The 54001-nt window shown below is 53.8% G+C and carries 65 protein-coding genes and 5 pseudogenes (1 of these 70 cut by a window edge); 51 read left to right on the forward strand and 19 right to left on the reverse strand.

Features of this window, described 5'->3' with window-relative positions; translation table 11 throughout:
* Positions 1-121: pseudogene (locus tag FJD38_RS22525) on the forward strand (integrase core domain-containing protein); the annotation flags it as partial.
* Between the two features lie 10 nt (positions 122-131).
* Here the strand turns inward: FJD38_RS22525 and dusA are convergent.
* Complete coding sequence (gene dusA, locus FJD38_RS22530; RefSeq protein WP_146387674.1) at positions 132-1142, reverse strand: tRNA dihydrouridine(20/20a) synthase DusA; 1011 nt, start codon at positions 1140-1142, stop codon at positions 132-134.
* A gap of 100 nt (positions 1143-1242) precedes the next feature.
* On the opposite strand from dusA, the gene FJD38_RS22535 reads away from it, so the two are divergent.
* Positions 1243-2376, forward strand: coding sequence for a tyrosine-type recombinase/integrase (locus FJD38_RS22535; protein WP_146387676.1), 1134 nt, complete (start codon positions 1243-1245; stop codon positions 2374-2376).
* Here the strand turns inward: FJD38_RS22535 and FJD38_RS22540 are convergent.
* The gene (locus FJD38_RS22540; protein ID WP_146387678.1) at positions 2354-2638 is read right to left on the reverse strand and encodes a pyocin activator PrtN family protein; all 285 of its coding nucleotides are present in this window, start codon (positions 2636-2638) and stop codon (positions 2354-2356) included. The genes FJD38_RS22535 and FJD38_RS22540 overlap by 23 nt on opposite strands.
* A gap of 207 nt (positions 2639-2845) precedes the next feature.
* Positions 2846-3151 carry a hypothetical protein gene (locus tag FJD38_RS22545; protein ID WP_146387680.1) on the reverse strand — a complete coding sequence of 102 codons (306 nt, stop codon included), beginning with the start codon at positions 3149-3151 and terminating at the stop codon, positions 2846-2848.
* Positions 3152-3345: 194 nt separating this feature from the next.
* On the opposite strand from FJD38_RS22545, the gene FJD38_RS22550 reads away from it, so the two are divergent.
* A complete protein-coding gene (locus tag FJD38_RS22550) occupies positions 3346-4662 on the forward strand; it encodes an HNH endonuclease (RefSeq protein WP_208727538.1) in 1317 nt (438 codons plus the stop codon).
* 328 nt (positions 4663-4990) lie between these two features.
* Here FJD38_RS22550 and FJD38_RS24900 read toward each other — a convergent pair whose 3' ends face one another.
* A complete protein-coding gene (locus tag FJD38_RS24900; RefSeq protein ID WP_244302793.1) occupies positions 4991-5167 on the reverse strand; it encodes a hypothetical protein in 177 nt (58 codons plus the stop codon).
* Between the two features lie 141 nt (positions 5168-5308).
* On the opposite strand from FJD38_RS24900, the gene FJD38_RS22565 reads away from it, so the two are divergent.
* Positions 5309-5797, forward strand: coding sequence for a hypothetical protein (locus FJD38_RS22565; RefSeq protein WP_146387683.1), 489 nt, complete (start codon positions 5309-5311; stop codon positions 5795-5797).
* 23 nt (positions 5798-5820) lie between these two features.
* On the opposite strand, the pseudogene yejK reads toward FJD38_RS22565, so the two are convergent.
* The 4 genes and pseudogenes from yejK to FJD38_RS22585 all read right to left on the reverse strand — a co-directional run bounded on the left by yejK (position 5821) and on the right by FJD38_RS22585 (position 9092).
* Positions 5821-6855, reverse strand: a pseudogene (yejK, locus tag FJD38_RS22570) (nucleoid-associated protein YejK).
* A gap of 750 nt (positions 6856-7605) precedes the next feature.
* Positions 7606-7917: pseudogene (locus tag FJD38_RS22575) on the reverse strand (hypothetical protein).
* Positions 7918-7995: 78 nt separating this feature from the next.
* Positions 7996-8457 (reverse strand): hypothetical protein, encoded by a 462-nt coding sequence (locus FJD38_RS22580; RefSeq protein WP_146387685.1) that lies wholly within the window; start codon positions 8455-8457, stop codon positions 7996-7998.
* On the reverse strand, positions 8457-9092 hold the full coding sequence (locus tag FJD38_RS22585) for a hypothetical protein (protein ID WP_244302794.1): 636 nt from the start codon (positions 9090-9092) through the stop codon (positions 8457-8459). The genes FJD38_RS22580 and FJD38_RS22585 overlap by 1 nt, the downstream gene beginning before the upstream one ends.
* 362 nt (positions 9093-9454) lie before the next feature.
* Between FJD38_RS22585 and FJD38_RS22590 the strand changes: the two genes are divergently transcribed.
* On the forward strand, positions 9455-9769 hold the full coding sequence (locus FJD38_RS22590; RefSeq protein WP_244302795.1) for a DUF1654 domain-containing protein: 315 nt from the start codon (positions 9455-9457) through the stop codon (positions 9767-9769).
* A gap of 59 nt (positions 9770-9828) precedes the next feature.
* On the opposite strand, the gene FJD38_RS22595 is transcribed toward FJD38_RS22590, so the two are convergent.
* Positions 9829-10374 (reverse strand): hypothetical protein, encoded by a 546-nt coding sequence (locus tag FJD38_RS22595; RefSeq protein WP_146387687.1) that lies wholly within the window; start codon positions 10372-10374, stop codon positions 9829-9831.
* 137 nt (positions 10375-10511) lie between these two features.
* Here FJD38_RS22595 and FJD38_RS22600 point away from each other — a divergent pair, with 137 nt between their 5' ends.
* On the forward strand, positions 10512-11117 hold the full coding sequence (locus tag FJD38_RS22600) for a hypothetical protein (protein ID WP_146387689.1): 606 nt from the start codon (positions 10512-10514) through the stop codon (positions 11115-11117).
* A 490-nt stretch (positions 11118-11607) separates the two neighbouring features.
* Here FJD38_RS22600 and FJD38_RS22605 read toward each other — a convergent pair whose 3' ends face one another.
* Positions 11608-12453: a S24 family peptidase gene (locus FJD38_RS22605; RefSeq protein ID WP_146387813.1), complete on the reverse strand. Its 846-nt coding sequence runs from the start codon at positions 12451-12453 to the stop codon at positions 11608-11610.
* Between the two features lie 112 nt (positions 12454-12565).
* Here FJD38_RS22605 and FJD38_RS22610 point away from each other — a divergent pair, with 112 nt between their 5' ends.
* The 9 genes from FJD38_RS22610 to FJD38_RS22650 all read left to right on the forward strand — a co-directional run bounded on the left by FJD38_RS22610 (position 12566) and on the right by FJD38_RS22650 (position 18097).
* Positions 12566-12802 carry a helix-turn-helix domain-containing protein gene (locus tag FJD38_RS22610; RefSeq protein ID WP_146387691.1) on the forward strand — a complete coding sequence of 79 codons (237 nt, stop codon included), beginning with the start codon at positions 12566-12568 and terminating at the stop codon, positions 12800-12802.
* Positions 12803-12850: 48 nt separating this feature from the next.
* Entirely contained in the window at positions 12851-13468 is a 618-nt protein-coding gene (locus FJD38_RS22615) for a hypothetical protein (RefSeq protein ID WP_146387693.1), read from the forward strand.
* Positions 13469-13535: 67 nt separating this feature from the next.
* Complete coding sequence (locus FJD38_RS22620; protein ID WP_146387695.1) at positions 13536-14384, forward strand: BRO-N domain-containing protein; 849 nt, start codon at positions 13536-13538, stop codon at positions 14382-14384.
* Between the two features lies 1 nt (position 14385).
* Positions 14386-15360, forward strand: a complete 975-nt coding sequence (locus tag FJD38_RS22625) for a phage replication protein (protein ID WP_146387697.1) — start codon at positions 14386-14388, stop codon at positions 15358-15360.
* The gene (locus tag FJD38_RS22630) at positions 15347-16153 is read left to right on the forward strand and encodes a hypothetical protein (protein ID WP_146387699.1); all 807 of its coding nucleotides are present in this window, start codon (positions 15347-15349) and stop codon (positions 16151-16153) included. The genes FJD38_RS22625 and FJD38_RS22630 overlap by 14 nt, the downstream gene beginning before the upstream one ends.
* Positions 16143-16358 carry a TraR/DksA C4-type zinc finger protein gene (locus FJD38_RS22635; RefSeq protein WP_146387701.1) on the forward strand — a complete coding sequence of 72 codons (216 nt, stop codon included), beginning with the start codon at positions 16143-16145 and terminating at the stop codon, positions 16356-16358. The genes FJD38_RS22630 and FJD38_RS22635 overlap by 11 nt, the downstream gene beginning before the upstream one ends.
* Entirely contained in the window at positions 16351-16938 is a 588-nt protein-coding gene (locus tag FJD38_RS22640; RefSeq protein WP_146387702.1) for a DUF1367 family protein, read from the forward strand. Before FJD38_RS22635 ends, FJD38_RS22640 begins: the two co-directional genes overlap by 8 nt.
* Positions 16935-17519: a recombination protein NinG gene (locus tag FJD38_RS22645; RefSeq protein WP_146387704.1), complete on the forward strand. Its 585-nt coding sequence runs from the start codon at positions 16935-16937 to the stop codon at positions 17517-17519. The genes FJD38_RS22640 and FJD38_RS22645 overlap by 4 nt, the downstream gene beginning before the upstream one ends.
* On the forward strand, positions 17516-18097 hold the full coding sequence (locus tag FJD38_RS22650) for a hypothetical protein (RefSeq protein WP_146387706.1): 582 nt from the start codon (positions 17516-17518) through the stop codon (positions 18095-18097). The genes FJD38_RS22645 and FJD38_RS22650 overlap by 4 nt, the downstream gene beginning before the upstream one ends.
* 177 nt (positions 18098-18274) lie before the next feature.
* On the opposite strand, the gene FJD38_RS24905 is transcribed toward FJD38_RS22650, so the two are convergent.
* Positions 18275-18997 carry a type II toxin-antitoxin system HicB family antitoxin gene (locus tag FJD38_RS24905; protein WP_244302796.1) on the reverse strand — a complete coding sequence of 241 codons (723 nt, stop codon included), beginning with the start codon at positions 18995-18997 and terminating at the stop codon, positions 18275-18277.
* 51 nt (positions 18998-19048) lie between these two features.
* Entirely contained in the window at positions 19049-19228 is a 180-nt protein-coding gene (locus FJD38_RS22660; RefSeq protein ID WP_146387708.1) for a type II toxin-antitoxin system HicA family toxin, read from the reverse strand.
* A 98-nt stretch (positions 19229-19326) separates the two neighbouring features.
* On the opposite strand from FJD38_RS22660, the gene FJD38_RS22665 reads away from it, so the two are divergent.
* Both FJD38_RS22665 and FJD38_RS22670 read left to right on the forward strand, forming a co-directional pair.
* Entirely contained in the window at positions 19327-19653 is a 327-nt protein-coding gene (locus tag FJD38_RS22665; protein WP_146387710.1) for an MFS transporter, read from the forward strand.
* The gene (locus FJD38_RS22670) at positions 19650-19994 is read left to right on the forward strand and encodes a hypothetical protein (protein ID WP_146387712.1); all 345 of its coding nucleotides are present in this window, start codon (positions 19650-19652) and stop codon (positions 19992-19994) included. The genes FJD38_RS22665 and FJD38_RS22670 overlap by 4 nt, the downstream gene beginning before the upstream one ends.
* 355 nt (positions 19995-20349) lie before the next feature.
* Here the strand turns inward: FJD38_RS22670 and FJD38_RS22675 are convergent, their stop codons facing one another.
* Positions 20350-20550, reverse strand: coding sequence for a hypothetical protein (locus FJD38_RS22675; RefSeq protein WP_146387714.1), 201 nt, complete (start codon positions 20548-20550; stop codon positions 20350-20352).
* 138 nt (positions 20551-20688) lie between these two features.
* Here FJD38_RS22675 and FJD38_RS25200 point away from each other — a divergent pair.
* The 12 genes and pseudogenes from FJD38_RS25200 to FJD38_RS22735 all read left to right on the forward strand — a co-directional run.
* Positions 20689-20760: pseudogene (locus FJD38_RS25200) on the forward strand (HGGxSTG domain-containing protein); the annotation flags it as partial.
* 114 nt (positions 20761-20874) lie between these two features.
* A complete protein-coding gene (locus tag FJD38_RS22680) occupies positions 20875-21270 on the forward strand; it encodes a hypothetical protein (protein ID WP_244302797.1) in 396 nt (131 codons plus the stop codon).
* Positions 21233-22516, forward strand: coding sequence for a terminase large subunit domain-containing protein (locus tag FJD38_RS22685; RefSeq protein ID WP_146387718.1), 1284 nt, complete (start codon positions 21233-21235; stop codon positions 22514-22516). Before FJD38_RS22680 ends, FJD38_RS22685 begins: the two co-directional genes overlap by 38 nt.
* Before the next feature lie 2 nt (positions 22517-22518).
* Positions 22519-23895 carry a DUF4055 domain-containing protein gene (locus FJD38_RS22690; RefSeq protein ID WP_146387720.1) on the forward strand — a complete coding sequence of 459 codons (1377 nt, stop codon included), beginning with the start codon at positions 22519-22521 and terminating at the stop codon, positions 23893-23895.
* Positions 23896-25011 (forward strand): structural protein, encoded by a 1116-nt coding sequence (locus FJD38_RS22695; protein ID WP_146387722.1) that lies wholly within the window; start codon positions 23896-23898, stop codon positions 25009-25011.
* 705 nt (positions 25012-25716) lie between these two features.
* Positions 25717-26505, forward strand: a complete 789-nt coding sequence (locus FJD38_RS22705) for a DUF6651 domain-containing protein (RefSeq protein WP_146387726.1) — start codon at positions 25717-25719, stop codon at positions 26503-26505.
* 77 nt (positions 26506-26582) lie between these two features.
* The gene (locus FJD38_RS22710) at positions 26583-27731 is read left to right on the forward strand and encodes a major capsid protein (RefSeq protein WP_146387728.1); all 1149 of its coding nucleotides are present in this window, start codon (positions 26583-26585) and stop codon (positions 27729-27731) included.
* A gap of 54 nt (positions 27732-27785) precedes the next feature.
* A complete protein-coding gene (locus FJD38_RS22715) occupies positions 27786-28121 on the forward strand; it encodes a hypothetical protein (protein WP_146387730.1) in 336 nt (111 codons plus the stop codon).
* A gap of 1 nt (position 28122) precedes the next feature.
* Positions 28123-28620 (forward strand): DnaT-like ssDNA-binding protein, encoded by a 498-nt coding sequence (locus FJD38_RS22720; RefSeq protein ID WP_146387732.1) that lies wholly within the window; start codon positions 28123-28125, stop codon positions 28618-28620.
* Positions 28620-28988, forward strand: a complete 369-nt coding sequence (locus tag FJD38_RS22725) for a hypothetical protein (protein ID WP_146387734.1) — start codon at positions 28620-28622, stop codon at positions 28986-28988. Before FJD38_RS22720 ends, FJD38_RS22725 begins: the two co-directional genes overlap by 1 nt.
* Positions 28985-29620 carry a hypothetical protein gene (locus FJD38_RS22730; RefSeq protein WP_146387737.1) on the forward strand — a complete coding sequence of 212 codons (636 nt, stop codon included), beginning with the start codon at positions 28985-28987 and terminating at the stop codon, positions 29618-29620. Before FJD38_RS22725 ends, FJD38_RS22730 begins: the two co-directional genes overlap by 4 nt.
* A complete protein-coding gene (locus tag FJD38_RS22735; protein ID WP_146387739.1) occupies positions 29617-30051 on the forward strand; it encodes a phage tail terminator-like protein in 435 nt (144 codons plus the stop codon). The genes FJD38_RS22730 and FJD38_RS22735 overlap by 4 nt, the downstream gene beginning before the upstream one ends.
* Positions 30052-30058: 7 nt before the next feature.
* On the opposite strand, the gene FJD38_RS22740 is transcribed toward FJD38_RS22735, so the two are convergent.
* The gene (locus FJD38_RS22740) at positions 30059-30295 is read right to left on the reverse strand and encodes a hypothetical protein (protein ID WP_146387741.1); all 237 of its coding nucleotides are present in this window, start codon (positions 30293-30295) and stop codon (positions 30059-30061) included.
* A gap of 172 nt (positions 30296-30467) precedes the next feature.
* Between FJD38_RS22740 and FJD38_RS22745 the strand changes: the two genes are divergently transcribed.
* The 10 genes from FJD38_RS22745 to FJD38_RS22785 all read left to right on the forward strand — a co-directional run bounded on the left by FJD38_RS22745 (position 30468) and on the right by FJD38_RS22785 (position 38358).
* The gene (locus tag FJD38_RS22745; RefSeq protein ID WP_146387743.1) at positions 30468-31115 is read left to right on the forward strand and encodes a phage tail protein; all 648 of its coding nucleotides are present in this window, start codon (positions 30468-30470) and stop codon (positions 31113-31115) included.
* A 9-nt stretch (positions 31116-31124) separates the two neighbouring features.
* Positions 31125-31514 (forward strand): phage tail assembly chaperone, encoded by a 390-nt coding sequence (locus FJD38_RS22750; RefSeq protein WP_146387745.1) that lies wholly within the window; start codon positions 31125-31127, stop codon positions 31512-31514.
* A gap of 62 nt (positions 31515-31576) precedes the next feature.
* Positions 31577-31831, forward strand: a complete 255-nt coding sequence (locus FJD38_RS22755) for a DUF1799 domain-containing protein (protein WP_425281174.1) — start codon at positions 31577-31579, stop codon at positions 31829-31831.
* A 4-nt stretch (positions 31832-31835) separates the two neighbouring features.
* The gene (locus FJD38_RS22760) at positions 31836-35297 is read left to right on the forward strand and encodes a phage tail tape measure protein (protein ID WP_146387747.1); all 3462 of its coding nucleotides are present in this window, start codon (positions 31836-31838) and stop codon (positions 35295-35297) included.
* Between the two features lie 3 nt (positions 35298-35300).
* Positions 35301-35636 carry a phage tail protein gene (locus FJD38_RS22765; RefSeq protein WP_146387749.1) on the forward strand — a complete coding sequence of 112 codons (336 nt, stop codon included), beginning with the start codon at positions 35301-35303 and terminating at the stop codon, positions 35634-35636.
* 11 nt (positions 35637-35647) lie between these two features.
* Positions 35648-36400: a phage minor tail protein L gene (locus FJD38_RS22770; RefSeq protein ID WP_146387751.1), complete on the forward strand. Its 753-nt coding sequence runs from the start codon at positions 35648-35650 to the stop codon at positions 36398-36400.
* Positions 36401-36402: 2 nt separating this feature from the next.
* Positions 36403-37158, forward strand: a complete 756-nt coding sequence (locus tag FJD38_RS22775; protein WP_146387753.1) for a C40 family peptidase — start codon at positions 36403-36405, stop codon at positions 37156-37158.
* A gap of 34 nt (positions 37159-37192) precedes the next feature.
* On the forward strand, positions 37193-37351 hold the full coding sequence (locus tag FJD38_RS24480) for a hypothetical protein (protein ID WP_158637870.1): 159 nt from the start codon (positions 37193-37195) through the stop codon (positions 37349-37351).
* 351 nt (positions 37352-37702) lie between these two features.
* Positions 37703-38047, forward strand: a complete 345-nt coding sequence (locus FJD38_RS22780; protein ID WP_146387817.1) for a toxin — start codon at positions 37703-37705, stop codon at positions 38045-38047.
* The gene (locus FJD38_RS22785; RefSeq protein WP_146387755.1) at positions 38044-38358 is read left to right on the forward strand and encodes a helix-turn-helix domain-containing protein; all 315 of its coding nucleotides are present in this window, start codon (positions 38044-38046) and stop codon (positions 38356-38358) included. Before FJD38_RS22780 ends, FJD38_RS22785 begins: the two co-directional genes overlap by 4 nt.
* Before the next feature lie 55 nt (positions 38359-38413).
* Here the strand turns inward: FJD38_RS22785 and FJD38_RS22790 are convergent, their stop codons facing one another.
* Complete coding sequence (locus FJD38_RS22790; protein ID WP_146387757.1) at positions 38414-38689, reverse strand: hypothetical protein; 276 nt, start codon at positions 38687-38689, stop codon at positions 38414-38416.
* Positions 38690-39202: 513 nt separating this feature from the next.
* On the opposite strand from FJD38_RS22790, the gene FJD38_RS22795 reads away from it, so the two are divergent.
* Positions 39203-39484 carry a DUF4236 domain-containing protein gene (locus FJD38_RS22795; protein WP_146387759.1) on the forward strand — a complete coding sequence of 94 codons (282 nt, stop codon included), beginning with the start codon at positions 39203-39205 and terminating at the stop codon, positions 39482-39484.
* 83 nt (positions 39485-39567) lie between these two features.
* Here the strand turns inward: FJD38_RS22795 and FJD38_RS22800 are convergent, their stop codons facing one another.
* Positions 39568-39870: a hypothetical protein gene (locus FJD38_RS22800; protein ID WP_244302798.1), complete on the reverse strand. Its 303-nt coding sequence runs from the start codon at positions 39868-39870 to the stop codon at positions 39568-39570.
* Between the two features lie 244 nt (positions 39871-40114).
* On the opposite strand from FJD38_RS22800, the gene FJD38_RS22805 reads away from it, so the two are divergent.
* From FJD38_RS22805 to FJD38_RS22860, 11 genes and pseudogenes are all read left to right on the forward strand, one after another.
* Positions 40115-40465 (forward strand): hypothetical protein, encoded by a 351-nt coding sequence (locus FJD38_RS22805; protein WP_146387761.1) that lies wholly within the window; start codon positions 40115-40117, stop codon positions 40463-40465.
* A 53-nt stretch (positions 40466-40518) separates the two neighbouring features.
* Positions 40519-41100: a tail assembly protein gene (locus tag FJD38_RS22810; RefSeq protein ID WP_146387763.1), complete on the forward strand. Its 582-nt coding sequence runs from the start codon at positions 40519-40521 to the stop codon at positions 41098-41100.
* 57 nt (positions 41101-41157) lie between these two features.
* The gene (locus FJD38_RS22815) at positions 41158-44883 is read left to right on the forward strand and encodes a TipJ family phage tail tip protein (protein ID WP_146387764.1); all 3726 of its coding nucleotides are present in this window, start codon (positions 41158-41160) and stop codon (positions 44881-44883) included.
* 302 nt (positions 44884-45185) lie between these two features.
* On the forward strand, positions 45186-45893 hold the full coding sequence (locus tag FJD38_RS22820) for a hypothetical protein (protein WP_146387766.1): 708 nt from the start codon (positions 45186-45188) through the stop codon (positions 45891-45893).
* Positions 45894-46726: 833 nt separating this feature from the next.
* On the forward strand, positions 46727-47131 hold the full coding sequence (locus FJD38_RS22830; RefSeq protein WP_244302799.1) for a hypothetical protein: 405 nt from the start codon (positions 46727-46729) through the stop codon (positions 47129-47131).
* Entirely contained in the window at positions 47128-47406 is a 279-nt protein-coding gene (locus FJD38_RS22835; RefSeq protein WP_146387770.1) for a hypothetical protein, read from the forward strand. The genes FJD38_RS22830 and FJD38_RS22835 overlap by 4 nt, the downstream gene beginning before the upstream one ends.
* A 57-nt stretch (positions 47407-47463) precedes the next feature.
* The gene (locus tag FJD38_RS22840; protein ID WP_146387772.1) at positions 47464-48009 is read left to right on the forward strand and encodes a glycoside hydrolase family 19 protein; all 546 of its coding nucleotides are present in this window, start codon (positions 47464-47466) and stop codon (positions 48007-48009) included.
* Entirely contained in the window at positions 48006-48533 is a 528-nt protein-coding gene (locus FJD38_RS22845) for a lysis system i-spanin subunit Rz (protein WP_146387774.1), read from the forward strand. The genes FJD38_RS22840 and FJD38_RS22845 overlap by 4 nt, the downstream gene beginning before the upstream one ends.
* A 150-nt stretch (positions 48534-48683) precedes the next feature.
* A pseudogene (locus FJD38_RS22850) lies at positions 48684-49479 on the forward strand (DNA adenine methylase).
* A 333-nt stretch (positions 49480-49812) separates the two neighbouring features.
* Positions 49813-50691, forward strand: a complete 879-nt coding sequence (locus tag FJD38_RS22855; protein ID WP_146387776.1) for a hypothetical protein — start codon at positions 49813-49815, stop codon at positions 50689-50691.
* Positions 50667-51221 carry an AAA family ATPase gene (locus tag FJD38_RS22860; RefSeq protein ID WP_146387778.1) on the forward strand — a complete coding sequence of 185 codons (555 nt, stop codon included), beginning with the start codon at positions 50667-50669 and terminating at the stop codon, positions 51219-51221. The genes FJD38_RS22855 and FJD38_RS22860 overlap by 25 nt, the downstream gene beginning before the upstream one ends.
* Before the next feature lie 8 nt (positions 51222-51229).
* On the opposite strand, the gene FJD38_RS22865 is transcribed toward FJD38_RS22860, so the two are convergent.
* The 3 genes in view from FJD38_RS22865 to FJD38_RS22875 are tightly spaced (at most 22 nt apart) and all read right to left on the reverse strand, a layout consistent with a single transcriptional unit that may run on beyond the window.
* Entirely contained in the window at positions 51230-51967 is a 738-nt protein-coding gene (locus FJD38_RS22865) for a methyltransferase domain-containing protein (protein ID WP_146387780.1), read from the reverse strand.
* 22 nt (positions 51968-51989) lie between these two features.
* A complete protein-coding gene (locus tag FJD38_RS22870; RefSeq protein ID WP_158637871.1) occupies positions 51990-53171 on the reverse strand; it encodes a DNA methyltransferase in 1182 nt (393 codons plus the stop codon).
* Positions 53158-54001: the 3' portion of an HD domain-containing protein gene (locus tag FJD38_RS22875; RefSeq protein WP_146387784.1), read on the reverse strand. It continues 458 nt past the right edge of the window; only the last 844 of its 1302 coding nucleotides appear in the window; its start codon lies off the right edge, out of view; it ends in the stop codon at positions 53158-53160. The genes FJD38_RS22870 and FJD38_RS22875 overlap by 14 nt, the downstream gene beginning before the upstream one ends.

Genomic DNA, 54001 nt, shown 5'->3' on the forward strand with positions numbered 1-54001 from the left:
GTGAGTGAGTCGATATCGATCTACAACAGCGAGCGTCCGCACCAGTCTTTGAAATACAAAACGCCCGATGCAATGCATCGGGCGTTGGGGTGAAACAGGTGTAAACCTATTTCAGGACTAGACACTGAACGTCAGCGGCCTTCCAGCAGCTCAGCGGCTTGATCCAATAACGCCAAAGGATCTGCTGCTTTATGAATATCGACCGACAGCAACTGCCTGAATCGCCGTGCGCCCGGGAAACCCTGACCCAATCCAAGAATATGCCGCGTGATGTGATGCATCGAACCACCCGCTGCGATATGCGCGGCGATGTAAGGTCGTAACAGTGACAACGCTTGTGCCCGGCTAATCACAGGGGCAGTACTGCCGAATAGCTGCTGATCGACCTCCGCCAAAATATACGGATTGTGATAAGCCTCCCGGCCGAGCATCACACCATCGAACACCTGCAAGTGTTCCTGGCATTGTTCAAGGGTTTTGATGCCGCCATTGAGGATGATCTCGAGTTCAGGAAAGTCCTTTTTAACCTGCGCTGCCACGTCATAGCGCAGGGGCGGGATGTCACGGTTTTCCTTGGGTGAAAGCCCTTCCAGAATGGCAATGCGCGCGTGCACAGTGAAACTGGTGCATCCGGCGTCGCGCACCGTACCGACGAAATCACAAAGCTCGGCATAACTGTCGCGGCCGTTGATACCGATGCGATGCTTGACTGTGACGGGTATCGACACCGCGTCGCGCATGGCTTTCACACAATCGGCCACGAGGGCCGGGTGTGCCATCAAACAAGCGCCGATCATATTGTTCTGCACCCGATCACTGGGGCAGCCGACATTCAGATTTACCTCGTCATACCCGGCCTCCTGCGCCATGCGCGCGCATACGGCCAGATCTGCCGGAGTGCTGCCGCCCAATTGCAGGGCTAGAGGGTGCTCGGTCTCGTCATGGCGCAAAAAGCGTTCGGCATCCCCGTTGATCAACGCGCCAGTGGTGACCATTTCGGTATACAGCAATGCGTTTTTGGACAGCAGGCGCAGGAAGAAACGGCAATGACGGTCTGTCCAATCCATCATGGGTGCAACAGAAAACCTCCTAGATACCGAATCTATGGGGTGGGCTAGGTTTTCTGCGGGTTTGGTGTGCATTCTGGTAACTCTCTTTCACTACTGTTGAGCGCTGTTTTTGCTTGTTTTTGAATGCTCGTTGCTACAATGTAGCAAATCCGAATACTCGTGTAGCAAAATCATGGGCACTATCACCGTTCGCAAGCGCAAGGATGGATCGACGGGTTACACCGCGCAGATCCGCATCATGCAAAAGGGTGTGACAGTTTATCAGGAAAGCCAGACATTCGACCGCAAGGCGACCGCGCAGACCTGGATCAAACGTGTCGAAACTGAGATGTCAGTTCCTGGAGCAATCGAGAAGGCCAATCGATCAGGTGTGACGGTCAAGGAGATGATCGACCGCTACCTCCTTGAGTACGAAAAGCTGAGGCCCTTAGGGAAGACCAAGCGCGCCACGCTCAAAGCTATCGGTGAGACCTGGCTGGGCAAGCTGGAGGATCGAGAGATCACCAGCCAGAAGCTGGTCGAGTACGCCGACGGGCGAATGGTGAATGACGGCATACAGGCGCAGACCGTGGGCAATGACCTGGCTCACTTGGGTGCCGTGCTTTCGGTGGCGCGGCCAGCTTGGGGCTATGACATCGACCCTATGGCCATGCCCGATGCGCGCAAGGTTTTGCGCAAGATGGGCGCGGTTACACGCAGCAAGGAAAGGAACCGTCGCCCAACACTTGAAGAGCTGGACAAGCTCTTTGGGTATTTCAGCGAAATGCGTGATAGGCGCAAGCAAGAAATCGATATGGTGCGCGTGACGGCGTTTGCCTTGTTCTCTACCCGCCGGCAGGAAGAGATCACGCGCATTAAATGGGATGCTCTGGACGAAGCTCGTCAGATGGTCCTGGTCACCGACATGAAAAACCCGGGTCAGAAATACGGCAATGACGTTTGGTGTCATGTGCCTGATGAAGCGTGGCGAATCATGCAGTCGATGCCTAAAGTTGCTGACGACATTTTCCCTTACAACTCCCGATCAATATCTGCGTCCTTCACGCGTGCCTGTCACTTTCTTGAAATCGAAGATCTGCACTTTCACGACCTGCGCCATGATGGCGTCAGCCGTCTATTTGAAATGGGGTGGGATATCCCGAAAGTCGCCTCTGTTTCCGGCCACCGGGATTGGAACTCGATGCGCAGATATACGCATTTGAAGGGGGAGGGAGACCACTATAAAAACTGGCCTTGGCTGGAGCGGATAGTAGCGGGCCCCATTATTGAGGCCCGGAAGCGAATCAAGAAACGCGGCGAAGACTAGAGTTACGCATCAGCTTGTCATGCTCGGTGCGCGCACGATTGTGCTGAGCATCGAGATAAGCCGCTAAGTCATTGAGGTGAACACCTCGCGCGGATTTCTGGCTGCGCTCCATCGGTACCAGGGGAAGGTCGATTTGGCCAGACGCCACTTTTATTTTCATCTTATCGGGCGTCAGGTGGCTGAAGTAATCAGCGCATATCCGTTCGAGTGGAATGATCGCTTGGCCACCGTACTGCGCCAAAAGCAGGAATTGTGTGTTCATGGCTATATCTCCAAGCCGCTTCGATTGTCGGTAGTGGGTTGTTGAGTTTTTTCAGGTTTGGCGCTTGAAGTCAGTGCACCTCACGATGAATGTGCTGATATCGCGTTGAATCGGCGGCATGGTCTTGAAGGGAAGGGCGCTGCAGTCGTGGGGGGGCATGCTGGCAAGCGCAGCACATGCCGCCTTGGGGTGATGGGTGATGGCGTCTTACTCCCGGCGCGCCCAGCTAACACATGGTCCGTCTTCGGTATCGAAAATCCCGAGGAGGAACCACTCCGGCCCAGGTGCTTCCGGATTCCAGCCGAGGCAGTGACACTCACCGTCGTCATAGGGGTGATGACCGTCGATATCAGCCTCCATGTACCACTGCTGCAGCACTAGGCGCTGGTCAGCGATCCAGGCTTTAAAGGCTGTGTAGTCCTCATCGAATTCGGGCAGATCGGGATGATCCCACCAGCCGTCTTCATTCCGCACGACAGCAACAGGCTGGATCAAAACAGTTTCTTCAGGCATGACTTCGTCCTTGCCGCTAACGCGGCTGATTTTGTAATGGGGATTCGGCGTTATCGTTCAGAAATGGTTTTTATGTTGATTCTTCCAGCTGAAACCAGTCGGCAACCCCGGGATATGTAGCTACTGATATAAAATGATATTGAAATGCCATCTATCTGCTTTAGACTCTCTTCATCACGTGAGAGAGAACAAGCATGGACGCACAGAAGATTGATGCTCTAAAACTAGAAGCGAAGCGCGTTGCCCTAGAACGATTTGGCGCTACATCATCTGCTGAGATCGAATCGATTCTTGCGGTGCTGTCCTATGAGCAGACATTGTTCCAAAAACATGGCAAGCGACAGCAAGCTGCTTACACATGGCGCATGCTGCGGGAGCACGGAATCATTCCAGGCGTCGAAAGAGTCGTAACTAGGGAAGCAGAAACGCAAGGCTACAAAGCGCTCACCAGCCTCGGCTTGCAGGATTTTGCTTTTGAGGCTGTGGTCGTTCGACATCCGGAGATCTTCTCTAAGGATGCCGTTGAAGATTCAAAGTCACGTCTTCAAAACTTCGAAGACGCGTTAAGTTCCCGTCATCAGTATTGGTGGGTGAACCATAAACAGACGTTTAAAGCTGAGTTTGAGGGTGGCTATATTTGGTCGCCAAAAGCCAATGCTAATGGGGCTCGCAATAGAACATATGACAATCTGACTCATGTGGCCCCCGGAGATATTGTTTTCTCTTATGCGGATGGGCTTATCAAGGCAATAGGTGTTGCAAGCAAGCGCCACTCTGAGTCTATAAAGCCAGAGGCCTTTGGGTTGGCAGGTGCCAACTGGGCTGATAGCGGGTGGCTGGTGCCAATAGAATGGACGGCGTTACCTTTGCCTGTTGCGCCAAAAGCATACATTGCACGTATTCAGCCGTTATTGCCGCAGAAGCATTCTCCCTTGCAGGCTAACGGTAATGGAAACCAGGGCTGCTACTTTGCTGCGATTTCTCCAGCGTTAGGCCGGCTGATTCTGGATCTAATCGGGCAACTTAGCCCTGATGCGGTAGAGGCTGTTCAGGACGTTACGCAACAGATAGAGACAGACCTAGCTGAAATTGAAATCCTAATTGCTGAAGAAATTCCTGAGACAGAGAAGGAGCAACTGGTCCGGTCTCGCCGCGGGCAGGGGGTTTTTCGGCAACGAGTTTTGCTGATCGAGTCGCAGTGCCGGCTCACAGGTGTTACTGATCAGAGCTTTCTGATTGCCAGCCATATTAAACCGTGGAAAGACTGCGTTAATGCTGAGCGACTAGACGGAAGCAACGGTCTGATGTTAGCCCCACATATCGACAAACTATTTGATCGTGGGTGGATTTCTTTTAGCGACAATGGCGACGTGCTTTCTGCCCCTGGTGTTGAAAAGGTAATGGAAGCATGGAATATCGGCTCGATTAAAAACGTTGATCAATTCAGTCCAGGACAATGCCAATATCTTGATTACCATAGAAGTAGTGTGTTTAAGGGGCGGGATTCCTGAAGTACCTCGCAGTAGCTCAGGAATACTACTTCTGAGTCCACGGCTTGGCCGATGGCAAAAATGGGCGTACTGGGTTTTATAATCGAAGGCATGTTTCTTCAGGTGCACAGATATAAGTAGAGCTCGCCGGGTGGAGGGTAACTAAGCAGCTTGAGTTTGGGTAGTAGGCTGCCATTCACTGAACCCAACACGTTGAGCTTTCGTCTTAAGGTTGATGATTGGACGGCCTTCTGTATCGTTCATGGTGCGCTTCGCTCTGATGCGCAGATCCCGACATTTAGTGGTCTTGCGAGCTAGCTCAATGAACTGCTCAGCGTACTGCGGAGCATCAAGTAGCGATGAAAGCTGTCGAACCGTCCCCTCTCTTGATCTGCTCAGTTTTCTTTCCGACCAGTTCAAGCCATTCAGTTAGTGGCATTGGTTCCACACCGCCTGGTGCTGTCAGGTTTTTACGCGTGCCTTTGGTGCGCTTCCTGGCCTCGGCCTGCGCAACGTCGTGGGTCATTCAAAACACTGCAAATGTGCTCATCCGTTTTCTCCAGGTAGCCTTCGGCATGGCTTGAGCTAGCGTGATTTGTTGAAGTCGGGTATTTGTGTTCGGCCGGCATGGAGCCGGAGTGCCCTTGATCAGGACGGGATTTGAAAGATGCTAAAAATATTTGTCGCACCTTTGGTATTACTTTTCTCGGCATCTTGCCTTGCAGACTTAAAGCAAACAGCTCCGGATTCGGTTTGCTCATTTCTGAGTGATTTGGATCTGAAGGGGCGGAAGTGGACTGACTATGGTGACGGTACGTCTGGGTGCGCAAGTAACTACAAGGACATTGGTAGCGGCTACCCGTTGGCTAACAACCTTGCATTTTATGCGGCAGGCAGTGATTCAACTGTTGATCAGGTAAAGCTGGTTCTCAATTTTAATCAGACGAAGTCTGTGGGTATGTCGATCAGCGCACTTGGTAAGGCTTCGGAAAAACTTTCCCTCAAAGCCCTAGGAGCCCAACTCCCAAACAGTATTAAAAAGGCCATTGTTCTCGGTCAGCCCTTAACAGCTGCGGCGGGCACAGGAACCATTGAGGTAGTTCGCGATGATTGGCCTACAGGTAAAGGTTATGAAATTCAGGTGATCATGAAATGAAATGGACTCAAGCCTGCAGCCATTTAAGCGAGCTCCTGCATGTCGGTAGGCTGAGCTGATGCGCGCGTAAGCTGATCTGTAAGCTGGGTTGGCAGGTAACGCAAAATAAGTGTTCCTGCCTCCTTGTCGAACTCGATCTTGGAGCCAAGCAAGTGCTGCTTGAAGCTGATAGACAACCCATCAGTACGTTCGGAGAAGCGGCGGAACTGATTCAGGGTGCGTTTATCTGCCGGAATCTCCGGGGGCAGGCCATATTCCTTATTGCGAATGAAGTCGTAGAAGGCTGTCGGGCGGTCTTCGTCGAGCAGCTCTGATAGCTCGTAGAGGGTGATCGGCTCTCCAATCTTGGCTTGGGCTAAGGAGTAGTTGACCAGGTTGGTCGTTTTCTCGCGGGCTCACTCGTTGCCCAGATCCTCGCTTTCCACAAAGTCGCTGAATGCCTTCAGCAGGGTGCGAGTTTCACTAGGGCCGTCTATTCCTTCCTGGCAGCCGATGAAGTCGCGGAAGTAGTGGTTCAGGCGCTGGCCCTGCTTGCCCTTTAGGTACGAGATGTACTGCTTCGACTGGTGGTTGTTCTGCCACTCACTGATGTTGATGCGCGCGGCCAGGCGGATGTGATCCAGGTCCAGGCGATTCACCGTCATCAGGGTCAGTTCTTCGGTCATGGTCAGCGCCTCGGTTTCCTGCACCAGGGCGATGACCAGGTATTCGGTCAGGCCTTGCTGGTAGTGGCAGAAGAGGGCATGTCCGCCGGTTGTCAGGTTTGACTCTTCCATCAGCCTGGTCAGGTGCTCGACGGCTACGGTGCTGAATTCCAGGAAGTCGCTGCTGCCGGTCAGATACTTGTTGAGCCAGCCGCTGAGTGGATGCGCACCTGACTCGGAATGAAAGAAACCCCAGCCCTTGCCTGCTGTGGCGTTGTAGCTTTCGTTGAGCTGGCTCATTAGGTCGTCGCGGGTCTGAGATTCGACCAGCTCTGTATCACTGACGTGCAGCGCAGCAGGGGAGCCGTCTGGCTTCTTATCGATCTTGTGGATTGCGCTATGAAGTACGGGCATTGTGGTTATCTCGGGTAGGCGCCGCCCTCCGGTGGCCGGTGGTGGCATTTTGGTTTCGGTTGAGGTATTACAAGTGACCGGCATGGGGCCAGGTTGAGGAGATATTCATGGTTGATAATGGTCTTGTGTCGCCGCCAACCAATGCGGAAGTAGCAGAACTGCTAAATATTCCAGAGGCGCAGGTTGAGACCTATCGCCTAGACACCATCAGGGCTGGGGATATTTGGCGGGTTTCCCTAGCGAGGCAAATTCTTTCGCCACTTAGGCCACGAGGATCAAGCGAGTCCTTGCCTGCCAACCTTATCCTCGAGATTCCAATTTTAAGCAGGTAGGCGCTGACGTCCGTAACCGGTGGTGGCAAATCGGGTGGATGTGGGGTTCTGTAGATCTTTAAAGAAGACTGGAGCTAAGGCATGAGCCTACAAGAAGGGGACCTCGATATCCGCGAGATCGTTCTGAAAAATATTGAGAAAGACGAAGCTGATTGTCGGAAGTTAGGGATACCGCACCGATTCATGCAGCTTTCAGCTCTTTCGCCTACGACGCGGAACTCGCATGCAGACCGTCATGGTTTGCTATTACGGGCGATGAAGTCAGGCACTGGCTGGCACAGGACGACAATGCGATTGGATGCAAATGCAGCTTCACCCTTGTCCTAGTCGACAGCAGTGGTAACCCCCAATTCCCTGATGTCTTGGACCGTACCACGAGCGCAAGGAAGAAGTTTTTCGCTGAACGCCAAGCTGGTCATCATTCCTCATAAGAAATACGCAATGATTCACGCCTGTAGGCCAACTCCAATTTCCGCGACACGTTTTCGCTTATCGTGATTTCGTGTCGCGGAGGCTTTAGAAATTAAGCAGAGCCAGCAGGGCCAAGGCCGTGCAAGTGATGAATCATCAAGGTCATTGCCTCGCCTTGCTCTTTAATCCCGTTCCACGCCATCAATTCAGACAAGGCTATTCGCGTGCCTTCCAGGGTGTGAAGCCGCAACTCCTCCTCTCCGCGAGGCTTTCGTTTTGCAGCCGTCTTTGCGGATCGTTCTTTCTGTTGGGTAGCCATAGCCTACCTCTTCAATTCCGCTGGCCGGCAATTCCAGCCATGTTTGACGTTTACGTTGCTGGATTCGGGCAATGCGTTTCATGCCGCGACCTTTTGCTGACTCCAAGCGCCGACTGCTTCAAAGATCTGCGCTGCGTGATCTTCTTCGAGCGATATCGTCTCTGGAATGGCAATCCAGCCAGAAGCCACCACCTGGCTTTTGTTGGCCGATTCGCGCAACTGCTTGTAGCAATGCTCGATCACGTCCTCCAGATGGTCGGAGAGATAGACTCCATCAGGCGCCACCTCAATGGATTTGCTGTAGCGGTCACCCTGAGCATCAATACAAAGCACGCTTAGATAGATCGTCCAGCGGTGGGCAATGCCGCACACTGCCTGCCCAATCTTCCCGGGTGCGATGCTCTTTAGCGATTTGTAATTGATCATGCCCTGACGTCCACTGGGGTCGATGTTCACTACTGCGACGTGGTTGGCGGCCAGCAGTGCTCGGCATGATCGGTCGATCCGGGCCTTGAGGTTATGCGGTTTACGTTTACTCATTATGCGGCCACCTTCACCAGCCTCACGCCGGCCATGCTGAACTCGGCGCCCAGGTCCGTGACAAGGGCGTCGAGATTTTCCCAATCCACTTTCAGCATCGAGATTGGGGCTTGGCCGAAGGCGACAGCCTTGATCAAAGCATCTAAGTCGTAGACGTCAGCCTGCATCGCTACAGTTTGAGTGGTTTGCGTTGCGGTGGGCTTCTGGGCTGCCTGTGATACCGGAGCGGCTCTGGTCGGGGCCGACGTCGCGACAGGTGCAGACTGAATTACAGGTTCGACGACGGCGGCGGCTTTGGCTTCATCCTCGATCCGTTGCAGCTCTTCGTTTCGAATCCTCGTCTGGGTGGCTTCTGCTGTCACTTGTTCGGCTTTCTGATGGTCAGCGATTCGCACCTTGATCAGCGCCACCAGATCGTCGTTGGCCTTCAAAATAAGCTGCTGGAGGTCATTGAACAAAAACGTGTGGTCTACGGCGAGTTCGCCATAGCTGGCAAGGTTGGCGCGAATGCTGTCACCGATCTGACTGGCGGCAATCTTGGCCCGTGCCAACTCCGAGTCGGCGGCGTCGCGCAGGCTGCTGATCGATTTCTTACCCTTGATGGCGCCGGCAAAGTCGGCATGAGCGGCCGGCATGCGGGCCTTACCGCCCAGCGCTCAGCGCCGACATGAGATCGAATCGCTGCGTACCGTTGCGCGGTACGTCCGCTGGCTATGCATCGGCCAGCTCGGCGTCCATCAGATTGTTAAAGAGCGGCGAGCATCATTCGAGGCCCTTCGCAGCTTTGTGTGATCGTTGCGATGGGTTTAATTTAGCTTTGCGCTAAAGATTGGTCAATAGCCATCAGCTAAATTTATTAGCTTTAAGGTAAAGATATTATTTGGGAGATCTGAAGAGGGGTTTAAGCGATTCTCATTTGAATCTCTTTGCGCTGGCCTTAGCAGTGAGATATGATTTTCTGGTGCTGTATGGATAAACAGTTGTTTCGAGGTTTTACATGGCTATTCAGCAGATAAAAAAAGAAGAAAATGGAGTGGTGATGTCAGGTGTTGAGCGTTTGAGTCTGCGTGTTTCCGAGATGATCAATCACCCAATCGCGCAGCTTCAGCGCTGGGTAACAATTCATCGATTGGACACGGATGGGGATCGGGAGTGGGAAGAGGTTCTGGGGGTCATCGCGGAGACAGACGAGCTTGAGCTAACGCTCAACGATGATGGCAGTGTCACGGTGAGATGGGAGAGGCAAGAAGTGGAGGGCCTGGATACGGGAGAGTCCATGTTTTATCTGGAAGAAGAACCGTCACCTTTCTGATACGCAAAAGAAAGCCCGCACGTGGCGGGCTTCAGTCTCAATTGTGCAATCTGGCTAAATTAGCTTTTGTAGGAAAGTTCGCCAAATAGGGAATGGTTGATCCTGATTTCCTTCAACACCTCTACGGCTTCCTTTTTTTCTTTATAGGGGCCGATAACAACTACTGCCCCGTCAGGGCTTTCGCAGGGCCAGCCGTCGTCGCTCACGATTTTCTGTGTCGCATTAAACTCCATACCGGGCCTGCAAGGTATGCGAACTGTCCAGCCCTCAGAGGGAGTCACCCGAAGAGTTTGTTCAACATCAGAGCCACAGTGCTTACATTTTACTGCCGCGTTCTTGATAGTTTCAGCGCAAAAAGGGCAGGGTCGGGCATCCATCTCGGCTGGGGTTGATGCGGGTGAGGCAGATATCTTTCCGCCAAAAATCAGCATTATTAGGCCTGCCAGGGCAATCATCCCGCCCACTATTGTGTGTACTTGGCGGTCAGCCATAAGCCCGAGGTTATTTACCCTGCCCATGCCTGTAGAGACTGATACGTCCATGCTCAGCGCAAATATCACCCAGCTCACACCCACTACCAAGGCAAAAATCCCCAATCCCTTCATGTAACTGCCTCTCTAAGTTAAGCCAGAACTTTACCATTCGTGGCGTGCGGCCACCATTGAAGGTAAGGCTTTAAGTATTGCGACCGAGATTCACCAGCTCTGGTAAAGTCACATTGCCATTACAAAGGGAAAAAATCATGAAGGGAATAGCCATTCTAGTCTTCGCAGCCGCGATGCTCAGTGGGTGTGCGGGATCCGTATGGAAAGCTACCGGTACGACAGATGAATTCACCGACAAGACCACCATGATGGTCACCACCGAGAATTACACGGCTGGCAGCTCTATCATTACCAGCTCGCTTAAGTTCTATCCGGTCGTTCGAAAGGAGGGTGGGGAGATCTACGTGGGCCTAATGTCGGGCGGGAGATTTAAGATTCCTGTTGGAACCGTTCAAATTCGGATCGACCAGAATGAGGCGTGGACAATTACGCCGCAGGAGACGCCAGTTGGGTTAATTCCCGCTTCACCAGAACTGACGTTAGGGTTGCCTGCGGAACAGGCTGAGCTGATTAAAAAGACCCAAGCTCAAGCGATGGAGAATGTCTACAAAATGATGAGCCCCTATACAGTGACCGGTGGGGACAAAGCAAAGTCAATCTTGCGGCAGATGCTTGCAGCGCGGGTTCTAAAGTTCCGGACTGTTGGCTTCAACCAAGCTGGATCCACCACTGGCGAGGTCGTGCTGGATGATTCGCTCGCCCAATCACTCAAGCTGATCGGTATTGACCCCAATGCGCTGTAGGTTAAACGGCGAAGGCTAGATACTAGAAGCCCGGCACTGGGCCGGGCAGATGTAGTTAGAGTTGCGGGGATAGCTGGGCAATTACATTATCGCCAGCTCATAAGAGTCAACAATCCTCTGCGCGAGTCTGCTCGGAACGGTACAAGACGGCTCAAGGTTGAAAGCAACGTACTTCAGGCCGTGCCGTAGCTCTTGCGTTGCCTTACTTAATAGAGCCCCACGATTGCCCCTGTTCACTGCCGCTTCCAGACCGAATCAACCTTTGCGCAAATCCACATTAAAGAACGATCACACATATTCGCCGAATCCAGTAGCTGTTGAGCCTCTTGGTGCCTGTCCTCCTGAATCAGGTGCCACGCTTTAACGCGCATCTTGTGACCGTGGTCATAAAGTTTTTCGGATGCTCTCGCTATACCCTCGGTACCAGAAGGTTTTTGCATGGGGAGGTCTCCTACGTATTCACAACGAAAAGTCGCAGCCCAGCGGTGGGCTAAACCAGGTTGGCGTTCCAGACGAGAAGGACTCGGGCTTGAATGTATGTCTCATCCTTTCGAATTTTGCGCGTGCCATGCTTGTCGTTGTCCGAGATCATTTCAAAGTGCTCCTCATCGATGATCTGCAGGCGCTTGATGTAAAGGTGCCCCTGCCAAGAAAACAGATAAATGCCATCCCCGGAAAACTCGCGGATCGTTACGTCTACAAGCAGCGGGTCACGGTGTTTAATCGTCGGAGCCATTGACTGCCCCCAACCTGTCACCATTTTCAGATGGAAGTGTTCTTTGAACTCAACACCCATTTCGCGCAGGTGCTTGGGGCTAACCCTTACGTCCTGAAGCATTTCAGGGTAGTCATGAGGCACTTCTCCGCCTCCCATGGCACCTCGGACGTCATAGTGGGCAATCCACACTTCGTCCCCAACTTGACCCGGCTGGAAAAAGTCCACGTCGAGTACATTACTGGACCCATCTGCCGCCGCAACGATGCGGTCTCGGACTTCGCTCGAAAGCCCCTTAACCCTGGCAAGCATAAGCTTCACCTGATCAGCGGCTGTTTGAGCCGGCAGTGTCTCTTTGCCCGGCAACTCGCTTTCGGAGATTTCTGACGGCGGGTGGTTGCCTGTCGCATCGAGCGGCAATGAATCAAACCATCCCCTAGGTAGACCTTCAATAGTCTCTATTCGGCGCGCGACCTCATCGCCCAAATTCTTGGCGGTCTTATCCGACAAAATCTGACTGAGATGCGCAGGCGCCATCCCCCAGCGTTCAGCGCATGCGCCTTTCTTCTGGCTGCCGATCAGGCGGATCAATTGCTGCTTGCGAATCGCATAAATATCCATGCGAGCAAGAATGCCAGCGTTTAGCTCAATGCTAAATGTGCTCAAAGCTAAATATTCCTTGATTCAATGTTAGCTATAAGCTAAATTTCGCTCATGTGTAAGGAGAGCTCCAATGAATGACCATCTGCGTGACTGGCTAGCCAGTGCACCCAATGACCGGCGCAAGGCTGTGGCGGACGCCGCAAAGACTACGGTTGGACACCTTTGGCAGTTGGCAGGTGGTCACCGAAAAGCATCGGCCGAGCTTGCAGATCGCTTGCAAGACGCTTCGGGCGGCGAGATCACCATCGCAGGTCTTCGCCCGGATCTTCTCTGTTTGGCTCGCAAAGTTCTGCGCGGCGCCGCGTGATAACCGATTCGCCGATCGATGAAGCCAGATTAGAAGAGAGCAGTCCTCATGCACACGTCCAGTTCCAGACACACAACGCAAACCCGTGATCAGGTACTGGTCGCTCACGCGGCAAATCAGATTGCCCGCACCCACTTGAGCCAGGACGACTTCGCTCAAGCACTAAGCCGCGAACTGCATTTGGCTTGCTCAGGGAAGGCGGGCAGCAAGGATGTACCTGACTTCAATGATCCAAAGTTGACCAGTGATGCCAGTGAGTTTGTGAAAGCCACAGGCCGCTGGTTACGACGGGTACACCGCTGGATTTCTGGCGAATCCGAGTTTCCCTCTTGGCTCGAAGAAGCTTGGGTGAGTGCTCTCGAACCTGAATACCGGGATCAGTGCATCAACGAACTGGCCAGCCGCCACGGATTGGTGGGAGCTCGTTTATTGCTGACAGCGGGATGCGCTAACAAGAGCTACGGGGCCTTGATCCGCGTGTTCGGTGAGTTGATCGCAACCGGAAGTGAAATTTTTGACGATCAAATCATGGGCGCCGAAGACATGCCGCATTTGCCCGAGTTTGTGAGGGAGTGCCGTCAAGCCATGTCGCGTCTGAGCGAGCTTGAGGACAAGGCGACCACGCTTATCAGCGAGGCCCAGCCACCCTTGAGATCAATCGCCTGAATGACAGCCACAAAAAAGCCGACGGTCGAGGTCGGCTCATTCATTAACACTTTGTGAGGCCGATTATATGCAAACCCAGCCACATATCAATACTCACTCAGGTGTCGCGACACGTTTTGCGAATACCGAAAACGTGTCACGCAATTCCTCAGTGATTCCTTTCGATTTTAATGGCGCCGCCATTCGTGTCATCACCGACACACTTGGCGATCCTTGGTTTGTCGCGCGCGATGTTGCCGATGCACTGGGATATTCCAAGCCAGAGAACGCTATTGCCCGCCACTGCAAGGCTGCGACCACTACCCCGAAACAGGGGGGTGGTTTCATGACCATCATCCCGGAGCGCGATTTGTACCGCTTAGTGATGAAGTCCAAGCTTCCCGCCGCTGAGCATTTTGAAGAGTGGGTGGTGGGTCAAGTCCTGCCGACCATTCGGAAGACTGGCAGGTACTCTCCTCAAGGTCCGGACAACTCCAAGATTATTGGTGAATTGGCCATCCTGAAATGCTTCGACCGACTGCTCAAGCCAGCGCCCTCTAGCAAAATGATGATGTTGGCCCAGATTGCTGCCAACAACGGACTGGACGCCAAGTTTCTCCCTGGCTACGCGGTGGATGCCGCATCTGATGCCAGCGGCGGCAGCTCAATGCCGACCAAATCTATAACCGCACTCATCAAAGAAAAAGGAATCAGCAGCACAGCAGCGGCTTTCAATCGTCTACTGGCTGCTCACGGCTTCCTGAAAACGCTGACCCGAGTCAACTCAAAGCGTGAAATCGTCGAGTTTTGGGGTGTCACCGACAAAGGCCTGAAGTACGGCAAGAACCTTACCAGCCCTCAATGCCCCCGTGAAACCCAGCCTCATTGGTACGTGGACCGCTTCATTGAGTTGGCTGCACTGGTCGGGAAGGCCTGACATGCAGTACACGATCACCATCAACCAGCCGAAGGCACTGGAGTGGGGCTTGAATGCACAGCAAACCCTGCTGTTTGCGTTTGTCTATGAATGCCCAAGCTGGGCCAATCCGATCAAGACCGACACGGGGATCTACTTTGCCTTGAGTAAGGCCAAAATCGTTGACGAACTGCCACTGCTCACCGACAAGCCCGACACCGCTTACCGTCTTCTCAAGGCATTGCGTGATGCGGGTCTTATCGATTTATCCAGCACTTCCAGCATCACTTTGGTTCGGCTTACTGAGAAGGCCAAAGAGTGGAATCGAAAAATTGACGGGTCGGAAAAATATCCGACCTCAGATGCTATCGATGGTCGGATAAAAATCCGATCTACCACGGATAAAAATCCGAGCAAGGTCGGAAATAAATCCGAGTCAGGGTCGGATAAATTTCCGATAAATCAGGGTACCAATAATCAGGATATCAGTCAGGTAACCAGTAATCAGGCTTTGCCGGACGGCTCGGGCAAGCCGAACCGATCTGGCCTGAAACTGGTCATTGATCATTCCGAAGCCCCGCGGGTTGAAATCCCAGCGGACATGCCGGGGCCAAAAGACCAAACCTGCAAAACCTTCAAGGCATGGGCGAATTACGCCATGGCGTATCGCAAGCGCTACAGCGTCTGGCCGGTCTGGAACGCCAAGGTTGGCGGGCAACTTGGTCAACTGGTCGACCGCCTTGGGGCCGATGTCGCTCACCACGTCGCAGCTCACTACCTGAAAAACAGCGATGCAGGCGTTGTGCGCAAGTGCCACAGCCTCAACGAGCTGCTGGCCAATGCCGAGAGCTACCACACCCAATGGGTCACTAACCGCCAGATGAATGCGACCACCGCGAATCAAATCGAGCGCAAACAAGCGAACCTGACTGCCGGCCAGGACGCGGCCCGTCGGATCATGAGTCGCGAAGGGAGGAAAACCAATGAATTCCTTTGAGCGCATGACCCCCGAACAGGTCGCACAACTGGCCTTGGCCATCACTGCGACTGCCGAGGTGCTCGGCCAATCGTTGACGGCCGATGCCGCCGAGATGATGGCTGATGACCTTGCCGATCACCCAGCGAGCACCATCGCCGGTGCGCTGAAGTCATGCCGCCGCGAGTTGAACGGAAAGTTGACCTTGGCTGCCATTCTTCAACGAGTTCAAGCCGCCGACGGGCGTCCGGGCAAGGATGAGGCGTGGGCCATTGCTATGACCACCAATGACGAATTTGAAACCATAGTACTGACCGACGAAATACATCTGGCCTTGGCCGCTGCAAAGCCTGTTCTCGATGCGGGCGATAAGGTCGGCGCGCGCATGGCGTTCATCAGTGCTTATGAGCGATTCGTTGGGCAGGCCCGCGAGGAAGCTAAGCCAGTCAACTGGCATGTTTCGATCGGCTTCGACTCCAACCGCCGCATTCAGGCCGTCACTCGCGCTGTGCAGATGCAACGTATTCCCCGGGAGCGCGGCATGTTGTATTTGACTGATCTGGCACATGAAGCGGTCACTGAGGATGGGCGCGCTATTGCTGGGTTGCTGACGGGAACTCCTTGTCAACCTTCCGATAAAGTCCGCACCAAGCTGGAAGCGATTCGCGCCGACCTGGATCTGAAACGCAAAGAGAAGGCTGCCGCCCGCGAGGCCGAGCGCTGTCGGGTCATTGCTGCACTGAACCTTCGTAAAACCACTCTGATCAGCCAAGCGGCTGCCATCCAATCCAAGGAGGCCGCCCGTGGCCGATGATGTTGATTTTGCAGAAGAGCGAATTGAGAAAGAGCTGGCCTCTGCCCTTGCTGCTCGCGTGATTTACAGCGGCGAAAGCGCTCTCGAATGCGAGTGTGGCGAGGAAATCTCCAAAGGTCGCCGCCTTGCAGTGCCCGGTGTTCGTGATTGCATCACTTGTGCTGAGCAGGCAGCGTTGAAAATGCGAGGTGTGCGCCGTGGCTGAGGTCGCACTAATTCGCACCGCACAAGGGCTAGTGCCAGCCACGGAGGCAGACCGCGAATTGACTCAGAAGTGGAAGCTGGGCCAAGTCATCCACGGAAAATTCACCAAAATGCGTAATGCCAAGTTTCACGGCAAGTTTTTCTCAATGCTGGATCTGGCATGGGAATACTGGGAGCCAGTCGGCGGGCTTATTCCGCGGCAGGAGCTTCGCGGCATTCAGGGACTGGCCAAGTTCTTTGAAGCGCAGAGTGGAAAGCCCGGGCAGCTATCGGATGCAGTGGCGGCCTACATCTCAGGTCTTGAGTCTACTCGGGCTGAGCGTTTTCCTGCAGTCGATAAAAGCCGTGAAGCCTTTCGGGAGTGGGTAACGATCGAGGCGGGTCACTTTCACTTGGTGCACACACCTGAGGGGATTCGCAAAGAGGCCAAGTCGATCAGTTGGTCGAGCATGGATGACCTTGCATTTGAGCCACTGTATCGCGACGTGTTCAATGCTTGTTGGCGGCTGGTGTTGTCGGCGCACTTTGAAACGGAGCAAGACGCGTTGAGCGCTGCGGATCAGATAAGGAGTTACGCATGAGTCTCCCCGCCGTCAAACAGCCTCGTTCCAAGAACTGCAGCGTTCCACAGTGCAGGGCCTCATTCGTCCCCCGGGAGAGCTTCCAGACATGGTGCTCGCCGGACTGCGCAGTCGTCATTGCTCGCGGCAAGCAGGAAAAAAAACGCAAGTCGCTGGCTCAGGTTGAGCGCCGCGAAATCAAGATCCGCAAGGAGAAGCTGAAGAGCAGGGCGGATCACATCAAAGACACTCAGATCGCGTTCAACGCTTGGGTCCGCGCCCGCGATGCTGAATTGCCGTGTGTTAGTTGTGGTCGGCACCATCAGGGCAAGTATGACGCTGGCCACTACCGCACGGTAGGGGGTAATCCGGCCTTGCGGTTTGAGCCGTTGAACTGTCACCGCCAATGCTCGCCGTGTAACAGCCAGCTTTCCGGGAATATCGTGAAATACAGAATTGAGCTGGTAAAGCGGATTGGAATAGAGAGGGTTGACTGGCTGGAAGGCCCACATGAACCCAAAAAGTACACAGTCGAACAATTAAAGGTGATGACTGCTGAGTACCGGGCAAAGACAAGAGAACTGAAGAGGGCGGCAGCATGAAGATCAACTCAGCGCGACAAGCTTGGCATGACTGCAATTACAACCCGGCTCCAGGACAAACCTCAGATGCTGCAGAGCTTGGAGTGATGGTTCAGGGGACTCGGCGTGGTCCGACTGCGGATCATGCGGTACATGGCGCCTTGGCCGGACAGATTCAGTCTGCGATAGCGCGCCTTCACTCTCAACTGCGTGCTTTCGGTAATGCCATGTACGCAGCTGAGCCGAATGATAATGATCGGGAGATGGCAGAAGAGGCTGTGTTTAACCTGGCGTGTTCGCGTGTCGAGCGGATGACATCCAGTAAAAGGGATCGGGCGGAGTACGTGGCGAAGGGAGTATTCCGTCGGTACCGCTACATGCACCAGGGCGGGCAGTCATCCAATCCCGATCCACTGATTAAACCTGAGGTGTTTCGGACGTGGCTTAAGTCCGAGTATGGCGTGAACCTGATTTCGGATCGTTGGGGGCGTGATTGGGAGCCATTTGTGCAGCTTTGTTTTGATGCGTGCTATGACATTGACGCTCAAGCGCTAAGCCCAATTGGTGGGGTAATTTATAAGATGAAAGAGGCAGCTTGACTTCCCGCCCGGCTAGCGGCAATATTCCCCCACAGTTAGTATTTTGCCTACGGCAACTTCCTTAAGAGAACCCGACCATTGTGTCGGGTTTTTTGTGGCTCAAAGATTTTGGCTGTACCCATAGCCTGCCTTGGGATTGAGGCTTGCTCTCAATCCCTACGCTCGCTTCTACTCTCGTTAAGCCAGTGCCAAACTTTCCACCTCTCGGCCTGTGACCGGGTCTTTCATCGAAGAACGAATGAAACGACCGGTCGCTGTGATCTGATCCAGAACTGCATCCACTGCCTGCATAGTATTGGGTTGGCGTGCATATCGTGTGCGCAGTAAGTAATCGAGAGAATAATCTTTTACGCTCGACAGCCCTTCTTTAGTCTTGCCAATGGGCATTTCTGTCACGCCTGCAGCGCGGTATGCATCCACCAGACGCTCAATATAGAAACCTGCTTGAGCCCCGCCATGTGGCATGTCGATCCAATCTGGATCGGCTGGGCTAACGCGGATCGAGGTCTCAAGGGCTTTGAGAGCTGCTTCCAATTGCTCCATTTTGGACGTGTGAAGGAAGTCTACGAGTCGATCCCCCTGAGCTTGGTGCACGCCGAGAGCACGGCACAAGTCTGCCTTGCGCATGCCGCGTTTCATCATCTCGTTCCAGAGAGCGATTTTCGCCACAGTTACTGCAGGCAAGTGAATGACATGCTCGCCTTCTTGTGCCGGTGTTGCTTCAGGGATAGCACGACGCTGATCGACATATAGAGAAAGGGTGGTTTCAATTGCGTCCAGGGCTTCGCGAATTGCGTGCTCTTGGTCGTCGCCATAGCTATTCAGTTCTGGCAGATCGCGACAGAAGATAGCTAGACCGGGAGCGGCGTCTTTTTCAAAGCGGATAGCGTAGTCGTACATGGTCACTCCTTTTTTGAGGTGATGAATTCAGCTCAGATTCAGAAGGGGCTCTCAGAGCCCCAGTTGTTTAATGATCGCCTTGCGGGTCGGTTCTGGTATTTCTTTACTGCCGTGATCCGCAAAGGTGCTCCTGTTACCGTTTGGGGCGGTGACTTTGAAGTGGCTTCCCTTGCCTGCTTCGAAGATCACCCCTTGGGCCTTCAACCATCGTCTGAACTCGCTGAACTTCATCACCTCGCCTCATTGTTGGATGAGTCCATTTTACAACACTTCTGTTTTAATACAACACTTATGTGTTGTTTTGGTCATGCCATAGTGGAGTCGAGCGCATGGAGTACCTACAGCGCCTGCTCGACAAGCTCGACTGGGCAATTGCTGGCTTTCTCGGAGCTGTGGCTGCCGGCTGGTGGCACCGAGACGATTTAATCAACCGCAAGGCTTGGGCGGTATTCATCTTTTCGGGTGCGGTCTGTGCTCATTACCTGACGGGCCTTGTCAGTGCGTACTTCGGTATCGATGAGCCCCGCAGCGTGGCCGGTGTCGGTTTCCTCCTAGGCACCTTCGGCGGATCGCTGATTGCCGCGATTACCCGAGCTATCAAAGCCGCTGACCTGTGGGCGCTCATCCGCCAACGGTTTGGGGGAGGTAGTCCATGATTCTCGAATACATCAATGCCTACTCAGCTGGCGTCATTGCGTTGTGGGCGACTTGGTGCATCTTAAGCGGGAAGGTTCGTGACGGAGTGCTGGGCAAGATTATCTATGCGGTGATTGCCTTGAGCGGCTACGCGATTTTGGCTCGCAGTGAGCGGATGTTCTTCTCACCCACGATTGCCGGGACCACGCTCTATGTCTCGCTTGCGATGGCCGGTGTCCGGCATTGGTTTATGGTTACGTACTGGCCGCAGACCAAGGTATGGCTATGTCGCATGTTGAACTGCGAACACTGCCTGCGCTGTGACATCCGAAAGCACCAAGTGGAGCGCACGAAGACCTAACCGCAGCTCGCGCCACGGCTTATAAGGGGGGTTAGAAAAGCGCGTAGCTGAAGACTGCTCCAGGGTTTAGTTGTCGCTGACTTGTACGGGCACGGCCACGTGCAAACCCTCATTCTGGTGAATTGAGTTTGGTAGCAGTACTAGGGTGATGAAGATTATTGCTCGGATGGACTTATGCATTGGTAGCTCCTGAAGAATTTGCTCTTCAGGAATTTCTACTAAACCTCGATCTCACGCATCTGTACCCGATGTAGATCCTCAAACCCCGCGTATTCAAAGGGCTCCAGCGCGATACAAATCTTGCCTATAAATTCTTCCCGGGTAGGTGTGCCGCGGGTGAGTGCGGCACGGGTGACTACTTCGCTTTCAATGCTTCTTGGATTAGGTCTGCATAGTTAGAGAGGCTTTTCATCTCAGACTCAAGATTAACTGAAGAGCCTGACGCCGCTAGAGCGGTGATTACTTCAAGTGCAGCTGCAACGGCATAGGTGCGTCTTTCTGTTTCACCATGGCCGTACATTGTGCTTGCGTTGAGTACCTGCTCACCAATAGTCATATGTCATCCTTAGGATTAGTTGAGCTTCATAGATAGCGGCAACCTGCCACTATTTCAAGCCGAACGATTCATTGAATGACGTTCGTATGCATTGAATGAATAGTTCTGCGAAAACCAACCCCATGAATGAGGCTAAACATGGCCCTATGTGGCGCATCCAAGCGCGGCAACGGGGAACCATGTAAGCGTCACGCAATACCAGGTTCCTCTCGCTGCAAGCTACATGGCGGCAAGAGTTCAGGCCCCAAAGAACAAAGGGGCAATAAGAACGCCGCCAAGCCTGGCTCAATCTACAGCCAGTTCCTTACCGACGACGAAAACGACTTGCTCGCCAGTATTCAGCTTGGCCGGGTTGACGATGAGTTGCGTCTGACGCGAATTCGTTTGATGCGTGCCCTAGCTAGGGAGAATGAGTTCGGCAACACCCTTGAGGTGGACTCGGAGAAAGAAGAGCCGATTCAGATCAATGGAAAAGAGACGGCTCTGACGTCAATCACCACAACAAGCAAGGTTCGGGACTACTCAGCCCTCATTGACCGACTGACCGCCAGAGTCGAAAGCCTGGAGCGCACTAATGAAGACCTTGAGACCCGGCGCCTCACCAACGAGAAACTGCGCCGCGAACTGGAAGACCCGAACAAGGGCTTGCCGGAACCCAAGCAAGTCATCATCGGGGTAGAAGATGCAAGCGACCCTGAAGCTGAACAAGCCGCAGTTTGAGTTCATCAAGCACCCGCAGAAGTTCTCTGCTTTCGTGGGTGGATACCGAAGCGGCAAAACGTTTGTAGGCTGCGTTCGGCTGTGTATCAACGCACTGGAGAACCCAGGTATTCCCCAAGGCTACTTTGCCCCGACCTATCCGCAGATAGCCGATATTTTCTACGACACCATGCCGGTGGTTGCCGAGGCGTTCGGATTGTTGGCGGATATTGTGGCCAGTAAAAAGCGGGTCTACCTGCGTGACAACCTCGGGCGCTGCCTGTCGACCATCGTCTGCAAGAGCATGGAGCACCCGCACCGGATTGTCGGTTTCAACATCGCCCATGCGTTGGTCGACGAAATCGACTGTATGCCGATCAAGAAGGCCGACAGCGCGTGGAAGAAGATCATTGCGCGGATGTCCACGGTCTGGCCGACACGCGAGCAGAACACTATTGACGTGACCACGACGCCCGAGGGCTTCAACTGGGTCTATCGCAAATTTGTCAAAGAGCTGGCGGCCAATCCGGCCCAGCGCCCGTTGTATGGGATCGTGCATGCCAGCACCCGAGACAACACCAAGAACCTGCCCAAGGACTACATACCGTCCTTGCGCGAGTCGTATCCGGCGAACTTGGTCGACGCTTATATCGACGGTCTGTTCGTCAACCTGACATCAGGCAACGTCTACCCCAACTTCAGCCGACACCTCAGCCATACAAGCGAGACCATTCGCCTGGGGGAAGCGCTGCATATTGGAATGGACTTCAACATCAACCGGATGGCTGCGGCTGTATTTGTTATTCGCGACGGTGAGCCGCTGTTGCTGGATGAGCTAACCAACCTGTTTGATACGCCGGCCATGATCGAAGCGTTGAAAAAACGCTACGAAGGCAAGCATGTCATTACGGTTTATCCCGATGCCAGCGGCAAGAACCGCAAGAGCGTGAACGGCAGCGAGTCCGACCACAGTTTGCTCAAGAAAGCCGGTTTTACGGTGCGGGCAAACCCTGCCAATCCGCTGGTGCGTGACCGTGTGTTGGCTGTCAACGCCATGCTTCTGAATGGTGATGGCCTGCGCCGCTGCAAAGTGAATACCGACAAATGCCCAGTCACCACTCAGGTGCTGGAGCAGCAGGCGTACACGGAGCAGGGCGAACCCAACAAAGACGGTACAGAAGACCCGGCAGACGCCTTCGGTTACTTCATTGTCCACCGATATCCAATAGTTAAACGCACCGCCACAACTGCCCCTCTGAGAATGTGACCATGAGTGATGACCCAAGCAAAACGCTCCCGGCCGTGGATGCCATGCGCCAGGACTGGGCCATTGTCGATGCGCTGATGGGCGGCACCAAGGCAATGCGCGAGGCCGGACAGGTTTACTTGCCCAAGTGGCCGAAGGAAGACGACGATTCATACAAGGCTCGCATCACTTCATCGACGTTGCTCCCGGCCTACAGCGAGACGGTGCACAACATGACGGGGCGGGTGTTTGCCGAGCCGATTGTGCTCGGTGATGACGTGCCTGAACTGACTCAAGGCTTCGCGCAGAACTTCGACCGCCAGGGCAATAACCTTCAGGTGTGGTCGCAGTCAGCGTTTGTGACCGGCTTGTCCCATGGTCTTTGCCATGTATTCGTCGACTACCCGAAGGCTGAGGGTTTACGCACGGCTGCTGATGAGAAGGCCGCCGGTGTACGCCCTTATGCAATCCTGATTCAGCCCGAGCAGGTGCTGGGCTGGCGAGCTGCCTCAACGGGCGGTGAGCAAGCGTTGACCCAATTCCGTTATATGGAGTGCATCGAGGAAGACGACGGTGCTTTTGGCTGCAAGAAGGTCATGCAGATCCGTGTGCTTGAGCCGGGCGCCTGGCGCACTTATCGCGAGGTCGAGGGTGTGAACGGCAAAAAGACCTGGCAGCCCCACGACGAAGGGCGGACCAGCCTCGACGTGATCCCGTTGGCCACGTTCTATACCAAGCGCACCGGTTTTATGACGGCAACACCGCCTTTGCTTGAACTGGCATATATGAACGTCAAGCATTGGCAGTCGCAGAGCGATCAGGACAACATCCTGCATGTTGCGCGGGTGCCGATGCTGATGATTAGCGGCATTGATGACGACACCTTTGAGCTGAAGGTCGGTACCAGTTCGGCGACCAAGCTGCCCAAGGACGGCAACATGAAGTGGGTCGAGCATTCCGGCAAGGCCATCGAGGCCGGGCGCACGGCGTTGCACGACCTCGTGGATGATATGCGTCTGTCCGGAGCCAAGCTGCTGCAAAAGGACAAGCAAGTCACCAAGACTGCCACGCAGGCCGAGGACGAAGCAGCTCAGGAAATGAGCCCGCTGCAAACCATGGCCGAGCGCTTCGAGGACTTTATCGATCAGGTGCTGCAGTACTTCGCCCTGTGGACCAAGCAGCCAGAAGGCGGGCACGTTCAGGTCAATGGCAACTTCGATATCGACTTCGCCCCGGAAACCAAGCTGCCGCTGCTGGTGAGCATGGCCAGCCAGGGGCGCCTGTCCGATGAAACCCTGTTCAGGGAAATCCAGCGCCGCGGCGTGATCTCGGATGACCTGGATTGGGACACCGAAAAGCAGAAGATCGCAGATCAAGGTCCAAGCCTCGGAGTGCTCTAGATGGCTACGGTTAACTCGCTGCTGGAGAATGAGCATGTTGCCCATGCGGTATCACTGGAGCAGTACAAGCTCGGTGTGGTACGGCGGATCATTGCCCAGCTCAACCGGTCGGATGCAAGCCTTGCCGCTGCGCTGACGGAAGCGCTGGAGCGAATGCCCGCCGAGTCGTTCACGGTTGAGCGTTTGGAGTTGCTGTTGGACGAGGTTCGTTCGATCAATGCCCAGGCTTATGCGCAGGTATCCAAGGCGTTGCAGGCTGACTTGAATGAACTGGCAGGCTACGAGGCGAGCTGGCAGCAGACGCTGCTTGAAAAACTGGTCCCTCAGCCTGTGCAAGTGCGTTTCCCCGTTGTCAGTATCAGCGGCGAGCAGGCGTATGCGGCGGCTATGTCCCGGCCGTTTCAGGGGCGCTTGCTGCGTGACTGGTCGAAAAGCATTGAAGCCGATCGGATGGTCAAAGTCCGCAATGCTGTGCGCACCGGTTACCTTGAAGGCAAGACCACAGACCAGATCGTGCGCAGTATTCGCGGTACCCGGGCAACGGGGTATGCCGATGGTTTTCTGGAGCGCCCCCGCAAAGACCTGGCCGCAGTCATCCGCACGGCAGTCAGCCATACGGCGGCCACGGCCCGGCAAGAATTCAGCAAGGCCAACGCAGAAATTTTGAAGGCCGAGCGCTGGATTAGCACACTGGATGACGGCACCTCGGCGCCATGCCGTATCCGTGACCAGTTGCAGTTCGAAGTGCTTACGCACAAGCCAATCAAGCACCATATTCCATGGTTGCAAGGGCCGGGGAGGCTGCACTTCAACTGCCGGAGTACCTCAAGCCCGGTCACCAAGTCATGGCGTGAGCTCGGCATTCCCATTGACGAGATGACACCGGGGCAGCGGGCAAGCATGGATGGCACCGTGTCGGCCGAGTTGAACTACAGCGCCTGGCTCGACAATCAGCCGGATGAGCGCAAAGCCCATGTGCTTGGGCGGGAACGCTACAAGCTTTATAAGGCCGGCAAGCTTGCCTTGGAGGACTTTTACTCGCCCTCAGGGGAGTGGCTGACACTTGATCAGATCAAGGCGCGGGACGCGCAGGCATTCGCTAAGATGGCGGCATGACCGACAAGCCCAAGCTTCACCTTATTCAAGGCACCCTTGCCCCGGACACCCCGGCGGAGAAAGTACGCAAGCGAGTACGGGCCATGCCCAAACCGCCTACCATGGTGCAGTGCCATCGCTGCGGCGGGCGTGAGGTGATTGAGACAGAGATCGGTGTGCTGATGAAGAATGGAAAGCCAACGGGTGGGACTAAGACGATGATCTGCGTCGTCTGCCTGTTACGGGGTGAAAGAGTCCTAGTACTGTAGTTTTGCCGCTAAGGGAAATGGTCTGCTTACTCCGGACATACTTTCAGGTGGTGAATAATGGTATAAAAGATTTCTATAATTGTTCCTGAGGGTGTCCATATGGATCTTGCATCACTCATTGACGCGACTAAAGTCGGATCTACATTTTCGATCTCCCCGCAAAGTCTAAGTGTCCCGATCTCGGAGTTTCAGTCTGCTGTCCGCGAGATTCGACGCCTAGAGAAGGATGGCGTTGTGAGTGTGATCAAGGAGCACAATGAAAGCTCCTCGGGTAATGACTATGTAGATTTGCTTTTCGTCGAGAAGCTTTAAACATTTGTCGTTGGATTAACTTAAACAACGAACGTAAAAAAGCCCTGGCATCTGCCGGGGCTTTTTATTGGGCGCGATTCCGGATGGATAGCGCCGCACCGGGCCGGATGGCCCATCAATTGGGCGTATGCCCGGAGACTCACTCATGAAACTCAAGCTCGATGAACAAGGCCATGTGGTCGTTCAAGACGGTAAACCGGTCTACACCCATGACGATGGAAAGGACGTTGCGTTTGACGCGCCATCGGCCGTATCCAAAATCACGGCACTGAACGCTGAAGCCAAAGGGCACCGCGAAGCCAAAGAAACCGCCGAAGCGAAAGCCAAGGCATTTGAAGGCATCGAAGACCCTGAAAAGGCCCGGGCTGCACTGGCAACCGTCGCCAACCTGGATGCTGGCCAGCTTGTTCAAGCAGGCAAGGTCGAAGAGATCAAAGCCGCTGCCATCGCCGCCACTGAGGAAAAGTTCAAGGCCCAGGTGGCGACTCTGGCTGAGCAAGTGAAGACAGTCACCACCGAGCGCGATAACACCACCGGGATTCTCTATCAGGAAAAGATCGGCGGCGCCTTTGGGCGCTCCAAGTTTGTCACCGACAAAATCGCCGTACCGCCGGACATGCTGCAAAACACCTTCGGCAAGGCCTTCAAGGTCGAAGACGGCAAGGTCGTTGCCTATGGCGTTGACGGCAACAAGATTTACAGCCGTGCCCGTCCGGGGGAACTGGCTGATTTCGACGAAGCGCTGGAAGCCCTTGTCGAGCGCTACCCGCACCGCGAAAACATTCTGAAGAGTTCTGGCGCCAATGGCGGCGGGGCCCCGAACAATGGCGGCAAGGGTAGCGGACAAAAGACTCTGCCCCGTGCTGCATTCGATGCACTGGACCCGACCGCCAAGGCGGCTCATGCACGAAGTGGCGGCACGGTCACTGACTGACCACACGCCGCTGGGCGAACCCCGGCAGCAACCCTACAGCCCGCGCTTGCGGGTTTTTTTATATCTGGAGAACGCCCGTGGCGAATACGTTGAACAACCTCGTCCCTGACCTCTATGAGGCCTTGGACGTCATTTCTCGCGAAATGACCGGCTTTATCCCGGCCGTATCCCGTGACTCGTCCTTTGCGCGGGCGGCGATCGGCCAGGATGTGCTGGTGCCCATCACCACCGAAGCGGCGGCGGCCGATAACACCCCGGGCGTCACCGCGCCTGATACGGGTGACACCATCGTCGATAACGTTGCGGTGGCCATCACCAAGAGCAAGCACGTCGCGGTGCGCTGGAATGGCGAGCAAAGCAAGGGCCTGCAAAACGCGGGCACCTTCTCGAGCATCCAGGCCGACCGCTTCTATCAGGCGATGCGCACGCTGGTGAACGAGGTGGAGAAAGACCTCAACCTTGAGGCGTACCGCAACGCTTCACGCGCATACGGCACAGCTGGCACCACGCCGTTTGGCACCGCTGCCGACTTGTCGGACTTTGCGGGCGTGCTGGGCATCCTCGAGAAGAACGGCGCACCCACCAACGACTTGCAGCTGGTGCTGGGCCACTCAGCCATTGGCAATATGCGCGGGAAGCAATCCGGCCTGTTCAAGGTCAACGAAGCGGGTTCGAGCGACATGCTGCGCAACGGCATGACCGACCGCATCATGAATATGGCAATTCGTCATTCCCACCAGGTGGGCCGTCACGTCAAAGGCACTGGCGCGGAATACGTCACCAGCGGTGCAGGTGCGGTGGGCGCAACCTCCGTGGCGCTGGCTGCGGGCACCGGCACTGTGCTGGCGGGCGATATCGCTACCTTCGAGGTGGACGAAGCCAACAAGTACGTTGTGGGCGCAGGCGTTACGGCTCCGGGCACGATCAAGCTGAACAAACCCGGTGCACAGATCCTGATCCCGACCGGCAACGCCTTGACCTTGGGCAACTCTTACACCGCCAACGTGGCATTTGCCCGCTCGGCCATCGTGCTGGCAACCCGAGCCCCGGCCATGCCTGAGGGCGGTGACTCGGCGGACGACGTGATCACCATCACCGACCCACTGACCGGGCTGTCCTTTGAAATCGCGGTTTACCGCCAGTTTCTGCAAACGGCCTACCACGTCCGTCTGGCTTGGGGCTGCCGCGCCATCAAGTCCGAACATATCAGCCTGCTGCTGGGCTAATTCGACCACAACGATAACCGGGGGCTTAGGCCCCTGTGTTTGCGGAGAATGACAATGGCGGGACTGACCAAAGAACAGAAGGCGGCAAAGGTGCTGCTGGAGAAGGCGATCGCACTAAGCGGGATGAGCGCCGAGGACTTCGACAAGTTGGGTGAACAGGAGCGCGCTGACTGGGGCAAAAGTGCACAGGATGCCCTTGAACTTGAGGCAGCCGACGCGCAACGACTTGCTAATGAAACGGTCGCCAATCGCACAAGAGCCAATCCAGCTGAGAAAGACGATGAACCCGACTACACCGGTCTGACCAAGGTCGAGCAAGGCGGCGAAGTGCTGTATGTGCATCCGACCTGTATTGACGACCACGCGCGGCTTGGCTGGAAAGAGGTCTGATATGGCACTGGTGATCGAGAACGGCAGTGGTGTGCCGGGGGCGGAAAGCTTTGCGACGGCTGACGAACTGGTCACCTATGCCGTGAATTTTGGCAAGGTCATCCCGGTCGAGCCGATCCAGCTTGAAGCGCTCCTGCGCCGCGCCGCATTGCAAATGAACGCATTGCCATGGAAGGGAGGCGCAGCCCGTCGGGATCAGCCATTGTCCTGGCCCCGCGCAGGGGTCAAACGCCATGGTTGGGTGTTGCCGCACAACCAGATTCCGTCCCAGATCAAGGCCGGGCAGATGGCGCTGGCGGCCGAGATTCATGCCGACGACCTTGCGCCTCCTGAACTGAAGAAGGGCGCAGTTACCATGGATCGTGTCGATGGAGCTGTAACGCGGCAATACGCGGAAGCATCCGCCATAGCCAGAAAGGCGGCGGCAAGTCGGCAATCGGTTGCGCAGTTCGCTGACCTGCTGGAGTCATCCAGTCAGGTAGCCTTGCGGAGGTCTTAATGTCCTTCTACGACGATATGGCCGGGGTGGCGCTGGAGTTGATTGCCGAGTTCGGCCAGGGCGTGATCCTGCGGGAAGCCATCCCCGGCGAGTATGACCCCGAGACGGGACAGACTGCTCCCGATCAGACGCGGGAGCAGATCGGCCAAGGCATCATGGCTGACTTCAGCGGTTTGGAGTTTCAAAACAACAGCCTGATCAAGCAGGGTGACAAAAAGCTCAAGCTCGCGGCCAGCGGCCTTGAGTGGGCGCCAAGCCTGATGAGCAAGGTAGTGGTGCAAGGTGTTAGCTGGACAATCGTCCCGCCGCTCAAAGAGATAAACCCGGCTGGAACACCGCTTCTCTATGAATTGCAGGTGCGCTTATGAGCTTCAGCCTGGATTTGAAAGCCTTTGCCGATAAGGCCAAAGGCAATGTAGAGCAGGTCGTCAAAAAGGTCTCGCTTGATCTGTTGAGCGCGGTGGTGGATCGATCACCCGTGGGCAACCCCGAGCTTTGGGCCGCAAACATTCAGCACCGCCAGGCAAACACTGCGGCAGCCGATGCCTATGACTACAACGTCGCGATTCGCAACACGGTGATCAACCTCAATGACAGCAACTTCACTAAGTCTGGCAAGCTGAAACGGGGCGTGAAATATGCCAAAAAGTTGACCAAAACCGAGCGGGTTCAGAATTTCAATATCAATGGTTTGGTGACTGGCAAGGATTACGTCGGCGGCAGGTTTCGAGGTAACTGGCAGGTATCATTTGAGGTTGGTGAAACCGGGGTGCTGGACCTGGTCGACCCGAGAGGAACACGTGCTAAAGCCAGCGGCACGCAGGTGATTGGGCAGTTCCAGATCGGGGTGGGTAGTATCTGGATGATGAACAACCTCCCGTATGGGCCGCGCCTTGAATATGAGGGCTGGTCCAGTCAGGCGCCCGCTGGCATGGTGCGCATTTCGACCACGGAGTTTCAAACATTCGTCAATAAAGCTGTATCGGAGCTGCCGGCATGAGCGATCGGGTGATACGCAGCCTTTTTGAGATGCGCCTCAAGGGTTGGGCTGACGCCCGGGAGCCCAAACTGCCGATTGCTTTCGAGGATGTGGCATTTACACCGCCGCCGGGCGATGCCACCTATTTGAAGGTGTATCTGCTGCCAGGCAACACAGACAGCGAAGACCTGGAAGGCAAACACACATCGTACCGTGGCGTACTGCAGGTCAGTATTGTCACCAAGGCCGGATCTGGCCGTGGCGCCGCAGGGATGATCGCCGAAGAGCTTGCAGCTCTGTACCCGAATAATCTTGAACTGCAAAAGCCGGGGCCGGGCAAGGAGCCATTCAGTGTGTATATCCGCTCGCCGATGACTACGGCCCCGGCGATTCAAGGCGATTCCACTAGCTCGCTGCCTGTCTCGTTCCAGTACCGCGCAGATACTTGTTGAGATGTTTTTAGTCTTTGTTGCGTCGGCTTCTGAACCACTTCACCAAGTACCAAGGCGACGCCAGTATCAGGACAAGAATCGCTGCCAGGGGCAGAGAGTCTATCCACAGCCATGCCAGCAGCCTGGATTCGATCAACCAACCTTGGGCGCCATTCGGATCGATTTGGGCGTAGGCCGACAGTAGTGCAATCACTGAGGTGATTAGCGCGAACCAAATGGCGCTACGAACTTGCTCTCGATTCATATGTGTTCGATTCCATGAGTGGCATTACGTAAGGCGCGCGATCCTATCAACCCGCCGTCATTCGGTCGATGGCTCTATTCGCCATTCAACTGACTTCATCCTAATACGCCCATAGGGCAACCCCTGAACCCGCCTAGAGCGGGTTTTGTCATTTCTGAAAGAGGCAAACACAATGGGCTACAAACTCCCCAACGGCGGCACGTTCCAGCATGCCGCCACCTATGCCGCTGCTCTGGCGTTCACCGCGATCAGCAACGCTACCGAAGCCGTGGCCACCGTTGAAGGTGCAGATCTGGAGGAGGGCGATATCGTTCTGGTCGAATCGGGCTGGAGCACTCTAAACGGGCGAGTCGTGCGCGTGAAAACCGCGACTGCGGTGTCCATCACTCTTGAGGATATCGACACCTCTGACACGCAAAGCTTCCCGGCGGGCTCCGGTGGCGGGACCCTAAAGAAGATCGATACGTGGGTGCAGATTCCGCAAGTCACTGACGTGGCGTTTTCCGGCGGTGAGCAGCAGTACACGGACGTCGTTTTTCTAGAAGACAAGCAAGGCCGCCAAGTACCCACCGACAAATCGGCCGCCAGTATGGCGCTGACCATTGCTGACGATCCGGGCAAGCCGTTTGTGACGGTGCTGGAAGCCGCTGATGCCGGGCGCAAAGTCGAAGCTGTGCGCCTGAACCTGCCGGGCAATGACACCATTTACTACGGTGCCTACACCTCGTTCTCCAAGCAGCCGACTGTCTCACGTAACAACGTGCTGACCCGCACCGTCAACTTGGCGCTTCAGGCCGAACCGACCCGTTATCTGGCGTAAGGAGGCTTCATGGCCAAGTTCAAGATTCAACAAAATCCGACATTCAAGGTCAGTGTTGAGATCCCCCGCGTGGGTGCCGAGCCCGACAAGGTTCCTTTTGAGTTCCAGTACCGGGATCGCAAAGCCCTGGCGGCTTTGTTCTTGTCATGGCAGGAAGCCTATAAAGCGGATGAAGAACGCTTCAAGGAGATGGGGGCTGAGCTGACCATCGTTGTGCTGACCGAAGCCAACATTGAGCGCCAAGTCAGCCAGGTCCAAGCACTGGTTGTTGGCTGGGGCTATGACACCAAGCTCAGCCAAGAGTCCATTCGTGCGCTGGTGGAGACCTCGGCCGGCGCCGGAGATGCAATCGTCAAAGCCTATCAGGGCGCTTTTGAAGCGGCCCGCCTGGGAAACTGATCGAGGTCGGTCGCGCCCTGTATCAACCATCAGCGTCAGCCGAGCAGCTCAGCCTGTTCGGCCTGACGTCGACGGACTACGACGATACCGTCGAGGTCTGGCCAGACAACTGGCAGGCATTCCGCCTCTTTGAGGCCATGTCCACACAGTGGCGGATGGGGGCATGTGGCGCCACCGGCCTCGATTACACGGCGATCTACGACACCGCCAGCCTCTTGGGCATCAGCAAAAAACACACCCTCAAACTCTTCCATGACCTTCGGGTGATAGAAGCCGAAGCCATGCTCGTCATGTCTGAACAAATGAAGGAAGGATGACGGCATGACCGATATTGCGAGTCTCGGGATTGAAGTCCAGACCGGCGACGTCACCAAGGCGGGCACCGAACTCGATAAATTCGTTCAGGCCGGGGAGAAGGCAGAAAAGGCCGCAGTAGGGGTTGGTCAGAGCTTTGAAAAGGCCTCCACTGCCGCCACTGGATTGACCAGCGCTGAAACCAGGCTGGGTGAAAGCACTGAAGACGCCAAAACGCGTTTGCTGGCCATGGCCAAAGCCTCTCTGGATTCCAGTGAGTACTTGAAGAGCTTGGCATCGAGCGTCAATTCCAGCACCACCGCCATGGATGCAGCCCGAGCCACCACCACCGACTTTGCTGCACTCAACCGGCGACTTAAGGCGGATGCTGACGCTTTGGTCGGAACGGTAGACCAACAAGCACAATCCACCCGCCAAGCAGCAGCGGCGACCGGGGTGCAGGCCGACGGCCTGGCCAAGCTTCTGGGGCAAATCAATCCTGCCGTTGCAGCGCTGGGGCGTCTTGATGAACAGCAGGCCAAGCTCGAGCAATACCGCAAGGCCGGGCTGATTGATGCAGAGACCTTCAAGGATTACTCGACGCGCCTCGATTCGACGCGCAAGAGCCTTGGCGGGTTTGACGATGGGTTGTCGAAAACCGGCCTGAGTGCGAAGCAAACCGAGGCGGCACTGCGTCAATTACCGGCTCAGTTCACCGATATATTTACCAGCCTGGCAGGCGGCCAAAACCCGCTGATGGTGTTGATCCAACAGGGCGGGCAGATCAAGGACTCGTTTGGAGGCATTGATAACACCCTGAACGTGCTCAAGGATAAGTTTCGGTCGCTGTTTTCAGGGGGCTCGGGCGTCGCTGACTTGGGGGCTTCGCTGGCCGGAGTAGCAGCCAGCTCGCAGGACGTGGCTGAAAGTGCGGGTGAGGCAGGCGAGAGTCTGTCTGACCTTGCCGAGAGTTCAAACACTGCCGCGGAAGCCGCTGAAAATGCACAGCGCGCCGTAGGGGCCATTCAACCCGTGGTCAGTGGCACTTCGCTCAGTTTGATGGGTATGGCAGCTGCGGTTGTTGCGGCAGCTGCAGCCTTGGGCGTTCTAATCTACGGCTATAACCAGGGCAGCAAAGAAGCCGACGAATACAACAAGTCGCTGATCTTGACCGGCAATTACGCTGGTACAACTGCGGTACGGCTTGCAGAGCTGGCTTTGCAAGTCAGTGCAGTTAACGGCACAACCTCCGAGGCAGCAGCCACCCTCGCCAAGTTGGCGGGAAGTAGTGTCATTGCCGGTGACAGCTTGCGAACGATTGCAGATGCAGCGGCTGCTATGGAAGACGCAACAGGACGATCCGTTGACGCAACGATTGCCGAATTCGTCAAAATTGCCAAAGACCCGGTTGCCGCAGCCAAAGAACTCAACGATCAGTATCATTTTCTGACAGCCTCTGTTTACTCCCAAATCGTCGCGTTGAAGGAGCAAGGCGATCAAATTGGCGCGGCGAAACTGCTCACCGATACTTACGCCGAGACGGTTAATACACGTTCCAGTCAGATCACAGACAACTTGGGTTATATCGAACGGGCATGGAAAGGCATCACTGATGAGGCCAAAAAGTCGCTTGATGCCATTAACAACATTGGCCGCCAGGCAGCACCTTCGCAAAAGATAGCTGAGCTTACTCAGAAGGTTGCCTATGGGCGAAGTGCGGTAAAGGCAGACCCCGACGACACCGATGCGGCCAAAAGGCTCGCTGCTGCTGAAAAAGAACTGGATGCTCTCACGAAGCTGCGCGAGAACGAGGAAAAGCAGGCTAAAGAGCAGGCACAGGCTCAAGCCATTCAGGACAAAGCAATAAACTCGCAAATTGCCTTTGATGCTCGCGAGAAATCATTCCGTACCAACAAGCAAAAGCGTGAAGACGAACTCAAAAAGCTGGATCTAGAAATTGCGGCCTTCCGTGCGGCAGACCCTAAAGATCCACGACTTGAACAGTCGCGAATTGATCAGCAGATTTCAAATATCAATGCGCGATACAAAGATCCAAAGGCAGCCAGAGGAGCTACGGGGGCGGTTGACCTCACTGATTTTAATGCTGCTCAAAACGCGATCAAAGGCATTCTGGCCGAGTACGCCAACGCTCAGAAAGAACTGGACGCGCTGCAAAAAGCCGGATTGGTCACGCAGGAGGAATACGGCTGGAAGCGCGCCGGTTTGATTGGCAATGAGAAGGACGAAATCACCGGCGCGTATGAGGCTGAGATTGCTGCTTTGGAGTCAGCCAAAACCAGAAAGACTACCTCTGCTGCACAAGCCATCGAACTCGACAAAAAGATCGCCGATGCCCGCACTGACATGATCAAAGCTCAGCAGGACGCGGACAGTAAACTTAAAGTGCTGGAGATTGATCAAGAGGGGCGTCTTAAAAAACAAACCTTGGCGATCAACAGTTACATAGATGCACTGACACGCCAGAACCAAGCACTACAGCAGGCAGGCCAACGTGCAGCGGCGGGCGCGGGGCAGGGCGACCGGCAGAATACGTTCAACGGCGAACTCAATGGCATCGAAGACCGGGCCAACCAGCAGCGGCTGGATCTGGCGCGGGACAAGGCTGACGCCGCGCGCAACATGAGTGCGGATGAGTACAACCAAAAGCTGGCGGCCATCAACAAAAGCGAATCTGACCTCAAAGAAACCACCCTCAGTAACTACGAGGAAATGTCCGCCGCTCAAGGTGATTGGCGCAACGGTGCAACGGCTGCTTTCCAGAACTATCTGGACAGCGCCCGGGATGTTGCAGGCCAGACTAAAAACCTGTTCAGCAACGCGTTCAGCTCGATGGAAGATGCGGTGGTCAATTTCGCCATCACCGGGAAAGGCTCCTTCGCAGACTTCACCCAATCGATTTTGGCGGACATGGCACGCATTGCCGCTCGGCAAGCCAGCTCTGCACTGCTTAGCAGCTTGGTGGGTGCGGCTGCGGGCTACTTCGGCGGAGGTAGCTCACCTCAATCCGCGGGCTCAACGCCGGGTGGTTACAGCCCCGAAGTCATTGATGGCTGGTCTGGTGTGCAGCAAGCCAAGGGCGGTGCTTGGTATTCGGGCGTGCAGATGTTTGCCGATGGCGGCGCCTTCACCAACACCATCGTCAGCAAGCCTACAACGTTCGGCATGGCCAACGGCAAGACCGGGGTCATGGGCGAGGCGGGCGAAGAGGCAATCATGCCGCTGACCCGCACCGCCAACGGCAAACTCGGGGTCATGGCTGTGGGCGGCGGTGGGGGTGGGACTTCTCTGAGTTTCAACATGCCCATGATTGTGATGACCGACGAAGAATCAGGCCGTCCAGAAGGTGCCGAACTCGACACCGAGGCTTTCCAGCACAACATGCAAGAGCGGATGCGCGCCGTGGCCAAGGAAGAAATCGCCAAATCATGGCGCCAAGGCGGCGTCAGCAGTCGCAACGTAAAAGGGTGATGTATGGCAATAGAAACGTTCATCTGGCAGAGCGAGAAAGGCGAGGGCGAAATCACACAGCGGGTTCGAACCAAGAAATTCGGCGATGGCTATGGTCAAACGGTATCGGACGGGATCAACAACAAATCCCAGTCCTGGCCGTTTATGCACACCGGGCCCAAAGAAAAGATCAAGGCCATCATGGCGTTTCTTGATCGGCACCAAGGCGCCAGAGCCTTTCTCTGGACACCGCCGCTAGGTGAGCTCGGACTTTACACCTGCAACGGCTACAAACCCTCACCCCGTGGCGGTCAGGTCTACGCCCTGTCAGCCACATTCGAGCAAGCGTTCCACCCCTAAGGTAAACCCTAATGGCATTGATCACGGACATCCAGAAACTGGAGCCCGGCGGCGAAGTGCGCCTGTTTGAAATCGACGGCAGTGAGTACGGCGCGGATGTACTGCGGTTTCATGGTCATGCCATCCCGCACACTCCGCAAGAGCTGGCCGCGGCCGCGAACTCTCCGAATGAATTGCCGGCCAAGTCGATCTTTTGGCAGGGAAATGAATACGCCGCCTGGCCTGTCAACATAGAAGGGATAGGCGCAGACAGCGACGGCACCGCTACACGCCCGACGTTTATCGCAGGGAATGTCAGCGGCCGGGTTACCGCGCTGTGTTTGGCCTTTGAAGACCTGCTCAAATTCAAACTCACCGTGCGCGAAACGCTGGCGCAGTACCTTGATGCCGAAAACTTCCCGCAGGGCAATCCGAGTGCTGATCCGACACAAGAGGCACTGGAGATCTGGTTTATCGACCAGAAAACCGGCGAAGACGGCGAGCACGTTCAGTGGGACCTGTCCTCACCCGGCGAAATCGACAACCACGGCTTACCCGGGCGACAGATGACTACCTTCTGCCACTGGGCCATGACCGGCGGCTACCGCGGGCCGAACTGCGGGTACACCGGCCGGCAGATGTTCGACGACGAGGACATCCCGACCGATGACCCCAACAAAGACATCTGCAAAGGTTGCCTGTCGTCCTGCAAATTACGCTTCGGCGAAAACGAAGAACTGGCCCACGGTGGATTCCCTGCTGTGTCCCTCATTACCCGGAGCTGACCATGCGCAAACATCTACTGAGCGCGATTCAGGCGCATGCGGCTGAAGAGTACCCGAAAGAGTGCTGCGGCCTGCTGCTGGCCGCCGGCCGCAAGCAGCAGTACTTCCCGTGCCGGAACATCGCCAGTCAGCCGAACGAAGAATTTCGACTTGATCCCCAGGACTACGCAGCAGCGGAAGACTTGGGTGAGGTGATCGGCATTGTTCACTCCCACCCTGACGCCACCAGCCGACCGTCACCCCATGACTTGGCCATGTGCGAAGCCACGGCGTTGCCTTGGCACATTCTGAGTTGGCCTGAGGGTGATTTACGTTCGACCACACCGACAGGCCGCACGCCACTGCTCAAGCGTCCGTTTGTGCACGGCGCTTGGGACTGTTGGCAGGTGTGTGCGGACTGGTACAAACGTGAGTGGGGGCTGGAGTTTGAGACTTTCAAGAGGGAGGACGGTTGGTGGGAGAGTGCGGATAACAGCAGTCTGTATGAGGCCAATTACGAAGCGGCGGGATTCGTTCGGGTTGATCAGCCGCAGCGCGGCGACTTGATCGTTATGGCGATCGGGCGAACGGTCCATCCAAATCATGCGGGGATTTATCTCGGTGATGATCCGGCACTACCTAGTGAAGAATCAGGCGTGTTCGGGCCGGGGCCGTTTTTGCTGCATCACCTGTATGGACGGCCGTCTGAGGTGATCGTTTATGGCGGGCCTTGGCTGGACAGAGCCAGTCTGATCCTCAGGCACAAGGATGCAAAATAACCAACATGACGCGGCATGGCCGCAGGAGCAGGTTATGACTGACTCCGGTAAGGGTGGTGACGGCTTCCCCGACTACGACGACGCAGGAAAGCTGCTTGAAGGGCTTACTCGGAAGATTTCTGAGACGACTCTGGCAAAAGACCTGAAATCAAAGATTCAAGCGCAAGGTGATGAGCCGACCGATCTTTTATAATTGATTTGTCGGCTGGCATTGACTCGATTAAAGACTTGGCGGCATCAGCAACTTTGGTCCTGCCAGCCACGTCGAGATTGGCAATAGCTGTTCCTATTATCTGCATCGCTGCACATACACCCAGTTCGAAGGGTGTTACCACTCGTTGTTCTTCGCTCACATTGACCTCCGGGTCATATACGCGCCTGTATTGGCGCTATTCCAGTCCTTGGGTTTGTAGCCAAAGGGCTGGGAAAATCCTATTGAGTAAGGGCAGGAGGCTACTACGGCAGGTGAAGTGTTGTTACTGGGGATTCGTACAGGTTGCAACCATTTGCTAATCTATAGGCAATCTGCGTACACTTGGTGCCAATGAAAACAGTCTTTTTTGAAACCAAAAGCTTCACCGCTACGGTAGGTAACTACCTCACTGACGATGAATACCGACAGCTTCAGGTCGAAATGCAGGCGAACCCGGCAGCAGGCGATGTAATGCCGCGCACAGGTGGATTCCGAAAGCTACGCTGGCAAGACGCCCGCAGAGGGAAGGGCAAGCGTGGCGGATTGCGAGTTATCTATTACTGGCTGCTGGATGATGGTCAGTTCTGGATGTTTGCAATCTACGACAAGGATGAGCTTGAAAACCTGACCGCTGATCAGGAGAAAGCGCTGAAGGCGGCCATTGGTGCAGAATTGAAACAACGAGGTGGGAAATGAAAAAGCGCGATCTGTTTGCCGAACTGATGCAGGGCGTGAACGAGATGGGCGAACATCGTGAAGGGAAGATCACCCTTCGCCAGTACGAAGCAGAGGCGTTACCGGCCCCCGAGGTAACTGCTGCCGAGATCATTTCCCTGCGCGAAAAGCTTCATATGTCTCAGCCAGTGTTTGCCCGGCAGATCAGAACCAGCCCGGACACACTGAAAAATTGGGAACAGTCGAAGTCAAAGCCGAACGCCCAGGCGGCGTTGTTGATCAAGCTGGTTCAGCGCTTCCCGGATATGGTTGATAGACTCAACGCTGTTTAAGTTGATCTGTATATGAAAGCCCGGCCCTCGCGCTGGGCTTGTTGAATCTGGTGCCTTACCAGCAAACGACCCGCAAGCCGCCTACTAGATCTAATATTTCATCGGGGCGAATTGGCTGGATCTCCAATATGGAGATCAGACCATCAATCACCCTGCGCGACTCTTGACTGACCGGTTTTCCATGAGGCAGCAGCAAGTCTGCAATCGGATAGCACTCATTCGGCCAGTTTTTAAGCGCATTGATTAGTAGGTTACGTAATTCTAACAGCGCGTAAGGACCATCGGCTGGATCTGCAAGCGCTAGTCTCAGCTTCGTGAATTCAAGTTGCATTATCTGCATCCTAGTCAGTAAAAAATGTCCGGCGGCCTAGGCTTGGTCTACCTGTAATGGCGCTGGCGAAGCACTTCAGAGCAGCGCTTGGCGATTGTCAAAAAGTGCCAGCCAGTAAAAAGCATCAGCCCAACCGCACTGTACGCAGCGACTCCCAATGCTGTAATACCTACTTGGTTTGTGGCGTGTATGAGTTCTGGAGCAACGTCTTTGGCTACCCACAAGTAGTAACTCCCGGCCAGAAAACTTGGTCCACCAATTAGGGCAAGCGCCCAACTATTGAGCTCCGACCAGGGCCGCTTACGTTCGATTCGAAATAACTGTAGAGCTTTCTTAAGCGCCTTCACTGGGACTTCCTCAGACTTGGTTATAGGGCACAGCGCTACTACTGTGGCGAGTATTTAGGTATTGGCATTTCATCCATGCTGGATGCCCGTTCAGGTTCCGACAGAGCGTTATTCTTGGTGGTGGCATTTTGATGCTAAAGTTGTTTTTTTTCAAAGGAACTGAGTTATGGCCCTCAGAATCAGGAAGAGCATTAAAATTGCTCCTGGTGTTCGGATTAACATCAGCAAAAGTGGTGTGAGCACGTCTCTTGGCGTGAAAGGTGCCACAGTAAACCTAAGTAAGCGCGGTACGAGGATAACCACCGGAATTCCTGGCACTGGAATATCTTCGTCGAAGTTCTACGGGGCCGGGAAGATAGAGGCTACCCCTGCGCCGCCTACACCGGCGTGGGCGTATGTGGCCACCTTGCTAATTATCGCAGCAGTTCTTTGGTGGATATTCAGCTGAGGTCCACTCGCAGGCCTAATGTTTTCGGTGCTCTGAAATGAGAAAGCCCAGCTAAGTGCTGGGCTTTTTGTGTTTGATTGTTATTACCCGCGTTTGAGAGACACCATTGCATCCACAAACCGTTCAGCTTTCTTCTGCGTATCTACAAGAGAGCTGTTCATGACGTTCCCGCCAGTGCTCCGGGTCTGCACAACCCATCGGCCGCGTTTCGAGTAGAGGGCCACGGTACCAATTGAGTTGTAGTAAATACGAGTCTGAACCGCTTTTGACGATGTTCTTGAACTGCCTGCTGCTATCGCTCCGCCACCGAGAGGGACTGCACTGGCGAAGCCGCTGGTGGTCGAGAGTATGCCGCTGCCATAACCAATGTACTCATCAGTAAACACGACCTGTTCCGGTCTAGTCTTGAGAGGTTGTTCCATAAGCACCTGTTCGATTACCGAACGTGCCTGCTCTGGGCTGATCTTGGCCGGAGTGTATTCAACGACCTTTGACACGCATCATGTGAGCAGAAGCATTAGTGCAGCTATTGCGAAGGGTCTCATCACAGGCTCCGTTATTGTTGGCCTCGCATTCTGCCATGACGGCGGTGCTGATGCTAAAGTCCCGGAAAATCAATGAGGGAACGACATGCGGATTTTGATATGGGCTCTGGCGGTGGCATTTTTGGCAGGTTGCACCAGTCCTAGCGAGTTAATGTCTGGGACACCAATCCACACATACACCACAACGAAACTACCTAAGGATGTCGCCTTGTGCGTATATCCAGCTTGGCAGGACTACCGCTCAACATCTGTATTAAGTGAAACTACAAACGGTTACCGCATAGTTGTAGGTACTGACACGGGTCAGACCGACGATATTCTGAATATCGAGTTGTCAGATAATGGCAAGGGCAGTCTCATCAAACTCTACCAGCGCATGCCTTGGTCTCAGATAGGCCGCAGTGGCTTGACGCCGGCACTTAATAAATGTTTGTAACATGTCCTCTTTAAGCCGCCTACGGGCGGCTTTTTAATATCTGGAGATGTGTAATGGCTTCATCTGCGATTGATTATTCTCCTTTAGAAACTATTCGCCTTTGCGGCGTACTACGCCAATTTGGCAAGGAGTACAGGCTTTCCGTACGCACACCTGCAGAGGCAATCAAAGCTCTGTGTATTCAAGTTCCAGGGCTTGAGCGCTTTATAAGTTCAGCAAAAGCAAAAGGGCTGGAGTTTGCTGTGTATCGCGGCAAGCGAAATATTGGCGAGGGAGAGCTTGGGTTTCACGGGAGTGGAGAAATAAAAATTATTCCGGTGATCACGGGTAGCAAGCGAGCGGGTCTTCTTCAGACGATTGTTGGGGTGGTAATGATCGTCGCTTCTTTTATCCCCGGTTTTCAAGCACTTGCTCCTGTGGGTATTGCGCTGGTCGCCGGCGGTGTAATCCAAATGCTCAGCCCCCAACCCGGCGGCCTTAAAACCAGCGCAGCCCCTGAAAACACCCCCGGTTACGCCTTTGGCAGCGCCAAGAACACCACCGCATCAGGCAACCCGGTGCCGCTTTGCATTGGTAACCGCCGCTGGGGTGGCGCGATCATCAGCGCGTCAATCTACGCCGAAGACCAGATGTAATACGCGACCGAACACCGCGCCGCCCTTGAGGCGGTTTTTTATTGCCTGGAGAACAGCATGGGCGCAGCACGCAACATAAATATCCACGGCGCCAAGGGCGGATCTGATAAGCCAAAAACGCCCACCGAGGCCCCAGACAGTCTGCGCTCAATAGCCATTGCCAAGATGCTGATAGCCATTGGCGAAGGGGAATTTTCAGGAATACCGACGGCAAAGGACATCTTCCTCGACAACACTCCGCTAGCCGATGCTCAAGGCAATCTCAATTTCCCCAATGTTAAATGGGAATGGCGTACGGGCTCGGTCGAGCAGCCCCACATTCCAGGTATTCCTGCCATCGAAAATGAGACAACGCTGGGTGTTGAATTACGCAGCGGCACGCCGTGGGTTAAGGCAATCAGCAACGCTCAGCTGTCGGCTGTGCGTCTTCGTTTCGCATGGCCTGCACTGCAAGCTGTCGATTCTGAAAACAACATCAACGGCTATCGGATTGAGTACAAGGTCGAAGTGGCTACAGATGGCGGCGCCTACAAAGACGTGTTGAGTGAAGCGGTAGACGGCAAAACCACCAGCACCTATGAGCGCACCAGGCGTATCAACTTACCGAAACCGGGAAATCATTGGCTGCTCCGTGTCACGCGCATCACTCCCAACCAGAACAACAATAAAATCGCAGACACAATGCAGATTGCTGGTTACACGGAGGTCATTGACGCAAAAAGCCGTTATCCAAACACAGCGCTGCTTTACATCGAATTTTCTGCAGAGCAGTTTCGCAATATTCCGGCGGTCACCGTTCAATGCAAAGCCCGCAAGTGGCAGGTGCCCAGCAACTACGACCCTGAAAGCCGGACCTACAGCGGTATTTGGGATGGGACTTTCAAAGAGGCCTGGACTGACTGCCCGGCTTGGGTGACCTACGGCATCACCGTCAACGACCGCTTCGGTCTCGGCCGTCGGATCAAAACCTGGCAGGTCGATAAGTGGGAGCTTTACCGCATCGCTCAATACTGCGACCAGCTTGTGCCTGACGGCAAAGGCGGAATGGAGCCGCGCTTTATTTGCGACCTCAACCTTCAAGGCAAAGCAGACGCTTGGGCACTGTTGCGGGACATCTCTGCGATTTATCGCGGCATGACGTATTGGGCACAGGGGCAAGTGTTCTCCCTGTCGGATATGCCGCGTTCTACAGACTTTGATTTTGCCTACACCCGCGCCAACGTGATCGATGGCAAATTCACTTATGCCAGCGCTTCGGAGCGTACCCGTTACAGCCGTGCTCTGATCAGCTATGACAACCCGGCCAACAACTACGACACTGACGTTACCGCGGTGACCGACAGCAAGCTTCAGCGCCGCTATGGCGATAACCCATTGGAGATCAGTGCCATCGGCTGCACCCGGGAGTCAGAGGCGCAACGTCGGGGTAAATGGGCGTTGCTGACCAACGCCAAGGATCGCACAGTGACTTTCAGAACCGGGCTGGCCGGCCGCATTCCTCTGCCGGGATATGTCGTCCCGATTGCGGACGAGTTGATCGCGGGGCGGCCAATTGGGGGGCTTTTATCGGCGGTGAATGGCAAAGTGATCACTCTCGACCGCGAAACCTCAGCCAAGCCCGGCGATCGCCTAATACTAAACTTGCCAGACGGCACATGTGAGGGGCGGACGGTCCAGCTGGTCAGTGGCCGTAAGATCACCGTGACGACTGCATATCCGGTCGCACCTGAACCCGAGTTGGTGTGGTGCCTGGACGCAGAGGATTTGGCGGTACCGCTTTACCGCGTCACCAGCGTGTCGCGTCCAGAGGCAGGCGTATTTGAAATATCTGCCGTGCAGTACGACCCGAGCAAGTTTGCGCATATCGACACAGGCGCCCGACTGGAAGAGCGACCCATCAGCGTGATTCCAATCACCGTAGTACCGGCGCCGGCCAGCGTGACGCTGACGTCGAACTCTTCAATTTCCCAAGGCTTGGCCATCACTACGATGACTGTCGCTTGGGCGTCTGTTCCGGGGGCTGTCGCCTATGAGGTGGAGTGGCGCAAGGACAGCGGCAACTGGATCAAGGTGCAGCGCACTGGCTCATCCAGCGTGGACGTAACCGGTATCTATGCGGGCGCTTATCTGGCCCGGGTGCGCGCGGTCAGTGCCTTCGATATTTCCTCGATCTGGAAGTCATCGGAGCTGACCCAACTGAACGGCAAAGAGGGCTTGCCCCCTGCGGTCAGTTACTTGACCACGCAAAGCCTGTTGTTTGAGATCGGCCTCAAGTGGGGATTCCCGGAAGGGGCGGAAGACACCCAGCGCACCGAGATTTGGTACAGCAAAGCCAATAGCCTGGAGAGCGCTGCAAAGATATCCGATCTGGCCTACCCGCAGAATGATTACAGCCTGCAAAGCCTTGCGGCGGGCGCGCAGTTCTTCTTTTGGGCGCGATTGGTCGACCGCACCGGAAACATCGGACCTTTTTACCCGATGATAAATGGCGTGATGGGACAGGCGAGTGCAGAAGCAGGCCCGATTCTGGAGATGATCGCCGGCCAGATTGGCGAAACCGAACTGGGCAAGGATTTGCTGGATCGCATCGAACTGATCGACGGCATTGGGCCGGGCTCTGTCAATGAGCGGCTCGACGAAGCTAAAAAGGAACTTGAGGACCTAATCGACGAGATCACTGACGCGCTGGAGTACGACAACGCCAAGGCCTATGCCTCTGGGGATGTGGTGCGCTTGGGCAATCGATTGTTTCAAGCGATCGCAGCCACCACCGGAAATCCGCCGCCGAACGCGACTTACTGGGTCGACATGGGCACTTTGGCCGAAACCACCAATGCGCTTGTGCTTCAGGTGCAAAAGAACTCAGCCAGCATAATCGAGCAGGACGGCAAGATTACAGCGCAGGCCGAGCAGCTCAGCGCTATTAATGCCAAGGTGATTGATCCTGTGACCGGACTTGAAGCTACGGCCAGTGGATTAACCTCGCTTACCAGCACTGTCGAAACCCTCGACGGCAAAGTCACGGCGACTTCTGAAAAAGTCGATGGTGTGTACGCTCTTGTCAAAACCGATTCTGCGGGCGACTCCAACGGGAGTGCAGGCGACTCCACCTCATCGGCAGGTGCGTGGTCGATCATGTCTGCGATTGCCGAGCGCGACTTTGCCCAGTCAGTGCGTACTGACACGGTGGAAGCCAAGGTGGCCGACAACGCTGCAAGCATCATTGATGTGGCCAAAGCCTCGGCGGATGCCACCTCGGCGCTGGCAACTGACATCAAACAGGTTACAGCTACAGTCGGCGAAACTTCGGCGGCCATTCAAGTGGTGAGTAAAGCGCAGGCTGAGTTTGAGAAAAACGCCAGTGCCACTTGGTCAGTCAAGATGCAGGTCAACGCGAACGGGCAGTTAGTGACAGCGGGAATTGGCTTGGGCATTGAAACCAATGCCGAAGGCGTGACACAGAGTCAGTTTCTGGTGAGTGCTGATCGCTTTGCAGTAGTGGGGGCGCTCGCTGGCGGGCAAGTATTTACGCCATTTGTCGTTGAAAATGGCCAAGTGTTTATGCAGTCGGCGTTTATTCAGAACGGCAGTATCAACATGCTGAAAATCGGAGAGGCATTGCAGTCGGATAACTACGTGCCAGGTGTTTCTGGTTGGCGCTGGAATAAAAGTGGTGCTGTCGAGAATAACGGCATCGGCTCCCGTGGTCGCAGAACTTCAAATGAGGTATCCGAGCGTTTTTATGATGCTAATGGAACACTCAGAATCCGAATGGAGGTTTAAATGCCGGTTGTTTTTGAGCTTTACAATGAGGACGGTTCGCTACAGTTTGACCTCACAGCCCGACTCACCAAGTACCTCGGAGCGGTTCAGACAACCCCGGGATCAGCTGGAAGTATCAGCGATGCAAAATTAGCCACCGGAACACCGTGGTACGTCATTTTGCCCTCTGCGCATATAAGCCCTGAAATCGGGCGATCCGTGGGTATACCTGAAGTCACATTCTCGGATACCGCCATGCAGTGGTCATCCATTTCAGGGGAGGTTAACCCCGCAGGCTGCGTCATTACCTACGGAGTTTATTAATGGCTTTGATTGAAGTGGTGAGTGATTCGGGCGTTACCTTGATTGATGACACCTTCAAAAATATGTGCTTGCTGACTAAAGGCTCTCTCTCATTTACGTGGTCTGGGGCATTCGGGGCAGCGGGAGGGAGGGCGACGGTTACCGTAAACACAGCGACCGGAGAGACGCCATTTATCGCCATATCCAGTCCGTTCACAACAGGGGTTATTTCGGCAGGCATTTCAGGAAATACGACGACATGGACAATCGCTTGCGATGAGAGCGGCAAAAACAAAATAGCTGAGTATTTTGTCTTTTACATTCCGAGTCGAGTGCCCAATGCGAATGGGATACTTCAATTATTTAATGAGTCAGGCGAACTTGTATTTGATAGCGGCTTGAAGTACTCAAGGTTTATAGGTGAGCATCCTGCCAATATCGCCAACCCTCAAACCTACATGCAACCTGCTGGCAGGAAATACGCCATCTGCCATGTCAGGTTGGCCAGCAATTCGGGGGTGGCGTTTATTCCGGGGCAAGTTCCAATCGGTAAAGCCCTGATTCGTATTTTTTACACCTATTGGGGGTCTTATGTGTCTGGTAATACGGTAGGCGTGCATTACACGATTGATCACTGGCGCGAGTATATGGGTTCACCCACGATAAAAACTTGGAATCAGACAAAACCCAATGGAAAGATCATGGTTCTTGATGTGACCGGCTACTGATTTTTTTAAACCCCTTATCCTGAACTATCAATATGCTTCATTCAGCAGAGGCAAATCACCAACCCCGCCAAGTCGCGGGTATTTTTTCGCCTGGAGAACAACATGGCACGGCAAGAAATTATCTTAGGCACACCCCCTGCGGGGTTGGGCGGCGATCCACCGCGTACAGCCAGCATGAAAATCAATGCCATGACGCAGGAGCTGTACGACAAGAATGCAGCACTCGGCACGGCAGCTTCGCGTGGAGCTCAAACTGCACGCAAAGCCGCTTCAGGGGAGGTATTGATAGCGGGGTTTAATGGTATTGGCTTACAAAATGACCTCCGTTCCACGTTATACACAAGGGGCATACCCTCTGACATCATATCTTCGGGAACTTGTCTTGGATTTGCGGATGGATATGATTTAGGTATCCCCGGTGCCAATGGGGCTGGTGTATACGGCGTGTTAGAGAGCAGTGTTCACTGGCCTGAAATGTCCGGCGGCGATGGTATTCAGCAGGAATTTAAGAGGCCCAACACTACCTACAGAAGGGTGGCGCTCAGCTTAGCCAGTTGGGGGCCTTGGGTTATCGTTGGCACAAAGACTGTAGGCACCAATCTAGAGGGCGCGATAATTGAGCGAGGTGTAAACGGAAACGGTGGCTACACCCGATTTGCGGACGGGACTCAGATCTGCTGGGGTTCATTCTCGGGCTATATAGCAAATAGAACCATAGAATATCTTTTTGCAGCCCCTTTCGTGGAAGGTGTTCAGGTATGCGTAGCGGGCACCGTGGTACCTAGCAGTCGATACGATACAACTTGGTCCATGTGGTCGGGTAATCCTAGAGTGTGGAACTTTACTTCAACCGTAGACTCGCAGAACACGGTTCAATGCTTGGCGATGGGGAGATGGAAATAATGAAAATAATACTAAGCCCCCAACGGCGCGAGGACACTCTAAAAATAGTAAAGCAAGGGGCCACTCTTTTCATAAATGATGAGGCATTCAGCTTTTCAAGAATGGGAGATGGTGACACCCTTCCCCGAGAGGCAATTAAAAGCGAGTGGTTTGCAGGCCCGGTTGAAAAGCTAAACGGGGAAATAATCGTAACTCTGGTAATGCCAAACCCATGGAACTATAGCCATGATCAGGCTTTTCCCGAGCCCATAAGCGATGTCCCCGATGGAGTTGTAGATCTCCCGAAACCTCTGCCAGAATTGCCGGACTTCTTCGGCCAAGGAGTAACAGATTGAGCAATATCGACTGGGATATGCTAATAACAAGTGAAAGGAAGGGCGCCCAAACAAGTAAGGCTCTTGAGGCTGCATACGCAGAAAAGGAGGCTCTGTGGCAAGAATTGGAAATGCTGGTTATTGCGGAACAACTACTAGCAATCGAAGATGATGATCCCATAGCCCTATCCGGCACCGAGCGTCAATGGCGCGACTACCGCATCCAAGTACGCGCATGGAAAGAGGGCGCCGAAGGCTTCCCGGAAGCAGAGAAACGGCCAGTGCGGCCCAGCTAAAAACAGCATCACCCAGAACCCCGCCGAGTGCGGGTATTTTTTTGCCTGGAGAAAGCCATGCCCATCACCGTGCAGCAGTTGCTGCTGATCCTCCCGAACGCCGGCCAATTTGCCGGCGTTTTTGTACCTGTCTTGAACACCGCCATGAACCGGTTCCAGATTGTTGGCTCGAAGCGCGTTGCGGCCTTTATCGCGCAGATTGGCCACGAATCCGGCCAGTTCCGTTACGTGCGCGAACTGGGCAATGACCAATACCTGAGCAAATACGACACAGGCTCACTGGCTAAACGCTTGGGCAACACCCCCGAGGCGGACGGCGACGGTCAAAAATATCGAGGCCGCGGCCTGATCCAGATCACCGGCCGGGCCAACTACATGATGTGCGGCGAAGCGCTGGCCCTTGATCTGATCAACCAACCCGAGCTGCTGGAAAAGCCGCAGCACGCATGCATGTCAGCGGCATGGTTTTGGGCGAGCAGGGGGCTCAATACCTTGGCCGACGCGGGCCAGTTCGACACCATCACCCGGCGCATCAACGGCGGTCAGAACGGCGCAGCAGATCGTCAGGCACTGTATGCTCGTGCCCTCAAGATGTTGGCGTGAAGCTCGATGCGGTGAAGTGGGGCGGGGCATTGCTGCTAACGCTTGGCCTAATGGGTGGCAGTGCATGGGCGGCATGGGCGTGGCAGGCCAACGCTTACGGCCAGCAACTGGCCAAACAGGAAACCGCCCACCAAACAACCCTGACTCATCTGGCCAATGCCAACTCAGCGCTAATCCTCGCGGAGCAGGGCAAACGCTTCGCCCTGGAACAATGGCTGGCAGCCAGTGACCAAGCCCATTATCGAGCCCTGACTGATGCCAAAACTAATCAAACCCGCCTGCGTGATCGCCTTGCTACTGCTGACCTGCGGCTGTCAGTCCTACTCGACACCACCGCCACAAATGATCGTGACGGAATGCAAGCCACCACCGGCCCCCGTCGCTTGGTTCATGGAACCACGAGAGCCCAACTTGACCGAGCGCATGCTCAACGAATTATCGGAATCACCAGCGACGGCGACCAAGGACTGATCGCGCTGCAAGCCTGCCAGGCCTACGCCAAAGAAGTCTCACACACGAAATAAAAGGAGCGGCCGAAGCTGGATGCGTCAACATCTAGCCCGGCCACCAAACCCGCAGATCATCCCTGCAAGCCCAGTCAAGGCTCCTGCTCCGTGCACAAAGCGGAGCGAGCCTAGCACCTGTCTATCCATACAGTAAAGGTCTTGCAAACAATGTCATCACCCATCATTCCTTGGATGGGCGGCAAACGCCGCCTCGCCGACCGCCTTATCCCCCTGTTCCCACCCCACGAATGCTACGTCGAAGTCTTCGCCGGCGGCGGGGCACTCTACTTCCTGCGCCCGCAGCCTGCTCCAGTCGAAGTGCTCAACGACATCAACGGCGACCTGGTGACCCTGTACCGCGTGGTGCAGAACCACCTGGAAGAATTAGTGCGTCAATTCAAGTGGGCACTCAGCTCACGGCAGATATTCGAGTGGCAAAAAATGACCCGCCCGGAAACCCTGACCGACATCCAGCGCGCCGCTCGTTTTTTCTACCTGCAGCATCATGCTTTCGGTGGCAAGGTCTCAGGTCAGAGTTTCGGTACCGCAACAACAGCTCCCGCAATCAACTTGCTGCGCATCGAAGAAAACCTGTCTGCCGCTTTGGCAGCGCCTGTCCGGTACCTACGTTGAAAACCTGCCCTGGCTTGAGTGCGCCGAGCGCTACGACCGGCCGCACACCTTCCACTACATGGATCCACCTTACTGGCAGACGGCTGGATACGGCGTCGACTTCCCGTTTGAAAACTACGAGCGCATGGCTGACTTTATGCGGCGTTGTAAAGGCAAGGTCATGGTTAGCATCAACGATCACCCGGATATTCGGCGGGTGTTTGAAGGGTTTCATTTTGAGACGGCTGAGATCCGGTACACGACCACGAATCAGCGGCAGGGGAGGGCTGAGGTGACGGGGGAGTTGATTGTTATGAATTGGGAACCTAGTATCTGTAATGGATTATTTTAGCATTGTGCGAGAAGGACAGGAGTAGAGTTAGTGATTGGTTATAATTCGATCCTTCTCATAGCTCTGGATCCAGGGATGGGACATGGATTCTCTAAATGATCTGTATGAAGACTTTGAAGTTTTATGTTTTTTTGAGAAAGGTAATCTGGAAGTAATACCTTTTGAGTTTTCAGTTTTGTTTGGAGAGCTTTCGAATAGGAGCGATTTTTTGCTGGAGAGTTATTAGCATCAGTAGTAAGATAAAGTCGGTAGGTTTTGTCGCTTTGTGTTGGTGGCGTATCCTATTATAAAAGATGTATGAACTAAAAAACTATAATTGCTAATGGAGTGGCTGTGAGTACTACAACTCAAAACGAACTGAGGCGAACTTTTATTGCGATGCTGTTTGCGCTCGTTGCAGCCACTGTGGCCCAACAAATATCGGAATTATTATTCGTGGTCACCGGGGGGTGGGATTCGGCTTCAAGTCCATCGAAGATGTTTGACAATTTGTTTGCAGAGGAAGGCGCTCTCCTCGCAACGCTGTCACATTCCCTGTTGGCGCTTCTTTTGGTAACGATAAGTTGGGTGATGTGGTCGAAGTCTCAAGCGGGAGGTTTAAAGAAGGAGATATCTTCTATATTTTCTAAGGAGTTTGTAATATTGCTGGTTGAGGTTTTTCTGGTTGTTTTGTACTTTGCAATCGTAAAGACTGTAGAGCAAAATTTTCAGAATTATACTGTTAATAAGAAGATTTCTGAATATGTAGGTGTTGCCTCTGCGAGGCCTGAGGCGCTTCAGTTGATGTGGGTTTTTGCTGTTTACTTTATTTGGGATTTTATTGTTGATGTTGTAACGAGTCCTAGGTATGAACAAGGGGTTGTGGTGCCATCTAGTGTTATTTCTTATTTTACTGGGGTTGTGGCATACTGCTCAATTTCTATGATTTGTCTTCTTGGTGCTTGGTTGGTAAGCGGTGTCTCTGCTTCTGTAGCTACGCCTTATGAGGCTGTAATTGGTGATGTTGCTTTGTTGTGTGTACTACTGTTTTTTGTTCTTGCGAAGCAGTTGGAATACCATACGACCAAAATTTTCCCTAAGGAAGCTACTAGGAAGAACACAAAGCGTGATACTCCTCCTAGTGTTCAAGCGTACGTGGGGATGGTGATTTTGATCGCAGTTTATACTTACTTAATAATGGTGTTGATATGGCCGCCGAGCTTCCTGAGATAATTGGTCTAGTTGGTCCAATAAGGGCTGGAAAGACCACGATCACTAAGCATCTCGTGGATCGATACGGATACTCTTTAGCTTCTAATTCTGAAGTTTTGAGGAAGATACTTAGTGATGTCGGTATGGCTCAATCAAGAGATAATCTTGGCTCGCTAGGAAACTCAATTTTTAGTATTTTTGGAAATGATCTAATCGCAAGGCATAGAGTGGAGAATCTCCATCTTGGTAAGATTGTAGTAGATGGCATTAGGTACACGGATGAGTTAGCTCGTTATCGTGAGGTGCCAGGGTTTAGGCTCATAGGTGTGCAGGCCTCTGTTGAGACGCGTTTTGAGCGAGCTATCTTGGATGCTGAAGTGTGTAAAGATATTGAGTTGACTAGAGGTAAGTTTGATGAATTAGTCTATTCAAGGAGTGAGCTAGATGTGCCTGAACTCTTATCTAAAGCTGATAGAGTTATTTATAATAATGATGACATGGCTCAGCTATGGTTAGAGGTTGATCAAGCTATACTAAGCTGGATAGCTTGATCTCTAGGTTAAACTGCGCTGATCCGCTGTAGTGTATCGGCGCATTTTTGCAGATAATTCAGGTCTTTTCCTAATATCCAGTATTCATGATCTTTGCAGAGATTTTTCGTGTCACGAATTATGTGTATGTTAAAGCCAGCTGATTTCACATCATCGGAGAGCCGCTTTTTTGCTTCGATCGTTCTCCGGTATACATTAGCAATCATGGCGCCAACTGGGCTCATTGTGCGATATAGTTCAGTTAGCTGGTTTGGATAAAAGGGGAAGTGTAATACGAAAACCGCCATAACCAGTTCAAAATGATGATCGTTGAAATGTAGTTTGTATTCGCTACTTGAAAAAATTTGACATTTATTGTTTTCGTTTTGGAGTTTTTGAATGACCTCAGGGTCTGCATCCGAAATTATGTACATTGCCTGGTTCTCAGGCTGGTTGTAAAATATCGGCTGTGACCCTGCGCCGATCTCTAGAAAAGTTCGCGGTGCAAGCTCAATAGCAATTTGCTTGAATAGCTCTCGTACGTCGACGTTAGTTTTACTAATTAAATTTGGGTAGCTCGCGCGTGCTCTGCATAGGTGGCTGACTTCTTCAGAGCTTAATTCGTCAAGATTGGGCGTATACGTGTAAAAAAAGTCCATAAATCTATAATAGATTTTTCCATCGTACTTGGCTTCGCTTGGACCTTTTTCATCGCCTAGTACTTTCAGAACATTAGGCTCAATCATTTTAAAATCGCGGTCACTCATTCTCCACTCCATGGGAAAATTATTATTTTTTAAATATCAAAATGTCTTCGCATTTGACACTGGCCATTAGCCGTCGACGGCTTGATTTTATATCTCTTTTCCTACGAAGACTTAGGTTAAAGCCTTTGGATTCGGCAGCCAAAATCAGCTCGTTTGTTGTAGATGCTCTGGCTCCAGACTCACCCACAACTAAAGCCATTGAAGAACCTGTTTTTAATACGCGATAGCATTGCGTAAAAAACGAATTTATAAAATTCATATATAGTTCGTGGCTGTTCTTTCTGGTTCGGTTTGATCTCGCGCCGGACTCATGTGATCTCAGTTTTTCGAAGTCTCTAAATCCTAGTTGGTCCGCTGCAAGTTCGTCTTTGTCGAACCAGAGATAACTTAGTCTTTGAGATTTTATATAGTCAGCAACTCCGTAATAAGGTGGCGAGGTAACAATAAAATCTATATGTTCTTCAGGCAGGTCTTGCATGTTTTTTACGCAGTCGCCGTGAATCAATTTGTATCTAGATCTTGTTAGTTTTCTCGTTTCGTTATCAGAGTGAACCTGCACAAGTTTGTGGGACTGTTCGGTAATAGTTATGTAGTCATTGGCAGCATTGATGAAAATAGAAAGTGCATCTTTCAGAGTTATTTCGAAGGGCTTTGGCTTTACGTTGTCGCAAACCCATCCCCAATGACGCCCCTGCGACGAAGTGTTCTTTAGTACACCCGAAAAAATGGCGAGAAAACAACGTTTTGTGTCGGTGTTGTCAATGCGTAGAATTGCCGATAAAAGTCTATTTAGAGTATTGAGGGTCTCAGGGTGGTACCATGCAGATAGTTCTTGGTGGTGAGGATGTTGTAATATTTCTTTGGAGGTGAACAGCTTCTCCGAATCTCTGATAATGATATCTAGATGTTGTCGTAAGCTCCTAGGGGCAGGGAAGTGTAGTTTTGCGTGACTCATCAGCAATGCAACAGGGTTTGTATCCATGCCAATGAAGGTCCGTCCTAAACGGATGGCCTCCACTCCAGATGTACCAGAACCGTTAAAGGGATCAAGTACTAGCCCGCCCTTTTTTGTGAACACGGGTATTAGTGTCCCAGGAATAGCTGCTACATAAGTCGCAGGATACCAGTGTACAGAGTGGATTCCAGAGTTGCCTAGGTTCGGGAATGACCAGTCAACATCTTCGAGTTGCTCATTTGTATTCAAGTTGAAGCTCGTCCGTCTTAGAATAGAAACTTCCTGTATACGTCTCTGGGAAATCGAAATCGAAAGTTTCTGGCTCAAAAAGCTCGATAAAAGATTTAATTACCTCTTGTCGCCACTTGTTAGATTGTGTTTTAGTTAATCTAACTTGTCCTGGGCTCTTTTTGACAAGCGCAATCATGCAGCTGGTAGAGTTTTTTCCGAGATGAACTATTTTGTTGTCGTCAAGAGTGATCTTGATTCCCCGGCTAATCAACCCTTTCTCGTTCCACACAAAGTAACCAGAATTTTTTATGATTTCGGTAATATTGCTATCCATATGGTCAGATATGTCTTTATTCTTCAGTTTTTTAGGCGAAGAGAAATTTTTAAACCATACGTAATCAACGAATTTATAATCACATCCAGAAATTAGCTGCCAGCCTAATGCTTGGGTTGTGGGGGTTGCTCGCAGCTTATCTTCAAATTCCGGCTCAGTCATGTACCAGTCGGTGGGCGTGATTATATTGTTATCGACTGCGAGGCGAACCAGATCTGTTTGTAGCGCGTTATAAGGAATGCACTCGGGATGCGCAATAATCATTGTGTATATACGCTCTCTAAATTCTAGCCACTTATGCAAGGGGGCAATGGCTTCCTTCGAAAAGATAAGGCCATTTAAGCCTTTGAGGCGCATAGAGTTACGTATTGTTTTAATATTTTCTTTAGCTCCTTCCCAGCCGAGCATAGCCGCCATACGGTGTACGTTGTCGATGTTGTCAATGTCTATATCGGCAGAAATTGGACTGGTAGAACCTTTTTTTGGGCATACTATATTGATGACAGTTTCAATA

The organism is Pseudomonas saxonica (assembly GCF_007858365.1).
GTDB lineage: Bacteria > Pseudomonadota > Gammaproteobacteria > Pseudomonadales > Pseudomonadaceae > Aquipseudomonas > Aquipseudomonas saxonica.

Bases quoted from the DNA above. Each gene is read 5' to 3' on its own strand.
- FJD38_RS22735 (WP_146387739.1), top strand. From the start codon at position 29,617: ATGAGCGATCGGGTGATACGCAGCCTTTTTGAGATGCGCCTCAAGGGT.
- FJD38_RS22730 (WP_146387737.1), top strand. From the start codon at position 28,985: ATGAGCTTCAGCCTGGATTTGAAAGCCTTTGCCGATAAGGCCAAAGGC.
- FJD38_RS22725 (WP_146387734.1), top strand. From the start codon at position 28,620: ATGTCCTTCTACGACGATATGGCCGGGGTGGCGCTGGAGTTGATTGCC.
- FJD38_RS22810 (WP_146387763.1), top strand. From the start codon at position 40,519: ATGGCTTCATCTGCGATTGATTATTCTCCTTTAGAAACTATTCGCCTT.
- FJD38_RS22745 (WP_146387743.1), top strand. From the start codon at position 30,468: ATGGGCTACAAACTCCCCAACGGCGGCACGTTCCAGCATGCCGCCACC.
- FJD38_RS22660 (WP_146387708.1), bottom strand. From the start codon at position 19,228: ATGAAGTTCAGCGAGTTCAGACGATGGTTGAAGGCCCAAGGGGTGATC.
- dusA (WP_146387674.1), bottom strand. From the start codon at position 1,142: ATGCACACCAAACCCGCAGAAAACCTAGCCCACCCCATAGATTCGGTA.
- FJD38_RS22600 (WP_146387689.1), top strand. From the start codon at position 10,512: ATGAAGGGAATAGCCATTCTAGTCTTCGCAGCCGCGATGCTCAGTGGG.
- FJD38_RS22785 (WP_146387755.1), top strand. From the start codon at position 38,044: ATGAAAAAGCGCGATCTGTTTGCCGAACTGATGCAGGGCGTGAACGAG.
- FJD38_RS22620 (WP_146387695.1), top strand. From the start codon at position 13,536: ATGCAAACCCAGCCACATATCAATACTCACTCAGGTGTCGCGACACGT.
- FJD38_RS22860 (WP_146387778.1), top strand. From the start codon at position 50,667: ATGGCCGCCGAGCTTCCTGAGATAATTGGTCTAGTTGGTCCAATAAGG.
- FJD38_RS22550 (WP_208727538.1), top strand. From the start codon at position 3,346: ATGGACGCACAGAAGATTGATGCTCTAAAACTAGAAGCGAAGCGCGTT.
- FJD38_RS22670 (WP_146387712.1), top strand. From the start codon at position 19,650: ATGATTCTCGAATACATCAATGCCTACTCAGCTGGCGTCATTGCGTTG.
- FJD38_RS22705 (WP_146387726.1), top strand. From the start codon at position 25,717: ATGAAACTCAAGCTCGATGAACAAGGCCATGTGGTCGTTCAAGACGGT.
- FJD38_RS22780 (WP_146387817.1), top strand. From the start codon at position 37,703: ATGAAAACAGTCTTTTTTGAAACCAAAAGCTTCACCGCTACGGTAGGT.
- FJD38_RS22625 (WP_146387697.1), top strand. From the start codon at position 14,386: ATGCAGTACACGATCACCATCAACCAGCCGAAGGCACTGGAGTGGGGC.
- FJD38_RS22610 (WP_146387691.1), top strand. From the start codon at position 12,566: ATGAATGACCATCTGCGTGACTGGCTAGCCAGTGCACCCAATGACCGG.
- FJD38_RS24480 (WP_158637870.1), top strand. From the start codon at position 37,193: ATGACTGACTCCGGTAAGGGTGGTGACGGCTTCCCCGACTACGACGAC.
- FJD38_RS22590 (WP_244302795.1), top strand. From the start codon at position 9,455: ATGGCTATTCAGCAGATAAAAAAAGAAGAAAATGGAGTGGTGATGTCA.
- FJD38_RS22770 (WP_146387751.1), top strand. From the start codon at position 35,648: ATGGCATTGATCACGGACATCCAGAAACTGGAGCCCGGCGGCGAAGTG.
- FJD38_RS22540 (WP_146387678.1), bottom strand. From the start codon at position 2,638: ATGAACACACAATTCCTGCTTTTGGCGCAGTACGGTGGCCAAGCGATC.
- FJD38_RS22645 (WP_146387704.1), top strand. From the start codon at position 16,935: ATGAGTCTCCCCGCCGTCAAACAGCCTCGTTCCAAGAACTGCAGCGTT.
- FJD38_RS22565 (WP_146387683.1), top strand. From the start codon at position 5,309: ATGCTAAAAATATTTGTCGCACCTTTGGTATTACTTTTCTCGGCATCT.
- FJD38_RS22675 (WP_146387714.1), bottom strand. From the start codon at position 20,550: ATGACTATTGGTGAGCAGGTACTCAACGCAAGCACAATGTACGGCCAT.
- FJD38_RS22630 (WP_146387699.1), top strand. From the start codon at position 15,347: ATGAATTCCTTTGAGCGCATGACCCCCGAACAGGTCGCACAACTGGCC.
- FJD38_RS22665 (WP_146387710.1), top strand. From the start codon at position 19,327: ATGGAGTACCTACAGCGCCTGCTCGACAAGCTCGACTGGGCAATTGCT.
- FJD38_RS22695 (WP_146387722.1), top strand. From the start codon at position 23,896: ATGGCTACGGTTAACTCGCTGCTGGAGAATGAGCATGTTGCCCATGCG.
- FJD38_RS22715 (WP_146387730.1), top strand. From the start codon at position 27,786: ATGGCGGGACTGACCAAAGAACAGAAGGCGGCAAAGGTGCTGCTGGAG.
- FJD38_RS22690 (WP_146387720.1), top strand. From the start codon at position 22,519: ATGAGTGATGACCCAAGCAAAACGCTCCCGGCCGTGGATGCCATGCGC.
- FJD38_RS24905 (WP_244302796.1), bottom strand. From the start codon at position 18,997: ATGTACGACTACGCTATCCGCTTTGAAAAAGACGCCGCTCCCGGTCTA.
- FJD38_RS22760 (WP_146387747.1), top strand. From the start codon at position 31,836: ATGACCGATATTGCGAGTCTCGGGATTGAAGTCCAGACCGGCGACGTC.
- FJD38_RS22685 (WP_146387718.1), top strand. From the start codon at position 21,233: ATGCAAGCGACCCTGAAGCTGAACAAGCCGCAGTTTGAGTTCATCAAG.
- FJD38_RS22775 (WP_146387753.1), top strand. From the start codon at position 36,403: ATGCGCAAACATCTACTGAGCGCGATTCAGGCGCATGCGGCTGAAGAG.
- FJD38_RS22790 (WP_146387757.1), bottom strand. From the start codon at position 38,689: ATGCAACTTGAATTCACGAAGCTGAGACTAGCGCTTGCAGATCCAGCC.
- FJD38_RS22720 (WP_146387732.1), top strand. From the start codon at position 28,123: ATGGCACTGGTGATCGAGAACGGCAGTGGTGTGCCGGGGGCGGAAAGC.
- FJD38_RS22840 (WP_146387772.1), top strand. From the start codon at position 47,464: ATGCCCATCACCGTGCAGCAGTTGCTGCTGATCCTCCCGAACGCCGGC.
- FJD38_RS22750 (WP_146387745.1), top strand. From the start codon at position 31,125: ATGGCCAAGTTCAAGATTCAACAAAATCCGACATTCAAGGTCAGTGTT.
- FJD38_RS22765 (WP_146387749.1), top strand. From the start codon at position 35,301: ATGGCAATAGAAACGTTCATCTGGCAGAGCGAGAAAGGCGAGGGCGAA.
- FJD38_RS24900 (WP_244302793.1), bottom strand. From the start codon at position 5,167: ATGACCCACGACGTTGCGCAGGCCGAGGCCAGGAAGCGCACCAAAGGC.
- FJD38_RS22545 (WP_146387680.1), bottom strand. From the start codon at position 3,151: ATGCCTGAAGAAACTGTTTTGATCCAGCCTGTTGCTGTCGTGCGGAAT.
- FJD38_RS22815 (WP_146387764.1), top strand. From the start codon at position 41,158: ATGGGCGCAGCACGCAACATAAATATCCACGGCGCCAAGGGCGGATCT.
- FJD38_RS22605 (WP_146387813.1), bottom strand. From the start codon at position 12,453: ATGGATATTTATGCGATTCGCAAGCAGCAATTGATCCGCCTGATCGGC.
- FJD38_RS22535 (WP_146387676.1), top strand. From the start codon at position 1,243: ATGGGCACTATCACCGTTCGCAAGCGCAAGGATGGATCGACGGGTTAC.
- FJD38_RS22865 (WP_146387780.1), bottom strand. From the start codon at position 51,967: ATGAGTGACCGCGATTTTAAAATGATTGAGCCTAATGTTCTGAAAGTA.
- FJD38_RS22580 (WP_146387685.1), bottom strand. From the start codon at position 8,457: ATGAGTAAACGTAAACCGCATAACCTCAAGGCCCGGATCGACCGATCA.
- FJD38_RS22585 (WP_244302794.1), bottom strand. From the start codon at position 9,092: ATGCCGGCCGCTCATGCCGACTTTGCCGGCGCCATCAAGGGTAAGAAA.
- FJD38_RS22805 (WP_146387761.1), top strand. From the start codon at position 40,115: ATGCGGATTTTGATATGGGCTCTGGCGGTGGCATTTTTGGCAGGTTGC.
- FJD38_RS22615 (WP_146387693.1), top strand. From the start codon at position 12,851: ATGCACACGTCCAGTTCCAGACACACAACGCAAACCCGTGATCAGGTA.
- FJD38_RS22795 (WP_146387759.1), top strand. From the start codon at position 39,203: ATGGCCCTCAGAATCAGGAAGAGCATTAAAATTGCTCCTGGTGTTCGG.
- FJD38_RS22820 (WP_146387766.1), top strand. From the start codon at position 45,186: ATGGCTTTGATTGAAGTGGTGAGTGATTCGGGCGTTACCTTGATTGAT.
- FJD38_RS22650 (WP_146387706.1), top strand. From the start codon at position 17,516: ATGAAGATCAACTCAGCGCGACAAGCTTGGCATGACTGCAATTACAAC.
- FJD38_RS22595 (WP_146387687.1), bottom strand. From the start codon at position 10,374: ATGAAGGGATTGGGGATTTTTGCCTTGGTAGTGGGTGTGAGCTGGGTG.
- FJD38_RS22740 (WP_146387741.1), bottom strand. From the start codon at position 30,295: ATGAATCGAGAGCAAGTTCGTAGCGCCATTTGGTTCGCGCTAATCACC.